Annotated in this window: 52 protein-coding genes, 2 tRNA genes, 1 rRNA gene and 1 other RNA gene (1 of these 56 cut by a window edge); 31 read left to right on the top strand and 25 right to left on the bottom strand. The window is 70.8% G+C overall.

Going from position 1 to position 51631, the window contains the following annotated elements; genetic code table 11:
• Positions 1–89: ribosomal RNA gene (gene rrf, locus ACIBTX_RS13530) — 5S ribosomal RNA — on the top strand; the annotation flags it as partial.
• Positions 90–330: 241 nt separating this feature from the next.
• Positions 331–585, top strand: a complete 255-nt coding sequence (locus ACIBTX_RS13525) for a hypothetical protein (RefSeq protein WP_357134894.1) — start codon at positions 331–333, stop codon at positions 583–585.
• On the opposite strand, the gene ACIBTX_RS13520 is transcribed toward ACIBTX_RS13525, so the two are convergent.
• Positions 558–2387: a VanW family protein gene (locus ACIBTX_RS13520; protein ID WP_396832501.1), complete on the bottom strand. Its 1830-nt coding sequence runs from the start codon at positions 2385–2387 to the stop codon at positions 558–560. The two genes, ACIBTX_RS13525 and ACIBTX_RS13520, sit on opposite strands and share 28 nt — an antisense overlap.
• A 181-nt stretch (positions 2388–2568) precedes the next feature.
• Here ACIBTX_RS13520 and nudC point away from each other — a divergent pair, with 181 nt between their 5' ends.
• From nudC to ACIBTX_RS13505, 3 genes are all read left to right on the top strand, one after another.
• Entirely contained in the window at positions 2569–3489 is a 921-nt protein-coding gene (nudC, locus tag ACIBTX_RS13515; protein ID WP_363661589.1) for an NAD(+) diphosphatase, read from the top strand.
• A 440-nt stretch (positions 3490–3929) separates the two neighbouring features.
• The gene (locus ACIBTX_RS13510; RefSeq protein ID WP_357134900.1) at positions 3930–4481 is read left to right on the top strand and encodes a DUF6230 family protein; all 552 of its coding nucleotides are present in this window, start codon (positions 3930–3932) and stop codon (positions 4479–4481) included.
• Between the two features lie 80 nt (positions 4482–4561).
• Complete coding sequence (locus ACIBTX_RS13505; protein WP_396832500.1) at positions 4562–6145, top strand: DUF6114 domain-containing protein; 1584 nt, start codon at positions 4562–4564, stop codon at positions 6143–6145.
• A gap of 54 nt (positions 6146–6199) precedes the next feature.
• Here ACIBTX_RS13505 and ACIBTX_RS13500 read toward each other — a convergent pair whose 3' ends face one another.
• Complete coding sequence (locus ACIBTX_RS13500) at positions 6200–7870, bottom strand: DUF885 domain-containing protein (RefSeq protein WP_357132959.1); 1671 nt, start codon at positions 7868–7870, stop codon at positions 6200–6202.
• A gap of 107 nt (positions 7871–7977) precedes the next feature.
• Between ACIBTX_RS13500 and ACIBTX_RS13495 the strand changes: the two genes are divergently transcribed.
• Entirely contained in the window at positions 7978–9000 is a 1023-nt protein-coding gene (locus ACIBTX_RS13495) for a DMT family transporter (protein ID WP_396832499.1), read from the top strand.
• Between the two features lie 35 nt (positions 9001–9035).
• Here the strand turns inward: ACIBTX_RS13495 and ACIBTX_RS13490 are convergent, their stop codons facing one another.
• Entirely contained in the window at positions 9036–10106 is a 1071-nt protein-coding gene (locus tag ACIBTX_RS13490; protein WP_357132957.1) for a PHP domain-containing protein, read from the bottom strand.
• Between the two features lies 1 nt (position 10107).
• Positions 10108–10875 carry a peptidoglycan DD-metalloendopeptidase family protein gene (locus ACIBTX_RS13485; protein WP_357172743.1) on the bottom strand — a complete coding sequence of 256 codons (768 nt, stop codon included), beginning with the start codon at positions 10873–10875 and terminating at the stop codon, positions 10108–10110.
• 61 nt (positions 10876–10936) lie between these two features.
• Between ACIBTX_RS13485 and ACIBTX_RS13480 the strand changes: the two genes are divergently transcribed.
• The 4 genes from ACIBTX_RS13480 to ACIBTX_RS13465 all read left to right on the top strand — a co-directional run bounded on the left by ACIBTX_RS13480 (position 10937) and on the right by ACIBTX_RS13465 (position 12834).
• On the top strand, positions 10937–11326 hold the full coding sequence (locus ACIBTX_RS13480) for a hypothetical protein (RefSeq protein WP_396832498.1): 390 nt from the start codon (positions 10937–10939) through the stop codon (positions 11324–11326).
• A gap of 112 nt (positions 11327–11438) precedes the next feature.
• On the top strand, positions 11439–11606 hold the full coding sequence (locus tag ACIBTX_RS13475) for a hypothetical protein (protein WP_266247104.1): 168 nt from the start codon (positions 11439–11441) through the stop codon (positions 11604–11606).
• Positions 11607–11723: 117 nt separating this feature from the next.
• A complete protein-coding gene (locus tag ACIBTX_RS13470) occupies positions 11724–12251 on the top strand; it encodes a tRNA adenosine deaminase-associated protein (protein WP_357132951.1) in 528 nt (175 codons plus the stop codon).
• Between the two features lie 31 nt (positions 12252–12282).
• Positions 12283–12834 carry a nucleoside deaminase gene (locus tag ACIBTX_RS13465; RefSeq protein ID WP_357132981.1) on the top strand — a complete coding sequence of 184 codons (552 nt, stop codon included), beginning with the start codon at positions 12283–12285 and terminating at the stop codon, positions 12832–12834.
• Between the two features lie 42 nt (positions 12835–12876).
• On the opposite strand, the gene ACIBTX_RS13460 is transcribed toward ACIBTX_RS13465, so the two are convergent.
• On the bottom strand, positions 12877–14040 hold the full coding sequence (locus tag ACIBTX_RS13460) for a HAMP domain-containing sensor histidine kinase (protein WP_357172736.1): 1164 nt from the start codon (positions 14038–14040) through the stop codon (positions 12877–12879).
• A complete protein-coding gene (locus ACIBTX_RS13455; RefSeq protein ID WP_357132947.1) occupies positions 14037–14693 on the bottom strand; it encodes a response regulator transcription factor in 657 nt (218 codons plus the stop codon). Before ACIBTX_RS13455 ends, ACIBTX_RS13460 begins: the two co-directional genes overlap by 4 nt.
• A 132-nt stretch (positions 14694–14825) precedes the next feature.
• Between ACIBTX_RS13455 and ACIBTX_RS13450 the strand changes: the two genes are divergently transcribed.
• From ACIBTX_RS13450 to ACIBTX_RS13435, 4 genes are read left to right on the top strand one after another with little or no spacing between them, the layout of a single operon-like run.
• Positions 14826–15347: a hypothetical protein gene (locus ACIBTX_RS13450; protein WP_357132945.1), complete on the top strand. Its 522-nt coding sequence runs from the start codon at positions 14826–14828 to the stop codon at positions 15345–15347.
• Positions 15344–16432, top strand: a complete 1089-nt coding sequence (locus ACIBTX_RS13445; RefSeq protein WP_357172731.1) for a peptidoglycan-binding protein — start codon at positions 15344–15346, stop codon at positions 16430–16432. Before ACIBTX_RS13450 ends, ACIBTX_RS13445 begins: the two co-directional genes overlap by 4 nt.
• An 8-nt stretch (positions 16433–16440) precedes the next feature.
• On the top strand, positions 16441–17124 hold the full coding sequence (locus tag ACIBTX_RS13440; protein ID WP_396832511.1) for an ABC transporter ATP-binding protein: 684 nt from the start codon (positions 16441–16443) through the stop codon (positions 17122–17124).
• Positions 17124–18323, top strand: coding sequence for an ABC transporter permease (locus tag ACIBTX_RS13435; protein WP_357398980.1), 1200 nt, complete (start codon positions 17124–17126; stop codon positions 18321–18323). The genes ACIBTX_RS13440 and ACIBTX_RS13435 overlap by 1 nt, the downstream gene beginning before the upstream one ends.
• Positions 18324–18451: 128 nt before the next feature.
• Here ACIBTX_RS13435 and deoD read toward each other — a convergent pair whose 3' ends face one another.
• Positions 18452–19159 (bottom strand): purine-nucleoside phosphorylase, encoded by a 708-nt coding sequence (gene deoD / locus ACIBTX_RS13430; protein WP_334627940.1) that lies wholly within the window; start codon positions 19157–19159, stop codon positions 18452–18454.
• Between the two features lie 75 nt (positions 19160–19234).
• Here deoD and ACIBTX_RS13425 point away from each other — a divergent pair.
• Positions 19235–19321 (top strand) — tRNA-Ser (locus ACIBTX_RS13425).
• A 208-nt stretch (positions 19322–19529) separates the two neighbouring features.
• On the top strand, positions 19530–20303 hold the full coding sequence (locus ACIBTX_RS13420) for a hypothetical protein (RefSeq protein ID WP_357132938.1): 774 nt from the start codon (positions 19530–19532) through the stop codon (positions 20301–20303).
• Between the two features lie 6 nt (positions 20304–20309).
• Here the strand turns inward: ACIBTX_RS13420 and ACIBTX_RS13415 are convergent, their stop codons facing one another.
• The 6 genes from ACIBTX_RS13415 to ACIBTX_RS13390 form a co-directional block, all read right to left on the bottom strand.
• Positions 20310–21086 carry a class I SAM-dependent methyltransferase gene (locus ACIBTX_RS13415; protein WP_357132936.1) on the bottom strand — a complete coding sequence of 259 codons (777 nt, stop codon included), beginning with the start codon at positions 21084–21086 and terminating at the stop codon, positions 20310–20312.
• Positions 21087–21090: 4 nt separating this feature from the next.
• Positions 21091–21918, bottom strand: a complete 828-nt coding sequence (locus ACIBTX_RS13410; protein ID WP_396832510.1) for a TauD/TfdA family dioxygenase — start codon at positions 21916–21918, stop codon at positions 21091–21093.
• Positions 21919–21966: 48 nt separating this feature from the next.
• On the bottom strand, positions 21967–23022 hold the full coding sequence (locus ACIBTX_RS13405) for a thiamine pyrophosphate-dependent enzyme (RefSeq protein WP_396832496.1): 1056 nt from the start codon (positions 23020–23022) through the stop codon (positions 21967–21969).
• A 70-nt stretch (positions 23023–23092) separates the two neighbouring features.
• Positions 23093–23668, bottom strand: a complete 576-nt coding sequence (locus ACIBTX_RS13400; protein ID WP_357132930.1) for a histidine phosphatase family protein — start codon at positions 23666–23668, stop codon at positions 23093–23095.
• 1 nt (position 23669) lies between these two features.
• A complete protein-coding gene (locus ACIBTX_RS13395; RefSeq protein WP_357132928.1) occupies positions 23670–24527 on the bottom strand; it encodes an isocitrate lyase/PEP mutase family protein in 858 nt (285 codons plus the stop codon).
• 291 nt (positions 24528–24818) lie between these two features.
• On the bottom strand, positions 24819–25568 hold the full coding sequence (locus ACIBTX_RS13390) for an SDR family oxidoreductase (RefSeq protein WP_357132926.1): 750 nt from the start codon (positions 25566–25568) through the stop codon (positions 24819–24821).
• Positions 25569–25697: 129 nt separating this feature from the next.
• Between ACIBTX_RS13390 and ACIBTX_RS13385 the strand changes: the two genes are divergently transcribed.
• Positions 25698–26330, top strand: coding sequence for a TetR/AcrR family transcriptional regulator (locus tag ACIBTX_RS13385; RefSeq protein WP_396832495.1), 633 nt, complete (start codon positions 25698–25700; stop codon positions 26328–26330).
• 4 nt (positions 26331–26334) lie between these two features.
• On the opposite strand, the gene ACIBTX_RS13380 is transcribed toward ACIBTX_RS13385, so the two are convergent.
• Positions 26335–27270 carry a TetR/AcrR family transcriptional regulator C-terminal domain-containing protein gene (locus ACIBTX_RS13380; protein WP_357132922.1) on the bottom strand — a complete coding sequence of 312 codons (936 nt, stop codon included), beginning with the start codon at positions 27268–27270 and terminating at the stop codon, positions 26335–26337.
• Positions 27271–27446: 176 nt separating this feature from the next.
• Here ACIBTX_RS13380 and ACIBTX_RS13375 point away from each other — a divergent pair, with 176 nt between their 5' ends.
• Entirely contained in the window at positions 27447–29063 is a 1617-nt protein-coding gene (locus ACIBTX_RS13375; protein ID WP_396832494.1) for a carboxylesterase/lipase family protein, read from the top strand.
• 58 nt (positions 29064–29121) lie between these two features.
• On the opposite strand, the gene ACIBTX_RS13370 is transcribed toward ACIBTX_RS13375, so the two are convergent.
• The 4 genes from ACIBTX_RS13370 to ACIBTX_RS13355 form a co-directional block, all read right to left on the bottom strand.
• Entirely contained in the window at positions 29122–29616 is a 495-nt protein-coding gene (locus tag ACIBTX_RS13370; protein WP_396832509.1) for a hypothetical protein, read from the bottom strand.
• Between the two features lie 92 nt (positions 29617–29708).
• A complete protein-coding gene (locus ACIBTX_RS13365) occupies positions 29709–30263 on the bottom strand; it encodes a hypothetical protein (protein WP_396832508.1) in 555 nt (184 codons plus the stop codon).
• A gap of 130 nt (positions 30264–30393) precedes the next feature.
• Positions 30394–30585: a DUF397 domain-containing protein gene (locus tag ACIBTX_RS13360; protein ID WP_396832493.1), complete on the bottom strand. Its 192-nt coding sequence runs from the start codon at positions 30583–30585 to the stop codon at positions 30394–30396.
• The gene (locus ACIBTX_RS13355) at positions 30576–31343 is read right to left on the bottom strand and encodes a Scr1 family TA system antitoxin-like transcriptional regulator (RefSeq protein WP_396832492.1); all 768 of its coding nucleotides are present in this window, start codon (positions 31341–31343) and stop codon (positions 30576–30578) included. The genes ACIBTX_RS13360 and ACIBTX_RS13355 overlap by 10 nt, the downstream gene beginning before the upstream one ends.
• A gap of 199 nt (positions 31344–31542) precedes the next feature.
• Here ACIBTX_RS13355 and ACIBTX_RS13350 point away from each other — a divergent pair, with 199 nt between their 5' ends.
• A complete protein-coding gene (locus ACIBTX_RS13350) occupies positions 31543–31785 on the top strand; it encodes a flavin reductase (protein ID WP_396832491.1) in 243 nt (80 codons plus the stop codon).
• Positions 31786–31854: 69 nt separating this feature from the next.
• Here ACIBTX_RS13350 and ACIBTX_RS13345 read toward each other — a convergent pair whose 3' ends face one another.
• A complete protein-coding gene (locus tag ACIBTX_RS13345; RefSeq protein ID WP_396832490.1) occupies positions 31855–32691 on the bottom strand; it encodes a class I SAM-dependent methyltransferase in 837 nt (278 codons plus the stop codon).
• 76 nt (positions 32692–32767) lie between these two features.
• A tRNA-Ser gene (locus ACIBTX_RS13340) sits at positions 32768–32852 on the bottom strand.
• Between the two features lie 82 nt (positions 32853–32934).
• Here ACIBTX_RS13340 and ffs point away from each other — a divergent pair.
• Positions 32935–33024, top strand: an RNA gene (ffs, locus tag ACIBTX_RS13335) — signal recognition particle sRNA small type.
• 181 nt (positions 33025–33205) lie between these two features.
• Complete coding sequence (locus tag ACIBTX_RS13330) at positions 33206–36067, top strand: DNA polymerase III subunit gamma and tau (RefSeq protein WP_396832489.1); 2862 nt, start codon at positions 33206–33208, stop codon at positions 36065–36067.
• Here ACIBTX_RS13330 and ACIBTX_RS13325 read toward each other — a convergent pair.
• Positions 35964–36704, bottom strand: a complete 741-nt coding sequence (locus tag ACIBTX_RS13325; protein WP_357132909.1) for a DUF998 domain-containing protein — start codon at positions 36702–36704, stop codon at positions 35964–35966. The two genes, ACIBTX_RS13330 and ACIBTX_RS13325, sit on opposite strands and share 104 nt — an antisense overlap.
• 97 nt (positions 36705–36801) lie before the next feature.
• On the opposite strand from ACIBTX_RS13325, the gene ACIBTX_RS13320 reads away from it, so the two are divergent.
• From ACIBTX_RS13320 to ACIBTX_RS13280, 9 genes are all read left to right on the top strand, one after another.
• Positions 36802–38019 (top strand): hypothetical protein, encoded by a 1218-nt coding sequence (locus ACIBTX_RS13320; RefSeq protein WP_357172702.1) that lies wholly within the window; start codon positions 36802–36804, stop codon positions 38017–38019.
• 258 nt (positions 38020–38277) lie between these two features.
• Complete coding sequence (locus ACIBTX_RS13315) at positions 38278–38586, top strand: YbaB/EbfC family nucleoid-associated protein (protein WP_357132973.1); 309 nt, start codon at positions 38278–38280, stop codon at positions 38584–38586.
• 8 nt (positions 38587–38594) lie between these two features.
• On the top strand, positions 38595–39188 hold the full coding sequence (gene recR / locus ACIBTX_RS13310; RefSeq protein WP_355052561.1) for a recombination mediator RecR: 594 nt from the start codon (positions 38595–38597) through the stop codon (positions 39186–39188).
• Positions 39189–39274: 86 nt separating this feature from the next.
• Positions 39275–39718, top strand: a complete 444-nt coding sequence (locus ACIBTX_RS13305; protein ID WP_357132905.1) for a hypothetical protein — start codon at positions 39275–39277, stop codon at positions 39716–39718.
• Between the two features lie 254 nt (positions 39719–39972).
• The gene (locus ACIBTX_RS13300; protein ID WP_357132903.1) at positions 39973–41646 is read left to right on the top strand and encodes an ABC transporter substrate-binding protein; all 1674 of its coding nucleotides are present in this window, start codon (positions 39973–39975) and stop codon (positions 41644–41646) included.
• A 97-nt stretch (positions 41647–41743) separates the two neighbouring features.
• On the top strand, positions 41744–42751 hold the full coding sequence (locus tag ACIBTX_RS13295; protein ID WP_357132901.1) for an ABC transporter permease: 1008 nt from the start codon (positions 41744–41746) through the stop codon (positions 42749–42751).
• The gene (locus tag ACIBTX_RS13290) at positions 42748–43761 is read left to right on the top strand and encodes an ABC transporter permease (protein ID WP_363661497.1); all 1014 of its coding nucleotides are present in this window, start codon (positions 42748–42750) and stop codon (positions 43759–43761) included. The genes ACIBTX_RS13295 and ACIBTX_RS13290 overlap by 4 nt, the downstream gene beginning before the upstream one ends.
• A gap of 49 nt (positions 43762–43810) precedes the next feature.
• A complete protein-coding gene (locus ACIBTX_RS13285; RefSeq protein ID WP_357132897.1) occupies positions 43811–44797 on the top strand; it encodes an ABC transporter ATP-binding protein in 987 nt (328 codons plus the stop codon).
• Positions 44794–45894: an ABC transporter ATP-binding protein gene (locus ACIBTX_RS13280; RefSeq protein WP_357172696.1), complete on the top strand. Its 1101-nt coding sequence runs from the start codon at positions 44794–44796 to the stop codon at positions 45892–45894. Before ACIBTX_RS13285 ends, ACIBTX_RS13280 begins: the two co-directional genes overlap by 4 nt.
• Before the next feature lie 51 nt (positions 45895–45945).
• Here the strand turns inward: ACIBTX_RS13280 and ACIBTX_RS13275 are convergent, their stop codons facing one another.
• Together ACIBTX_RS13275 and ACIBTX_RS13270 are read right to left on the bottom strand one after the other, a co-directional pair.
• Positions 45946–46338 (bottom strand): hypothetical protein, encoded by a 393-nt coding sequence (locus ACIBTX_RS13275; RefSeq protein WP_357172694.1) that lies wholly within the window; start codon positions 46336–46338, stop codon positions 45946–45948.
• Positions 46338–46949 carry an HNH endonuclease family protein gene (locus tag ACIBTX_RS13270; protein ID WP_357132971.1) on the bottom strand — a complete coding sequence of 204 codons (612 nt, stop codon included), beginning with the start codon at positions 46947–46949 and terminating at the stop codon, positions 46338–46340. Before ACIBTX_RS13270 ends, ACIBTX_RS13275 begins: the two co-directional genes overlap by 1 nt.
• Before the next feature lie 137 nt (positions 46950–47086).
• Here ACIBTX_RS13270 and ACIBTX_RS13265 point away from each other — a divergent pair, with 137 nt between their 5' ends.
• Complete coding sequence (locus ACIBTX_RS13265; protein WP_357132891.1) at positions 47087–48580, top strand: MFS transporter; 1494 nt, start codon at positions 47087–47089, stop codon at positions 48578–48580.
• A 70-nt stretch (positions 48581–48650) separates the two neighbouring features.
• On the opposite strand, the gene leuA is transcribed toward ACIBTX_RS13265, so the two are convergent.
• On the bottom strand, positions 48651–50402 hold the full coding sequence (gene leuA / locus ACIBTX_RS13260; RefSeq protein WP_357132889.1) for a 2-isopropylmalate synthase: 1752 nt from the start codon (positions 50400–50402) through the stop codon (positions 48651–48653).
• A 238-nt stretch (positions 50403–50640) separates the two neighbouring features.
• On the bottom strand, positions 50641–51631 hold the 3' portion of the coding sequence (locus tag ACIBTX_RS13255; protein ID WP_357132887.1) for an MFS transporter. It continues 281 nt past the right edge of the window; the window shows 991 of its 1272 coding nt (coding positions 282–1272); its start codon lies off the right edge, out of view; the stop codon is at positions 50641–50643.

Genomic DNA, 51631 nt, shown 5'->3' with positions numbered 1-51631 from the left:
CCGGTCACATTCCGAACCCGGAAGCTAAGCCCTCCAGCGCCGATGGTACTGCACTCGTGAGGGTGTGGGAGAGTAGGACACCGCCGGACAATCTTTCAGGAATGGCCACCCCTATCGGGGTGGCCATTCCTGCATTCCCCCCCAAGAAGAACCCCACCCCTTGTCCCGCGCCCCCGGCCCCATTCGGCGCCGGTGATCATGAAGTTACTGCCAGGACACGCTGATGACAGTGGCAACAACTTCATGATCAACGCGCCGGGGAGGGGCGCCGGGGCACGTGGAGGGGTCGGCGGGGCTTCGGTGGGTGGCTACTGGACTTAGGGTCGGTCTGTGGGGGACGTGCTGATTCTTCTCGTCTTTGGCTGTTGCGTGGCTGTCGTGCTGGCCGGGCTGTGGTGGCTGGGCGTACGCGGTCGCCGCCGCGGTGTCGGTGGCGAGGTCATGGGGCCGTTCGAGGAGATGTGGCATCCGGCGGCGACGCGCTACCGCGCGGAGATCCGCGTACAGGAGCAGCGTATGACGCCGAGGTCGGCTGCCGACGACTCCGACGGGCGGGCTCAGGAGGGCTTGGGGCCGCAGACGTAGCGCGGCTCGGCGTCGTAGCGCCAGGTGAACTTCTCCCGCTTGACCACCACGCCGTCCTTCTTGATGACCCGGAAGGCGTCCTGGGTGAAGCCGTTGATGCCGTTGCTGGGAATGCACTTCGGGCCGGGCTCGAGGTGGATGAGCTTCGGCGTGGTGGTGTTGCGGCGCGGGCCGTACTCCGTCTTGACGCTGTCGTAGATCTTCGTGCTCCAGATGGAGACGGTCACCGAGCTCGACGTGTACGACGTGTCGATGAGCAGGCCGTACTCGGTGTTGTTGCGGAACTTGAAGTCCAGGTTCGGCCAGAAGATTGTCGACTCGATGACGGCCGGGTACCTGTCGAACCAGTACGAGTGGGGTTTGTGCTCCACGTCCTGGAGGCCGGCGTAGTAGGTGGCGTTGAAGAGGGTGGTCGTGAACTGCGACGTGCCACCCCCGACGCCGGGCACCAGCTTGCCGTCCAGGATGACCGGCGCGTCCTGGTAGCCCTGGGCGTAACCCCGCTCGCCGGTGTGCCCGTTGAGGGAGAACATCTTGCCGGGCAGCACGACCGTGCCGTCCACCTTCTTGGCGATGGTGGCGATGTTCTGGCTGCGCGGCGACGACATTCCGCCGGTGAAGCGCGTGGTGAAGGTGGACACCCGTTCCTTGATGCCCAGAGCGGCCAGCTTCTCCGTGGTCACCTCCGGCGGCGTCTCCCTCAGCTCTCCGGTCACCTCGCGTCCGTCGGGCTTCGGTAGCACCGCCAACAGGTCGCGGCTCAGTGTGGCGGTGTCGAGCTGCTGCCCGGCGCGCCCGTCCACGACCGTGGGACGGCCGCCGGCGATGGTCATCGTGGCGTCCTTCGGCGGCACCTCGATCGCGTTCAGCTTGTCGCCGAGGGCCGTCCGCAGTCGCTTGACGTCCATCGCCGGAGTGAGCTTGCCGGTCTTGTCGGCGGTGAAGCGGAGGCTCTTCGCGATGACCGCCGGTGGCACCTGCACCGAGCCCCGGTCGGTGCGCAGGGTGACCGGTGCGGAGACGGCCGGCTTGGCCAGTTCGGCGACCAGCCGGTCCACCTCCTCGGCGGTGGTCGCCGGCTGGCTCTCCACCAGTGGCACGGTGACCGGCGTGCCGGCGAGCCAGCCGGCCCGGACGGCGTCGACCGAGCGCTGCGGGTCGAAGGCGAGACCGGGCTTGGGGCGTACGACCTTGGGTGTGGTCCCCTGGTAGGAGATGGCCGGCATCGTCATCGGACGGACCTGGTCGCCGAGCGCCGTGCGCAGGGCCGCGTCCAGGCGGGGCGCGTCGACGGTGACGACCGGTTCGACGGTACGGGAACCGACCAGCCGACTGACCGGGTGCGCTTGGGCCTCGGCCGCTGCCGCAACCGTGGCCGCCACATCGACCGCCAGTCCCACGTCGGCCGGATTGATCTCGGCGGTGCGCTCCCCGACCGTGATCCGCAGGGGCGCGGCGAGGGCTGCGGCCCGCCGCTCCAGCTCTGCCCGCAACTCCCGGTCGGCCGCGCTGCGGCTCCGACCGCCCAGCTCGGTGCCGAGCACGCTGGTGCCCCGGGGCACGTCACCGGCGTACGCCCAGGCGCCGGCACCCGCGACGGCGGCGAGGACGCCGCCGGTGATGCCCGCGCCGAGCAGCATCCGTACGCGGCGTGGACGGCGGCCGCTGTTGTCCGGCTCGCCCGTGGCGGTGGCCGTCGCCGGTGTGACAACGTCCGGCTCGTCGTCCGGCCAGGTGACTGCCGTGACCTGCACGGTCGGCCGGTCGTCGACGGGTGGACGATTGTCGCCGTACAGCGTCACTGCAACCTCGATCGCCAGGTGCCGCGGGAGGTCCCCCCTCCCGGAGGACACCACGGTAACCAATGGCCGGCCGTCCGCGCGGGCTGTGCCCGTTCGGTGCTGCCACCGCGTGTCGCCCGGCGTGTCGCGGGGGCGTGGGGTCGGTGCCCGCGCCGGGGGACGGGCGTGGCACGGTGGCGGGGTGGACGCTGCGGAGCGGGTGTTGGCGTACGGCGGGGGTTGGTTGGACCGGGCGGGCGCGTTACGCACCGACCCGGCTCGGCTGGACGCGTTGCTCGACGACCCGGCGACGGTGGTGCTGCCGCTGTGGCGGGACCGTTGTCTCGTCGACGGAGACGGTCCGGTCCGGCTGACGGCCGACCGCGCGTCACTCGTCCGGTCGGCTGCCGCGGAGACCGTGTTCCTGGGGCTCGACGGGGACGTCGCGGTGTTCGCCGTGGACCTCTCCGGTCTCGGTGAGGCCGCCGCCGTCGAGATGGCGGGGGCGGCGCGGGCCGTCGACGTACGGGCGCTGGTCGGGCGACTCGACCCGGCGGGCGCGGCGACCCAGGCATACGCGCGGGGGTTGCTGCACTGGCACCGGCAGCAGCGTCACTGCGGCACGTGCGGCGCGGTGGCCGTCGCCGGTGGTGGCGGCCACGTGCGGACCTGTTCCGGCGCGGAGTGCGGTCGGTTGCTGTTCCCCCGCATCGAACCGGCGATCATCGTGCTGGTCGAGGCGCCCGGCTCGGCCGGCCGTTGCCTGCTGGCCCGGCACGCGGGGGCGGCCGAGGACTCCTACTCGACGTTGGCGGGCTTCGTGGAGGTGGGTGAGAGCCTGGAGGACGCGGTCCGCCGGGAGATGGCCGAGGAGGCCGGGATCACCGTCACCGACGTGACCTACCAGGGGTCGCAGGCGTGGCCGTTCCCCGCCGGGTTGATGGTGGGCTTCCGGGCCACGGCGATGTCCGACGAGGTACGCGTGGACGGCGTGGAGTTGCTCCAGGCGCGCTGGTTCACCCGGGAGGAGCTACGGGAGCGGGTCGCGGCAGGTCGCCGGCTCGGCCGGGTGGACTCGATCGACCACCGGCTGCTGACGGACTGGCTCGCCGAGGCGCGCTGACCTTGCGGGCTCAGCCGTACGGATGAGTTCGGGGTCGTCTTCAGCGGCTTTTCAGCCCGGCGTTACGTAAATGTAACAATGCTGTGCAGCAACTACCGCTGGTGAAGATTCTGGAGTCATCCGCCCCAATTTCGATGGTTTGTCGTGGGAGCGGGTCGGCGTAGACCTGACTGACGGTGACGGTCGGAAATCTTGACGCCGAGCGCGGGTTACCGGCCAGTAGCAGCGCCCTTGTGAGGTACGTCGCTTCGCGAGAGCATCCAATCCGCACACTGCGCGATCCGCCGACCCATCCCCCGGAGCGGGACGCAGCGGCCACGTGCTTTCCCGTAGTCCCGAGTCGCGACTGCGATCGGTGACCCCCGGTTCGAGGAGGACCCGTGAAGGATTCGGAAACCCGTCAGGCGCAGGGTGGCACCCGCTGGCGTCGCTTCGCCGCCATGATGGTTCCCGCTGCGGTCGCCGTCGGCGGCATCGTCTTCGGTATGGCCAACGGCGCCATCGCCGCCAACATCACCGTCGCCGGCAAGCCGTTCAAGATCTCCGCCTCCGAGCTCGACGGGAAGGGCTTCAAGCAGTACGGCGGCATCGTGACCACCAAGGACGGCAAGATCGTCCCGGTGGCCATGTCGGAGATCGGCGAGGCCCACCTGACCAAGCTGTGCCAGTCGGTCGACGCCTCCATTCCTGGCCTGCCCAAGATCGTGCTGACCATCAACGCCGGCGACGCCCCCGGCAAGGAGGCCGTGGCCAAGAACCTGCTGATCGCGATGGAGTCGCTCGAGGGTGACGCCGAGTTCACCGACATCAACATCGGTAAGGACGCCAGTGACCTCGGCCCGGCTCCGGCCGGCTCGTTCGGCCAGGACGCCACGCACGTGAACATCAAGGACCTTGAGCAGGTTGCCCGCTACACCACCGCCGGCACCTTCACGCTGACCGGACTCAAGTTGAAGGTCAACGTCGGCGCTGAGGCCAAGGAATGCTTCTGAGCTGACGCCGCCGAGGCTCGCGAGGGGCGCCCCTCGCGAGCCTCGGTCCTGCCCACCCCTTTCACCCCAGGAGGACGTACGTGTCGACCGCCACTCATCGCGCGCAGCCCGGCCGTGTCGGTCAGGCCTGGCGCGGTTTCCGCCGCTGGCGGCGGTCCCGGCCATTCTGGGGCGGCCTCTTCACCATCCTGGCCGGAGTGGAGATCCTCGGCACCACCAAGGTCAGCCTGGCCGGGCTGACCCTGCAGATGGGACCGACCGGCTTCCTGTCCTGGTTGATCCCCACCATCCTGGTCACCTGCGGCCTCCTGATGTGGCTCAGCCCCGCGCAGCGGATCTTCTATGCCATCGTCGGCGCGGTGACCGCGGTCTACTCGCTGATCGGAGTCAACCTCGGCGGGTTCTTCATCGGCATGCTGCTGGGCATGGTCGGTAGCGCGCTCGGCTTCGCCTGGGTGCCGGTGAAGAAGTCCGTGGCGGTGCCCCCGGCCGCCGAGGAGCCGGACGACGAGCGGGCCGAGGACGGCGACACCGCCGACGAAGCGCCGCTCGTCGACGAGCTGCTGCCGGAGCGCGAGCGGGAGGACGAGGTCACCGGGCCGCTCACCGACATCCTCCCGCAGCCGCGTGCCGTGTTGCGCGAACCAGCACCGGCTGAGCGGGCGAGCGCGGGCGACACCACGGAGATGCCGCCCTTCGCCGCCGAGCCGGAGGCGTCCCAGACGAGGTCGACGGTGGCCCGCGACCCGAAGACGTACGTGGTGACGCTGCTCCTGATGAGCCTCGCCAGCGCGGGTCTGACGACTGTCGACGGCGCGTCGCCGGTGCGAGCGGCGGCGCCCTCCTGCCCAACCCCGACCTCGTCGGTCCGGCCCAGCACCCCCGCCACCTCTCCGGCCAGTCCGAGCCCGAGTGCGAGCCCCACCGCCACGTCGGATAAGTCGGACGGAAATCTGCTGACCGACATCGTCGACGGCATCGGTGACCTGTTCACCGGCGGCGACGACGACGAGGCGGAACCGACAGGTGGATCGGCCGAGCCCACCGGCAGCGCCGCGCGAGCCGGCGCGTCGGCCACTCCGAGCGCCACTCCCACCGTCAGCGTCAGCGCCACACCCAGCCCGACCCGGACGGCGACCCCCACCCGCGCCCCCGACGATTCGTGTGCCAGCCCGAAGCCGACCAAGCCCGCGCCCGTCGAGCCCGGCAAGCCGCTGCCCAAGCTGGCCGCGGACCCGGACATGCCCAAGGTCTCGGCCACCCCCGCGAAACTGACCGGGTCCAAGGTGGAGATGACGAACCTGCGGTTTCGCGGAGTCGAGCCGTTGCGCACCGCCAACGGCGAGATGCGGGCGCTGAAGTTCACCATGAGCAAGGCGGTGACAAGCGACTTCGCGTTGCTGGTCGCGGGGCCTTCGGGCGGCTCGCTGTTGAGCGAGACCGACCAACTGACGATCGACGGTGACGTGACCTTCTACGCGACCCGGTTCGTCGGCCGGTTCCTGGGCATCAAGGTCACCCTGACTCCGGACCTGCCCTTCCCCGACGGCATCCCGGTCACCTCGCCGCTGCCGCTCACGTTCACCGACCCGCAGATCGACCTGGCCTTCATCTCCTGCGACACGTTGACCGGCCGACCCACCCTCAAGCAGACGTTGCAGTGACCGCAGCGTGGGGCGGCGTCCGGACCGGACGCCGCCCCACGAGCTGAACACCGGTCAGAGTCGGGCCAACGCCTTGCGCAGCGGGTCGAGGCCCAGCGCGCCCAGGTCCAACGCCTGCCGGTGGAACTCCCGCAGGTCGAAGTCGGCGCCCTTACGAGCCATCGCGTCCTCGCGTGCCTGCAACCAGATCCGCTCACCCACCTTGTACGACGGCGCCTGGCCCGGCCAACCCAGGTAGCGGTTCAGCTCGAAGCGCAGGTTCTCGTCCGGCACCCGGCAGTGCGCCCGCATGAACTCCCAACCCAGCTCGGGCGTCCACCGCTCGCCCGGGTGGAAGCCGAACGGGTTGTCCTTCGGGATCTCCAGCTCCAGGTGCATGCCGATGTCGACGATCACCCGTGCGGCGCGCATCGCCTGACCGTCGAGCATGCCCAGCTTGTCGCCCGGGTCCTGGAGGTAACCCAGCTCGTCCATCAGCCGCTCCGAGTACAGCGCCCAGCCCTCGCCGTGCCCGGAGACCCAGCAGAGCAGCCGCTGCCAGCGGTTGAGCAGGTCGGCCCGGACGGCCGTCTGGGCCACCTGAAGGTGGTGCCCCGGCACGCCCTCGTGGTAGACCGTCGTCACCTCGCGCCAGGTGGAGAAGTCGGTGATGCCCTGCGGCACCGCCCACCACATCCGACCAGGCCGCGAGAAGTCCTCGCTCGGCCCGGTGTAGTAGATGGCCCCGTCGCTGGTGGGCGCGAGGCAGCACTCGATCCGGCGGACCTGCTCCGGGATGTCGAAGTGGGTGCCGTGCAACTCGGCGATGGCCTTGTCGGCGAGCGCCTGCATCCAGTCGCGGAACGCCTCCTTGCCCTGGATCGTGCGCGCCGGGTCGGCGTCGAGCCGCGCCACCGCCTCGTCGACCGTCGCACCCGAACCGGCGATGCGCCCGGCGACGACCCGCATCTCCGCCTCCAGGCGGGCCAGCTCCGCGAAACCCCAGGCGTACGTCTCGTCGAGGTCGATCTTCGCGCCGAGGAAGTACTGCGAGGCGAGTTCGTAGCGCTCCCGGCCGGCGGCCTGCTTGTCGCGCCCGTGCGGGGCCAGCTCGGCCCGCAGGAACTGACCGAACTCGGCGGTGGCCGCGGTGGCCGCCGCCGCGCCCCTGCGCAGCTCGGCGCCGAGGGTGCCGTCCGCGCCCAGCCGCTCGACCAGACCGTGGAAGAAGTTGTCCCCGGTCGGGTCGGTCCAGATGTCGCACTGCTTGGCCACCTCGACGAGCTGCACCTTCGAGCTGACCTGCCCGTCGGCGAGCGCCTCACGCAGCGTGGTCTTGTAGCCCTCCAGCGCGCCGGCGAGGCCGTTGAGCCGGGTGGCGATGTTGGCCTGCTCGTCGGCCGTCGCAGTCGGCATCAGGTCGAACACCATGCGGATCTCGTGCAGCCCGCTGGTGATCACGCTGACCTCGCTGGTCGTCTCGCCGGCCTCGTAGCGGGCCAGGTCCAGACCGAGCCGTTCCTGCATGGCCTCCTTGGCGGTGCGCTCCGCCTCGGTGTCCGGCTCGGCCGTCTCCAGCTCGGTGAGCGTCTCGCGGGTCAGGTCGGCGCGCGCCCGGTATCCGTCCGGTGAGAGGTCGTCGAGCTTGTTGTCATGGCCGGCGATGCCGACGTAGGTCGCGCCGGTCGGGCTCAACGGCGCCCACTTGTCCACGTAGCGGTTGGCGATTTCATCAATTCGTCCCACGCTGCGACACTACGTGACCGCCCGGTCAGGATGTCGATGTCAATTGTCGTGTCCAAGCAGCGGAAAAGCGGACGACTCTGTCGCACCCCTCCGGCAGAGTGTCAGGGGTGACAACCGATATCGCTCCTGACAGGGTCCCGCTGCGGGCCTGGTTACCGGGCTTCTTCGCCCTCGCCGCCATCTGGGGCTCCAGCTTCCTGTTCATCAAGGTCGGCGTGGCCGAGCTGCACCCCGTGCAGCTGACCCTCTACCGCGTCGGCGCCGGCGCGCTGACCCTGTTGGTCGTCCTTGCGGTGCTGCGCGACCGGCTGCCCCGTGAGCCCCGGGTGTGGGCGCACCTGGCCGTCGTCGCCGCGTTCGGCGTGGCCGTGCCGTTCACCCTCTTCGGTTACGGCGAGCAACGGGTCGAGTCGATGCTCGCCGGCATCTGGAACGCGACGACGCCGTTGATCGTGCTGCCGCTCGCGGTGCTGGTGTTCCGGACCGAGCGGTTGACCGTACGCCGGGCGATCGGCCTCGGGCTGGGCTTCGTCGGCGTACTCGTCGTGCTCGGGGTCTGGGAGGGCATCGGAGGGGCGCACTTCGTCGGGCAGGTGATGTGCTTCGGGGCGGCCGCCTGCTACGGCGTCGCCATCCCGTACCAGAAGCGGTTCATCGCCGGCAGCACGCACTCCGGGCTGTCCCTGTCCACGGCGCAGCTGCTGCTCGCCACCGTGCAGCTCGCCATCGTCACCCCGTTCGTCGCGGGCGCGCCGCCGCTGCCCACCGAGCTGTCGGCGAAGGTCGTGGCGAGCGTCCTGGCCCTCGGCGCGCTCGGCACCGGGCTCGCCTTCGTCATCAACATGCGCAACATCCGGTTGGCCGGCGCGAGCACGGCGTCCACCGTCACGTACCTGATTCCGATCTTCGCGGTGCTGATCGGCGCCGTGGTGCTGGACGAGCGGCTCAACTGGCACCAGCCGGTCGGTGCGCTCATCGTGCTGCTGGGCGTCGCGGTCGCGCAGGGCGTGTTCGGCCGTCGGACGCCCCGACCGGTCGTCGGCGTGAGCGCGCCCGCCGCGCCGGCCGTCGAGCCCGCCGCGCCGGCCGTCGAGCCCGCCGCGCCCGCCGTCGAGCCCGCCCGCCGCTGACCCGCCGCCATGCCTCGACCAGTCCGGACCGCCGGTCAGGCTCGGTTGCGGGTCCACTCCACGAGCTGCTCGGCCGACCAGGTGTTGACCACCCGGTCGGCCGGGACGCCGCAGCGCGCGGCCCGCTCGCAGCCGAACCGCTGCCAGTCGAGCTGGCCGGGCGCGTGCGCGTCCGTGTCGATCGCGAAGCGGCAGCCCGCCTCCAGGGCGCGTCGGATCAGTCGCTTCGGCGGGTCCTGCCGCTCCGGCCGGGAGTTGATCTCGACTGCGGTGTCGTGTTCCGCGCAGGCGGCGAAGACGGCGTCCGCGTCGAAGTCGCTCTCCGCGCGGGTCCGGGCCCGGTGCCCCTTGTCACCCGGGCCGGTCACCCCGGCCGGCCGGGACGACACCATCCGGCCGGTGACGTGACCGAGGATGTCCAGGTGCGGGTTGGCAACGGCCCGCACCATGCGCCGGGTCATCTTCGACCGCTCGTCCTTCAGGCCGCTGTGCACCGAGCCGACCACCACGTCGAGTCGGGCCAGCAACTCCTCGTCCTGGTCGAGCGACCCGTCGGCGAGGATGTCCACCTCGATGCCGGTGAGGATCCGGAAACCCTCCGGCAGCGCCGCGTTGACCTGCGCCACGTGGTCGAGCTGACGGCGCAGCCGCGCCGCGGTCAGCCCCCGGGCCACGGTCAGCCGCGGCGAGTGGTCGGTCAACACCAGGTACTCGTGACCCAACTCGACGGCGGCCAGCGCCATCTCCTCGATGGGCGAGCCGCCGTCGGACCAGTCCGAGTGGGTGTGGCAGTCGCCCCGCAGGGCGGCGCGCAGCGCCGCGGCCTCGGCATCGAGGTCGCTGCCCTCGGTCGCCACCAGCCGGCGCAGATAGACCGGTTCCTCACCGGCCAGGGACTCCGCCACGCAGCGAGCCGTCACGTCGCCGACACCGGCCAGCTCGGTGAGGGTGCCGTTGCCGGCCCGTTCGGCTACCTCGGCCGCCGGCAGGCCAGCCAGCGCCGTGGCCGCCGAACGGAACGCCCGCACCCGGTAGGTGGCCTCGTTCGCCCGCTCCAACAGGAACGCGATCCGGCGCAGGTCGGCGATGGGGTCCCGGGCGGCCATGTCAGGGAGCCTTCGGGCAGCCGTGTTGGCGCTGCCACGCGGTCACCTCGGCGGCCGGTTCCCGGTTGCCGTCGCGCCGCCACGAGTCCAGGTAGCGCGCCGGCCAGATCACGCCGCGCCGGATCCACCACCCGTCCTTACCGGCGCACGGCGGCGAGATCCCGAAGTGCACGTGACAGACGTTGTTGGCGTTGCCGGTCCGGCCCACCTTGCCGAGTTGCTGGCCGGCACGCACCCGGACCCCCGCCTCGACGCCGGACGAGACGACGCTCAGGTGCGAGCCGTAGTAACGCACCCCGTCGTCACCGAGCAGCGACACCGACAGGCCGCCGTTGTCCGGGCCCTGCGGCCCGCTCTTGGAGTACCTGTCGACGCGACTCACCTCCAGCACCTTGCCGTCGGTCACCGCCACGAACGGCTGACCGCAGTTCGCGAACACGTCCGTCGCAGGGTACGCCCCGTGCGTCGGGTGGTAGTCCACGTTGTCGGCGCGTACCGGAAAGACATGCCGGACCCCGGCGCGGGGCGCGCTCGGCGACGGCGTGGCCGACGACGGCGTCGGGCTGGCCGGGGCGTTCGTGGTCGGCGCGACCGGCGGGGCCGCCGGCTGCTCCCCGGTCGCCCAGACCGCCGACGGCGACGGCGCGGCGACGCCGTCCGGCGGCACCCCGGGCCGGGTGGTCGCGCAACCGGCGGCGAGCATCGGGGCGAGCAGCAACAGGATCGGGTACGCCGGACGCACGCGGCGACCGATCGTCGGCGAGGGCATTCGGCCATCCTGACAGACCGGTACCGTGGGGACGAGCGACGCGCGTGAGGGAGGGCAGCCGGTGAGCATCGCCCGAGAAGGCCCCATCCCGGACCCGGCCGCCGCGCGCCCGGCGTCGCGTACCCCGTCGGGGCTCTTCCCGGCCGGGCCACCGACCAGACCGACCTACCGCGAACCGCACCCGGTGACCGGCGCTGGGGTCGCCTCCGGCGGCGGTGCGGCGGCTGCCTGGCTGCTGCTGTTCGGGCTCCTCGGCACCGACGTGGTCGGTTACGCGTGGTGGACGGTGGTGGCCGGCCTGCTCGCCTGGGCCACCGCGCTGGTGCTGGTGCGGTACGGCGACCGTGGAGTGGCCACCGGAGTGGCCATCGTGACCGCCGGCGGCTGGAGCATCGCCGCCGCCGTGGTGGCCGTGCGCTGGGCGACGAGCGGTGACTGGCCGCTGTGGTGAGCGAGGCCGGACCGACCCGGATCAGGGCGTGGGCGACTGCGTCGCGTGCCCGGTTGGCTGCGGAGCGAACGCCGTCTTGACGTGGCCGCCGAGACTCGGCACTCTCGGCACTATGGCCTGGACCACCCCGCGGCAGGACCCGGATCGCAACCGCCGCCGCCTCCAGTTGCTCGCCGAGTTGGCGGGCGCACGGGCGGTACGCCAGCGCAGCCGGCCGCAGCGAGAGCGCACCGAGCGTCTACGCCAACTCATCGCCACCCGCCGTCGGGTAGCTGGCTGATCGGACTTTGTCAGGTTTGGCCGGCGTCTCGGGGCGTTGACCGGTCGCCTGCCGACCCGACCGGCTAACGTGCACCCTTGACGAGTCGGCGCTGTGCCGAGGGCTTTTGGGGGAACCGTGTCGTACTTCGCTGCGGCCGTGGTGCGTGATGACAGTGGCTGGACCGCGACCGAGGTCAACCTTCGGGGTGCCACGGACATCGACGAGGTCGCCGACCGGCTGCGCGACGTCGACCAGGAAGCCGACGTGTCGCTGCTCTTTGTCGAGGCCGACGACGCGTACCTGGTGATCCTGCGTCTCGACGAGGGCGAGGACCTGCGGGTCTTCGGATCGGACTCGGCGTACGCCGAGGAGTCCCGGCTGGGTCAACTGCTGGTCGGTGACCTGAAGACGTCGGTGACCGGGCTCGACGGCGACGACGAGCCGCGCCCCGCCGCCAGCGGCGACGAGGAGAGCGAGCAGCCCGCCGTCGACCCGGAGGCCGATCCGGTGGGCGACGCCGACCTGCTCGCCAACCTGGGCATCTCCGCGCAGAAGCTGCTGACGCTCTGCGGCACCGAGGGAATGCTGCCGGCGGACGTCACCGCCGAGATCTGCGAGGCGCTCGGCTGCGCCGACGAGGTCGAGGAGTTGCGTGAGGTCTGAGCCGGCCGACGCCACCGACCCGTCGTTGGAGATGATCAGGCCGGGCCAGCCGACGCCCGGCGCGGTGGGCCGAGCCGGGCCGGGCGCGCACGAGGGCCTGGCCGACCCCGGTGAGATCGGGCGACGGCAGCGGCACGAGCGGTGGATGCGCCGAGCCCTGGAGGTCGCCGTCACCGACCCGGCGATCCCCAGCGGTGGCGTCGACGACATACCCGTGGGCGCGGTGCTCTACGGCCCGGACGGCGGCGAGCTGGCGATCGGGCGCAACGAGCGGGAACTGACCGGCGACCCCACCGCCCACGCCGAGGTGCTGGCCCTGCGCCGGGGGGCCGAACGGACCGGCGAGTGGCGGCTGGACGGCTGCACGCTGGTGGTGACGTTGGAGCCGTGCACCATGTGCGCGGGCGCGCTGGTGCTCGCCCGGGTCTCCACGGTCGTCTTCGGCGCGTGGGAACCCAAGACCGGTGCGGCCGGCTCGCTCTGGGACGTGCTGCGCGACCGCCGGCTCAACCACCGTCCCGAGGTGTACGGCGGTGTGCTGGAAGCCGAGACCGCCGCCGTGCTGCGCGCCTTCTTCCGCTGAGGCCCCGCGCTCTCGCTGGCCCCGCGAGGGGGAGGCGGGTGGTCAGGTTGCGGGCAGGGTGACCGTGACGACCAGGCCGCCACCCGGGCGGGGGTGCGCCTCGGCGGTGCCGCCGTGGGCCCGAGCAACCGCACGGACGATCGACAAGCCCAGTCCGAAACCACGCGTACCGGCCACCCGCTCGCGCGACAGCCGGCGAAACGGCTGGAACATCGTCTCGACGTCGTAGCCGGCGATCAGCGGGCCGGTGTTGGTCACCGTCAGGGTGGGTCGTCCGTCCACCAGGGCGGTGCGCACCTCGACCCATCCGTCGGCGGCCAGGTTGTGCCGTAGCGCGTTCTCCACCAGGTTGAATGTCAGCCGTTCCAACAGCACCGGGTCGCCATTGGTCGGGGCCGGGGCGAGCGACCGGTGTACGGGCAGGTCGGGCGCCTGCCTGCCGGCCTGGTCGATCACGTGCGCGCAGACCTCCGCCAGGTCGACCGCCGTCCGCTCGGTCAGCTCGTTCTCCGAGTCGGCGAGGGTCAGCAGCCCGTCGATGAGCCGTTCGTGCCGCTCGTTGACCGCCAGCAGCGACTCGCCCAACCTGCGCGTCTCCTCCGGCGCGTCCGGCCGCGTCACGGCCAACTCCACCAGCGCGCGGTTCAGCGCCAACGGCGTCCGCAGCTCGTGCGAGGCGTTCGCCACGAACCGGCGCTGCCCGTCGAAGGAACGGTCCAACCGTTCCAGCATCTCGTCGAACGTGTCGGCGAGTTCGCGTACCTCGTCGCGGGGACCGGCGAGCGCGATCCGCTCGTGCAGCCCGCGACCGGCGGTGTCCGCCCCGGCGATCCGCCGCGCGGTGTCGGTGACCTGCTGCAACGGCTGCAACGCCCGCCCGGCGAGCAGCCAGCCGAACGCGATGGCCACCGCCGACACCACGATCAGCGCGATGCCGCCCTGGGTGAGCAGCGACTCCAACGCGTTGCGCCTCGCCTCGCTCTGCGCCTCCTCGACGAGGGCGCGCAGCGTCTCGATGTTCTGCCCGTTGCCCGGCTTGGGTGGCGTCGCGGTGGTCTTCGGCAGGTCGCTCAGTTTCACCCCGAACGGCTGGGGCGTCCGTTGGTCCACCAGCACGTACGTGACGGCGAGCAGGACCACGCCGGCCAGCAGGAAGAGCCCACCGTAGATCAGGGTGAGGCGACCGCGGATGGTGAGCCGCTTCATCGGATGCGGTACCCCGCTCCCGGCACCGTCTCGATCACCGGTGGGTCGCCGAGCTTACGGCGCAGCTTCACCATGGTGACCCGGACCACGTTGGTGAACGGGTCGATGTGCTCGTCCCAGGCGCGTTCCAGCAGCTCCTCGGCGGAGACCACGGCGCCGTCGGCGCGTAGCAACTCGGCGAGCACCGCGAACTCCTTGCGGGACAGCGCCACGTGCCGGTCGTCGCGGCGTACCTCGTGGCGGGCCGGGTCGAGCTGGATCCCGGCGCGGCGCAACGTCGGCGGTGCGGCCGGGCGGGCGCGACGGGTCAACGCGTGCACCCGCGCCGACAACTCCACCAGGGCGAACGGCTTGGTGAGGTAGTCGTCCGCGCCGATCGCCAGGCCCGCCACGCGCTCGCGTACCGCCGCGGCGGCGGTCAGCATCAACACCCGGGTCTCCCCGCCCGCGTCCACGATCGCCCGGCACACGTCGTCGCCGTGCACCACCGGCAGGTCCCGGTCCAGGACCACCACGGCGTACTCGTTGACGCCGAGCCGTTCCAGCGCGGCGTCCCCGTCGTACGCCACGTCGACCGCGAACGACTCACGGCGCAGCCACTCGGCGATGGCGTCCGCCAGCAGGTTCTCGTCCTCGACCACCAGCACTCTCACCCGTCCATGGTCCCCGTTGGCGGGTAACGGCGGCGTAACCGTGCACGGTTACGCCCCGGATACGTCCGCTGCCGTGAACTGGGCGGCAACGTCCGGCGATCCGCGCCGGAGGAGGAAACGGAGGCGGACACCATGCGGCGACAGATACTCGCGATCCCCGCCCTGCTCGTGCTGGCACTGGCCGGGTGCGGCCCAGCCGACGACGGCGGTGGAGTCGCGACCGCCGGCGGGGCGAAGGACGGCGTGACGGCGAGCGCCACCCCGGCGGACGACTCGGAACGGCAGCTCGCGTTCGCCCGGTGCATGCGGGAGAACGGGGTGGAGATGCCCGACCCGGAGGCGGGCGGGCGGCCGGCGTTCCGGTTCGGCGAGAACGTCGACCCGCAGAAGGTGCAGTCCGCCATGGAGAAGTGCCGCGACAAACTGCCCAACGGCGGGCAGGGTCCCCAGCTCAACCCGGAGCAGGCCGAGCAGATGCGCACCATGGCCAAGTGCATGCGGGAGAACGGCGTGCCGAACTTCCCGGACCCGGACGCCGACGGACGGATCCAGATCACCAAGGGCGACAGCGGGCTCGACCTCGGTGACCCGGCGCTGCGCGCCGCCATGGAGAAGTGCCGGCAGTACGCGCCGCAGTTCGGCGGTGGCCGGTGACCGGCACCACCCGACGCGTACCGCTGCGGGCTGCCCTCGTCGGTGGCGTCGTGCTGCTGGTCGCGGCCGTGGGCGTGATCGCCGCGGTCGGCTTCGGCGGCCGGAGCGGCGGCGACGCCGCCCAGGCCGGCGCTTCGGCGGCCACCGCCGCCATCACCCGGCAGACCCTCGCCGACTCCCAGACGGCCGACGGCGAGCTGGGGTACGGCACGACGCGTACCGCCACGGCGAGGCTGAGCGGCACGCTCACCGGACTGCCGGCGACGGGGTCGACGGTACGGCGGGGCAAGGCGCTCTACCTGGTCGACAACGCGGAGGTGGTGCTCCTGTACGGCGGACTGCCCGCGTACCGGACGCTCGCCCCCGGGGTGGAGGGCCCCGACGTCGCGCAGTTCGAGCGGAACCTCGTGGCGCTCGGCTACGACGGATTCACGGTCGATGACGAGTACACCGGGGCGACCGCCGACGCGGTCCGCGAGTGGCAGGACGACCTCGGCCTGGCGGAGACGGGCCGGGTCGAGCCCGCGCGCGTCGTGTACGCCGACGGGGAGGTGCGGGTGGAGAGCCACCAGCTCGACGTCGGCGCGGTCACCCAGCCCGGTCAGGCGGTGCTCACCTACACCGGCACCAGCCGGGTGGTCACCGTCGAGTTGGACGTGGACGACCAGCGGCTGGCCAAGCGCGACGCGAAGGTCGCGGTCAAGCTGCCGGACGGCCGGGCGGTGAACGGCACGATCAGCACGGTCGAGACGGTCATCCAGACCGGTTCCGCCGGCGCCAACGGCCAGGCGGCGGAGGCGGAGACGAAGATCGAGGTGACCGTAACGGTGACCGATCCGAAGGCCCTCGCCGGCTTCGACCAGGCCAGCGTCGACGTCACCTTCACCGCCTCGGAACGCGCGGACGTGCTCACTGTGCCGGTGGCGGCGCTGCTGGCCCTCGCCGAGGGCGGCTACGGCGTCGAGGTCGTCGACGGCGGCGCCCGCCGGATCGTGGCGGTGACCACGGGCCTGTTCGCCGACGGGCGGGTGGAGGTCACCGGCGAGGGAATCGCCGAGGGAACGACGGTGGTGGTGCCGGCGTGACGGGCGACGTGATCGTGCTGGACCGGGTCAGCAAGCGGTATCCCGGCGGCGTCGTCGCGTTGGACGACGTGTCGTTGCGGATCGGCTACGGCGAGCTGGTGGCCATCGTCGGCCCGTCCGGGTCGGGCAAGTCGACGATGCTGCACCTCATCGGCACCCTCGACCGGCCCTCGTCGGGCAGCGTCCTCATCGACGGGTACGACGCGGCGAAGCTCACCGACCGGGAGCTGTCGGCGCTGCGGGCCACCCGCATCGGCTTCGTGTTCCAGCAGTTCCACCTGGCCCCCGGCGTTCCGGTGGTGGACAACGTGGCCGACGGGTTGCTCTACTCCGGCGTACCCCTGCGGAGGCGGCGCGACCGTGCGGAGGCCGCGCTGGTCCGGGTCGGCCTGGGCCACCGGCTGGGGCACCGGCCGCACGAACTCTCCGGCGGGGAGCGGCAGCGGGTGGCCGTGGCCCGGGCGGTGGTGGGTGAGCCGGCCGTGCTGCTCGCCGACGAGCCGACCGGGAACCTCGACTCGACGTCCGGCGCCGGAGTGCTGGAACTGCTGCACGAGCTGCACCGGGCCGGCACCACCGTCGTGGTGATCACCCATGATCGGGAGATCGCCGACAGCCTGCCCCGACAGGTACGGATGCGGGACGGCGCGGTGCGGCACGATTCGGTCCTCGCGGCGGGCGGGGTCGGCTGATGGCGGTGCTCACCCCGGCTCGGATGGGCCCCGGGGACGTCCTGCGCGTCGGTGGCGTGGGCCTGCGGACCCGACCCCTGCGGGCGTTCCTGTCCGCGCTGGGCATCGCGATCGGCATCGCCGCGATGATCGCGGTCGTCGGCATCTCCTCGTCGTCCCGGGCCGAGTTGGACCGGGCGCTCGACGCGCTCGGCACCAACCTGCTCACCGTGGAACCGGGCAACACCCTGTTCGGCGCGGACGCCCAGCTCCCCGAGGAGTCGGTGTCCATGATCGGCCGAATCGGTCCGGTGACCGAGGTGTCCGCGACCGGGCAGGTGTCCGACGCCAAGGTCTACCGCTCGGACCGGATTCCGGCCGCCGAGACGGGCGGGATCGCCACCCGGGCGGCCCGCCTGGACCTGCTCGGCACCGTCGGGGCCGAGGTGACCAGCGGAACGTGGCTCAACGAGGCCACCGCCCGCTACCCAGCGGTGGTCCTCGGCGCGACCGCCGCCGACCGGCTGGGGGTCGGCGAGGCGGATCCGCAGGTACAGGTGTGGCTGGGCGGGCGGTGGTTCACCGTGGTCGGTGTCCTCGCTCCCGTGCCGCTCGCCCCGGAGCTGGACACGTCGGCGTTGGTCGGCTGGTCGGCGGCGACCGACTATCTGGGCTTCGACGGGCATCCGAGCACCGTCTACACCCGGGCCGAGGAGTCACAGGTCGAGGCCGTCCGGTCGGTGCTCGGCGCGACCGCCAACCCGGAGGCGCCCAACGAGGTGGAGGTGTCCCGCCCGTCCGACGCGCTGGCCGCCGCCGAGGCGACCGACGCCGCCTTCACCGGGCTGCTGCTCGGGCTGGGCGCGGTCGCCCTGCTCGTCGGTGGCGTCGGCGTCGCCAACACCATGGTCATCTCGGTGCTGGAACGCCGGGCCGAGATCGGCCTACGCCGGTCGCTCGGGGCCACCCGAGGTCAGGTACGCACCCAGTTCCTCGCCGAATCGCTGCTGCTCTCGGCGCTCGGCGGGGTCGGCGGGGTGCTGCTGGGAATCCTGGTCACCACCGGATACGCGCTGTCCCAGGACTGGCCGACCGTGGTGCCGGCGTGGGCGATGCTCGGCGGGGTGGGTGCGACCCTGGTCATCGGCGGCTTCGCCGGCCTCTACCCGGCGGTCCGCGCCGCCCGGCTCGCCCCGACGGAGGCGCTCACCGCTGTCTGAGCGGCGTGGCCCGGCGTGTCGTGGCGTGGCGTGGCCTGGCCCGGCGTGGGCGAAAGAGCGTGATGACTGTGAGGCATCAAGATGCCTGTGAGTCATCACGCTCTCCGCGGTGCGCCGTCCCCGGAAGGTCAGGCGATGATCGTGTCGAGCGCGATCTCGACCATCTGGCTGAAGGTCTGCTCCCGCTCCTCCGACGTGGTCTTCTCGCCGGTCTTGATGTGGTCGCTGACGGTCAGCACGGTCAGCGCCCGAGCCTTGAACCGGGCCGCGATCGTGTAGAGCGCCGCCGACTCCATCTCCACCGCCAGCACGCCGTAGTCGGCGAGCGTGTCGTAGAGGTCCGGCCGGTCGGTGTAGAAGGCGTCCGCCGCCAGGATCGGTCCGACGTGCATCGCGATGCCGCGCCGCTCGGCCACCTCGACCGAGGTACGCAGCAGCCCGAAGTCGGCCACCGGGGCGTAGTCGATCAGACCGTCGAAGCGCATCCGGTTCATGTTCGAGTCGGTGGACGACCCGATCGCCGCCACCACGTCACGCAGTTGCAGGTCGGTGCTGAGAGCGCCGCAGGAGCCGACCCGGATCAGCGTCTTCACGCCGTACTCGTTGATCAGCTCGTGGGCGTAGATGGAGGCGGACGGCATGCCCATGCCGGAGCCCTGGACGGAGACGTCGACGCCGTTCCAGCGGCCGGTGAAGCCCAGCATGCCCCGGACCGTCGAGTAGCAGGTCGCGCCCTCGAGGTAGGTCTCCGCGATCCACTTGGCCCGCAGGGGGTCACCTGGCATCAGGACCCGCTCGGCGATCTCGCCCGGCTTCGCGCCGATGTGCGTACTCATGGCAAAGATCCTGCCAGGCCGGCTCGGGCGATACCGGTTCGGCGTCCGAACCCGCGGTCCTGTACCCTCGTCGGCGGTGGCGTGTCCGAGTGGCCTAAGGAGCACGCCTCGAAAGCGTGTGAGGGTTTACGCCCTCCGCGGGTTCAAATCCCGCCGCCACCGCTCGTGCGTAGCAGCGCGCCGGGGACCGTACGGTCCCCGGCGCGCTGCTTGTTCTCCGCCGTCAAGGTCTGCGTGAGACTTTGCAGAAGAGACGAAATTTCTACTGGTTGCGATCATCACATTAACTGTGGTAACTCTATGAGCTTCCGGTGTCCAGGCGGTTCCGCACACTTGAATTCCATCGACTCGGCCGTTTCGGGGAGTGGCGATGAAGAGGCTTCTGAGGTTCTTGGACGCGGCATTCATCACGCTTCAGGCGATATTCGCGCTGACTGCGGTGGTCGTCACCGAGGTCCTCAATCAACGAAATCTGCATCTCACATTCATTGAAGCACTCCTGGCGATGATCGTCATTGACTTCTTCATTCTCTTCAGCAGTCGCTGGAAAGTGCTGACCAGGAGTACCGAGGAAATTGCGAGGACGCTCGCCCATCGGGGAATAGGTGTCGAGTTCGTCGAACGCCACACCTTCGACTGGAGAACCGCTGTGGCGTCGGCGCGTCACGACGTCTTCATCAGTGGTACCACGTTGACCGGCTTCGTGGCCGCGAAGGATCTGTTCGCCGGGCTCAACAGACGTGTGCAGGTGCGCTTCCTGGTGCTCAACGTGGGCGACCTCGACGTCCTCGAGGGGTTTCGGCGGATGAGGTACTCGGACTCCGAGCGCCACAGTCAGCAGCGGTACCTGAATCAGGCGAACCTCTTCAAGGATCTCTACATCCGTTTGCGGGGCAGCGGAAATATTCAGTTCGCCGTGTCGGACCGCATCATGCCCATGGCCTTCATCGCGATCGACGTGAACCGGCTGTCGGAGAATTCCCTCATTCGCGTCCAGCACTACCTGCACGAGAACGAGGCCGACCAGGCGACGGTTTCCTACGTGGTGCGACCCGGCAATCCCACCTATACCCTGTACGCGTCGCAGATCAAGATCCTCTGGGATGCGGCTCTCAAGCAGAACACCTACCTCGACGCGCCATGACAGCGGCTACTTTTCGGCGATCCAGACCGTCCAGGTGTCGCGTTCGACCGCCGGCCAACGAGGAATCCGCTCGACGACGTAGTCGGCTAGTTGACGGATACGCCGGTCGTTGAGCGCGTGGAGCAGGGACCGGCCGCGCCGCAGGACGATCTCCTCGTACAACTCGCCCGGTTCGCGGAACACTTTGCGCAGCTCACAGACTTTGCTGCTGTTGACAAGCCGGAATCCTGCCTCCAGGAGAGCGGCCGTGACATCCGGCTCTCGTCGCCGGCGTTCGATCTCGGTTGCCCTCAGCCGTTCGTCGAAGGCGAGGTAGTAGCCACGGATGTGCTCCGCCGAAGGCGGTAGGAGGACGTCGTCCACCGTGCGGTCCTGGACCCAGAGCAGGCCGGCGGGTTTCAGGATGCGGCGGGCCTCCCGGAAATTGCGGTGCAACGTCGTGAAGTGGTGGATGAGAGCTCTCTCGACGACTCCGTCGAAGACGTCGTCCTCCGCGCCCACGGCCTCCGCGTCGGTCAGCAGAAATGACACGCGGTCGACTCCCTGGCAGTAGCTCCGGGCCGACTCCAATGACAGGTGCGACGAGTCCATCCCGACGACCAGCTGCGGTGCCATGCCCGCGATCGCCTTGGTGTAGATGCCACCGCCGCATCCCAGGTCGGCGACCAACCGACCCTCCGGGCGCATGAGTCGCGCGAAGAGCGTCGACCAGGCGGGGTCCGCGGACCGCCCGACGTAGGTGTCCCGATTGTGAGGATCGTGGAAGTCGATGTACTTGCTCATTTGATCATCGCCTGATCCAGGCTCGCAGCATCAGTCTCCCCGCGCCCTCGGACGCGTCGACGAAGGCATGACGCCCGTGCAGGTAACGCCGGTTGTCGCTGATCACGATCTGCCCCCGGAGCAGCCGCCCCTCGATGTGTAGAGCCTCGCTGGCCATCACGGCGTCGAGGAGATCCATGGCCCTCGTCTCGGCCGGAGTCAGCGGCCGCACCCCCGGCATCGCATGCCCGGACTCGATATAGTCCCGCAGATATGTTAAGTGGTGCGCGCGGTCGTCGGCCCCCGAGCGCTCGACGACCCGCCGTACGATCGTGGCACCGGGTGCGTCCTTGCGCCGCTGGTCGAAGTGGAACTGGTTACCCAGGACGTCGAGGATGTCCGGCATCTGTGCCGACGCCAGCCGCAGGATCTCCTGCGAGTCTATGAAGACGAGTTCACCGCCGGCCGCCGCCTGACGCAGGCAGAGAAGGGCGATGAGATCCGGCACCTCGCCGGGAACGGGTACGCCGTCGGTATGGAAGCTTCCGCCGTCCCGGCTGTCGGAGTAGCGGAGCGTGCGATCCGACAGGTCGTTCCCCCGGTACGTCACCTCTCTCAGCAACTGTGCCGAAGGGCCGACGCTTTGTGGGATCAACGTCCCGAGCGCCTCGCAGATCAGGGGGAAGACGACCCGCAACTGCGGGCCGGGGAGATCGTCGAGCCCGGACAACACCGCGATGCCGCGCGTGGTGAGCACCTCACCGATGCCGCAGGCGTCAACCAACCGGCTCACCTGCCGGCGCCATGTCCCGCGCGGCTGTCGCTCCAGGCGCGCCACGTCGGCGGGATCCATGAACACCTGGTACGGGGTGAAATTCACGACTCATACCTCCTCGGAGTCCTACCGGAACCGATGGGACGTCGTCCTCGTCCGCACGAACGGCGGCCGGGGCCGAGCAGGTGGGCCGACGCCTGCGGGGCGCGTCAGCATCTCGACCAGCACCGGGCCGGTCGCGTTCAGCAGTCGGGCCAGCGCGGTGAGGACATCAGGCGTGGTCGGGCCGCGGAACACTCCCGTGGGCCAGCCGAGGTCGTGCCCGAGGGCCGAGAAGCTGAAGCGGGATCCGAGCGTGTCGCCGCCACCGACCGACTCGTGGCTGCCGTTGTTGACGATCACGTGCCGGTAGTTCGGGACGGTGAGCGCGGTGGGCAGGAGCACCGCTCCCAGATGCATCAGGGCCGAGCCGTCGCCGTCGACGCAGATGACCGGCACGTCCGGGCGGGCCACCGCCAGACCCTGAGCGACGGAGCACGCGTGACCCATGGCGCCGACGCAGTACACGAACTCGTCGAACCGGCCGGGATGGTCCGTGCGGTACTCGTGCACGAGTCTGCTGTTGAAGCCGGTTGAGCCGACGACGATGCTTCCGGACGGGGCAGTGTCCAGGACCAGTCGTACGGCGTCGCGACTGGTCCAGTCCTCCAGTGCACGGCCTCCCGTCGCCGGAGGTGTGGGCGGACGCGCGGCGCCGGCCTCGACCAGGACCGCGGTCACCGTGTTGCTGGCAACCGCCTGCTGGTGGGCCAGGCCCAGCGTGGAGACGACGTCCGACAGGTCGGACGCGCAGGTGGTGCGGAACGGGATGTCCGCCGCGCGGAGCAGGCTCGTCGTGGCGCGGCCCACCGCCTCATGTTGAGGCTCGTCGCCGGCCCAGCCCCGCATTCCGATGAGGAGGACCAGGGGGACGGACTGGACGGAGGCGTGCGTCAGCGAGGTGAGGGGATTCAAGGCGTTCAGCAGTCCCGAGTTCTGCATGCAGACCAGCGCGCATCTGCCGCCGCCGAGCGCCCAGCCGGCGGCCAGCGCCACGGCGGAGCCCTCGTTGGTGCACACGGACGCGTCCTCGCCCGGCTGCTGCCAGATCGGACCCAGGAACGTCAGAGAGGAGTCCGGCACACCGACGACCAGGCCGAAGGTCTCTCTGATTCGTTTGGCTGCGCCTGCCGCCTCCACGCTCACCCGTCCCTTATCGAGTCAGCTTCCGTGCGTTCGGAATGAACTCCTCGTGGCGTCGGATGAATGGCCGTTCCTCGACCTCGCCTATCCATACGCCCTCGAGATTCTTGTACCCGCTGTCCGAGCCGCCGAGAACGCGGACCACCGCGCTCATGAAACCGCCGTGGGTCACGGCTACGAGCGGCGTCGCCGAACCGTCGTGGGTGACTGAGTCGCGCCATTCCAGGAAGCGGCGGAAGACGGATTCGTCATGTTCGTATCCGTCCGGCTTCCGGCCCGCTGCCCGCCAACCCGGCCACTTCTGGTCGACGTCCTCCGGCAGCATGCCTTCCCAGGCCCCCCAGCTTCGTTCGATCAGCCGTTCGTCGACCCGGCACGGGATGTCCTGCGATTCCGCGATCGCCTCGGCGGTCAGGCGGGCCCGTTGCAGCGGGCTGGTCCATACCTGCGAGAACGGGGGGAGGGAGGCGAGCGCCTGGTGAGCCTGGTCGATGCCGGCCCGGGTCAGACGGGTGTCGCTGAGTCCCTGCATCCGGCCCGTGAGATTCCACTCCGTCTCACCGTGGCGCAGGAGGAGAAGCTCCATCTCAATTCCACCCTGATTCCGACTGCAACTTCAGGACCTCCTCCATCGAGGCGAGCGCCAGATCCGCCGGTTGACGTCCGCCCGCTCCGAGGATGGACTGGTACGTGTCGTCCATGGCTCTGACCGCGGCACGCAGCCCCTGATTGGCGTAGATGGCCAGGGCGAAGCCGGCGCGTTGCATCTCCTCGAAGCCTGTCTGGCGGATGGAGGTGGCCAGCACCCCGAGGGGTGCCCTCCCGCGCCAGCCGTCGGCGAACGCCTCCAGCGCGTGCATGTCACTGGATCGGTGCTGGATGATGATCGCGTCGGCGCCGGCCTCGACGTAAGCGTTCGCTCGTTCGAGTGCGTGGTCCACGGAGAACCCCTGGGAGAGCGCTTCGGTGCGAGCCACCACCAGGCAGTCATCAGCGGTCCGGGATCCGGCGGCGGCCGTGATCTTCGAACAGAAGCGATGGACATCATCGAGCTGGTGTTCACCATCCAGGAACGTGTTCCTCTTGGGGAAGGCCTGATCCTCGAGGCATATCGCATCGATGCCCCGGTCCACCGCCTCTCGGGCCAGCCGCCGTACGTTGATCACGTCTCCGTAGCCGGTGTCGCAGTCCACGATGACCGGGTGGGAGGTGGAGCGCTTGATGCGCCAGGCGGCATCCAGCATCTCGTTCAGAGTGATGACACCCTCGTCGACGAGGCCAAGTGAATTCGTGACGCCGAAGCTGCTCACCCAGATGGCGTCGAAACCCCGGTGCTCGGCCAGCCGGGCTGAGAGGGCGTCGTGGGCGCCGGCGACCACCGCGATTCTGTCCCCTGTCAGCAGGTCGGAAAGACGTCTTGCGGGCCTCTCTCGACGTACCGTCACGCTGCGGCTCCTCCGACTAGGGATCCTTGGGCAGGTTGGCACCTCTTCCCGTGATACTGCCGACGATCTCAGTGCTTGTCGAGCGGGCCCGGAAGCGGCTCCGTCGGTATTAGAGGATGATGCCAATCGATGCGTCGGCCAACCTGTCAGTATCGGCAGGTCAGCCCCTCCATTGAATCCCCCAGGCCTCAACGGGGTCGGGGCGAAGAGGTTGCTGGTGCGGCCGCCACCGCTCGGGAAACACGAGAACGCCCGGTGCGATCCCCTGCGGATCGACCGGGCGTTCTCCCGTCAGAGCTGCGTTTCGCCGCCGTCGACGAACAGCTCGCTGCCGGTCATGAAGCTGCTCTGGTCGGAGGCGAGGAAGAGCACCGCGTTGGCGATCTCGTCCGGGTGGGCCAGGCGGCCCATGGGCACGGTGGACGCGATCGTCTTGAGCAGGGCGGGCGACTCCCCGGGGCTGGGAGCCAGGCCCGCGAGTCCGGGAGTCTCGGTGGAGCCGGGCACGAGTGTGTTGACCCGGATCTTCCGGTCCATCAGCTCGGCGGCCCAGGAGCGGCCGAACGAGCGGATGGCGGCCTTGGACGCGGCGTAGACGCTGAACGCCGGAATGCCGCTGACCGCCGACGTCGAGCCCGTCAGCACGACTGAGGCGCCCTCGTTGAGCAGGGGCAGGGCCTTCTGGACGGTGAAGATGGTGCCGTAGACGTTGGTGTCGAAGGTGGTGGCGACGTGCTCGACCGTGATCGAGTCGAGCGGCCGGAACTCGCCGCCGCCGGCGTTGGCGAACAGCACGTCGAGCCCCGCGCCGCGCTCCTCGATGGCCCGCATCACCCGGTCCAGGTCGTCGAGGTTGCCGACGTCGCTGACGATGCCCGTCGCGTTGACGCCGATGCTGCTCACCGCCTCGTCCAGCGGGCCCTTGCGCCGGCCCGTGACGAAGACGTACGCGCCTTCGGCGGCGAAGCGGCGGGCGGCGGCCAGGCCGATGCCGGTGGTGCCCCCGGTGACGAGGGCGGTCTTGCCGTCGAGCTGTCCCACGATCGGTCTCCTTCGAAAATTGTGTACCGAGCGGTACTGATCCGACCGTAGCAACCCCTGGGCCGTGCGACAAATTTCTGTACCGATCGGTTTCATCGCGGCTAGGATGGGTGCCGGAGGTGATCGACCGTGCCGGTACGAGGGCGTCCTCGGGGCTTCGACGTCGACGAGGCGTTGGAGCGCGCGCTTGAGGTGTTCTGGCGTCAGGGGTACGAAGGCGCCTCGATGACCGACCTCACCGCGGCCATGGGCATCAACAAGCCCAGCCTCTATGCCGCCTTCGGCGGCAAGGAGGAGCTGTTCCGCAAGGCCGTGGCCCGCTACGCCGAACAGGACATGGGGTACGCGCGGCACGCAATCGCCCAGGGCACCCCGTACGAGGTCGTCGCCACTCTCCTGCGCGAGAACGTGCTCGCCGTCACCCGACCCGACCGCCCGGCCGGCTGCCTGTCGATCCAGGGCGGCACCGCCTGTTCCAGCGAGAACGGGGGCGTCGCGGAATTCCTCGCCGCCAGCCGTCTGGCCGGTGAGCGGGCCCTCGCCGACCGGTTCGCCCGTGCCGTCTCCGAGGGTGACCTGCCGACCGACGCCGACCCGGCCGCGCTGGCCCGATTCGTCATGAGCGTCACCGAGGGGCAGGCGATCCACGCCGCCGCCGGGGTCCCTCGCGACGAGCTGCGGCAGACGGCGGAGATCGCGCTCGCCGGGTTCGCCGCCGTGTCCGGGGCGCGCCGCCCCGCGACTGCGGACAACCCGGCCTGAGCGCTCACGCTCGAACGAGCGCCGCCACCCCGTCGAGGAGCCGTTGCAGCCCGAACTCGAAGAGGCTGTCGGCGCTGAGGTCGATTGCCGACCGGGAGAGCCGGGCCAGGTGCGGGAACTCGCCAGCCGCGAGTAGCCGGCCCAACGCGTCGGCCTGGGCCACCATCCATTCGTCATCGGTCAGGCCGGTGTCCTGTTCCGCCTCGGCCCCCTGCTGGAGGTTCACCGCCGTCCCCCGTACGTGGTTGGCGAGGGCGACCACCAGGTGCAGCCGGGTGTGCCGGTCCAGCCCGCATCCGGCGAGGGCGCGCAGGGCGCATTCCGTGTGCGCGACGGCGTGCGGGGCCATCAGCGGACGGGTCAACGAGACGACCTGGGCCAGCCAGGGGTGTCGACAGTAGATCGACCACTGCAGCCGGCAGAGCAGCTCCAGTTGGGCCCGCCACCCGGGCGGGAGCGTGCCGGGCAGCCGATACGCGGCGAAGGCGGCGTCCGCCATCAGCAGCAGCAGGTGCTCTTTGCCGTGGACCTGCCGGTACAGCGACATGGTCGGCACGTCCAGCTCGGTCGCGATGCGCCGCATGCTGAGCCCGGCCAGCCCTTCGGCGTCGGCGATGCCGATGGCCGTACGCACCACCTGGTCGCGGGTCACCCCGTGCAGGGGTCCGCGCCGCACCTCGGCCCGTCCGCCCCGACCGGGCGTCGCGGGCTCCGAGCCGGCGACCACCATGCCCACGCCGGGCACCGCCCGGATCAGGTTCTCCTGCCGGAGCGCGGTGAGGGCGCGGCTCGCGGTCGCCATCGCGACGCCCCGTTCCCGGACGAGCTGGCGGGTGGACGGCACCCGGTCGCCGGGGCCCAGCTCACCGGACGCGATGCGCCGCCGTAGCTCCGCGACGATGCGCAGGTACGGGGGTGTGGACTCGTCGATCTCCGGCACGGTCGCCCTTCCGCCGGCCGAAGCCTAGCGCACTAGAGCACCCGAACCCGTCCGTAAACATTTCCAGCGGGCCGCTCGTGGGCGCACTAGAGCTACCTGGCCGACCCGTCGCCGAATCGACATGCTCGCCGCAGACGGCCGGTACGCCGTACCGGGTTCGATGATCGGAGACTGTGATGACCAGCATCCCGTACCGCCGGTGGGTCGTCGCGATGGGCGCGACCGCGCTCCTCGTGACGGCGGCGACGGCGGTCGGCCCGGCTGCCGAGGCGGCCGATCGCCAGGGCGCGGCCGTGGTGCGGACCGACCAGGGCGCCCTCCGGGGGGCCGTCGCGCCGGACCACCTGACGTTCGAGGGCATCCCGTACGCGCGTCCGCCGCTGGGCGCGCTCCGCTGGGCCCCACCGCGACCCGGGCCACAGTGGACGGGCGTACGCGACGCGACCCGGCCCGGCCCCGCCTGCGCTCAACTGAAGGGGCTGCCGATGGACGACCCGTCGGCGTCCGAGGACTGCCTCTACCTCAACGTCACCACGCCCCGCACCCCCGCCCGGACGCCACGACCGGTGCTGGTGTGGCTGCACGGCGGCGACTTCCGCTTCGGCCGGGGTGACGCCTACGGCGGGGAGCGGCTGGCCGCCGACGGCGACGTCATCGTCGTCACGGTGAACTACCGGCTCGGTGCGCTCGGCTTCCTGGCGCATCCGGCGCTGGCCGGGCCGGACGGGTCCACCGGCAACTACGGGTTGCAGGACCAGCAGGCGGCGCTGCGCTGGGTGCGCCGCAACGCGACGGCCTTCGGCGGGGACCCGGGCAGCGTCACCCTGGCCGGCCAGTCGGCCGGCGCGACAAGTGTCTGCGCCCACCTCGCCGCGCCCGGCTCCGCCGGCCTGTTCCACCGCGCGATCATGCAGAGCAACTCGTGCGCCAACCCCGTTCAGACCCGGGCGGAGGCGGTCGAGGCGGCGCGGGAGTTGGCCGGGCGGGTGGGTTGCACCGACCCTGGCGTGCTCGCCGTCTGCCTTCGGGGGCGGGACGCCGCCACGCTCGTCGACGCGGTCGGCTACCCGGGCGCGGGCGTCGACCTGGGCCCGGTGGTCGACGGCCGTACCCTGCCGGTGGATCCGGCGGACGCGCTGGTCAGCGGCCGGTTGCACCCGGTGCCGGTGTTGACCGGGACGAACCGCGACGAGTCCACGCTCCAGGTGTGGGGGATGGAACGCAGCGGGATGAACTGCCCCCAGCCGCCCGTCCCGGGGCAGCCGCCCGAGTCGTGCCCGCTCACCGACGACCAGTACCGCGAGCAGGTACGCGCCATGTTCGGCGACCGGGCGCAGGAGGTGCTGGCCCGCTATCCGAGCGACGACACGCGCTCCGCCAGCGAGGCGTTGGGGGCCGTGTGGACCGACCAGGCGTACGCGGAGCCGATCTATTCGGCCGCGCTGGCGTTCGCCCGGACCGTGCCGACGTACCTGTACGAGTTCGCCGACGAGGATGCGCCGTTCTTCGCCGAGGGGCCGACGCCGACCTTTCCGACCGGCGCGTACCACTGCGCCGAACTGCCGTACCTGTTCGACGTCGACTACGCCGAGGCCTTCACGCCCACCCAGCGGCGGCTCTCCGGCGAGATGGTCCGTGCCTGGAGCGACTTCGCCCGGACGGGTCGGCCCGGGTGGCCCCGACTGCGCGACCGCTCCGGGTACGTGCGGGTGCTGGCCGGTGGCGGCGGGTCGGGCACGACGGACTTCACGGCAGAGCACTCGTACGACTTCTGGCGGTCGCAGCGCGGCTGACATCTGAGCGGGCGGTCGTTCCAAACGTGGGACCGGCCGCCCGCCGTGCCGAGGCGGGTCAGCAGGGACCGGCGCCCTCGTCGAAGAGGCGGCGCGCCCACTCGGCGTACCCGGCGATGGTTTTTCGGACCGTGCGCCCGTCGTGCAGGAACAGGTACGCGCGGTCGCCGCTGCGGGCGAGCAGCCCGTCGAGCCGGTGTGTCCCCTGTGGAGCGGGCAGCCGGGTGACCGACGGGTAGCGGTCCCAGACCTCCTCGACCGGTGAGCCGGCCGTTATGCCCTCCGGTGTCCGCATCGGGTCGCCGACCCACAGCAGCACCAGTTTGTCCTCGACGAAGACGGGACTGGCCGTGTCGTGGCCGGCGAGGACCGGTCCGCAGGCGTCCAGGTCGGTACGCAGGACGCCCCGGCGGGTCAGCTCGGCCTCGGTGTCACCGAACTCGATGTCGCGCAGGCCGTTCAGGTCGATGATCTCGACTACGCCGGCGGGCAGGTTCGCGGGCATCGGCCCAGCGGACGGCGCACCGCTGCCCGCGATCGAGGCAGCAGTCAGCAGCATGGCAATAAACGTGAATTGTCGCAATTTCATGGAATCCCCCAGTCCCCAACGGGGCTGGGCCGTTCAGGTTGCTGCCCGCCGACGGATTACTGGTTTTCCCACTGTTCGATCAGATCGTCCCAGTGGTCGGCGCTGAGTCGACGCCGCCCGTGCGCCAGCCAACCGGCGGTGTTGCGTTCCAGATGCAACCCCAGCTCGGCGAACGGATCGATCCATGCCCCACGCTCGACGCCGAGTCGGATGAGTGCCGCATTGATCGGCCACTCCTCCCGTGGGGCTTCCAGCACGTCGTCGAAGCGCGGGCCCCAGGACAGCGTCCCGCCGAGCCACACCACGGCCGACTGGTGGCCGACCCCGCCGCCGAACTCCGCCTCCAGGTACGCCACCGGCCCCGAACGTGACCACACGGCCAGCAACTCGACCAGCGGCGGCGACAACACGAGGTCGAACGGCTGCTCGGCGCTGCGGTCGTCCGCCACGTAGTCCGGTAGCGATCCGGTCAGCTCGGCCACCAACTGCGGGGTGACCGGCAGTAGCGCGAAATCCTGACGCAGCTCACCGAGGACGGCGTGGTCCAGCTCGGCGGTGTGCTCGCGGAGCAGGTCCGCGTCCGCGACCACCGCGCTGAGCTGGTACGCCATCACACCCCTGCCGTCGTCCACAACCTGTGGATAGAACATGTGTACGACGGTTGTCCTCGCCGCCGTCCGTGCCTGGCACGGTACGCGGCGCTGCGGAACCGGGCGGCCCGGCGGGTGCGTGGTCGGGGACTCAGGCGCGGTCGCCGAGATCGACCAGGAACGCGCGCCAGGCCGTCGGCGTGAAGGCGAGCGCCGGACCGGTCGGGTCCTTGGAATCCCGCACGCCGACCACGCCGGGCAGATTGTCGGCGACCTCGACGCACGCGCCACCGTTGCCGCTGCTGCGGGTGCTCTTGCGCCACCGCGCGCCACTCAACTCCATGATTCCGCCACTTCCGTCATCAGCTCGACCGACTGTGAGTGCGACAGCGCCTCGCCGCGCACGTTCTCCCATGCCGCCATCATGGCCGCGATGTCGTCGGGGTCGCTAGCCACTTGTCCCTGAAGCTGGTTGTCCAGGTAGCCGGCAACCCGATGATCGTGGCTGTGCGCGATCACGAACGGCCCGTTCAGCCCGGCGTACGCGCCGACCGAGGCCGGCACGACGTGCACCCGGATGTGCGGCTCGGCGCAGGCCGCGACGAGGGCCAGCATCTGCTCGCGCATGGTCGACCGGCCGCCCACCGGCCGGCGCAGGATCGCCTCGTCGATGACCGCCGTGAACTGCGGCGGGTCGTCCCGCTTGAGCACACCCTGCCGGTTGAGTCGAACGGCGAGGTGCCGCTCGACCTCGCTCCGGGGGATCAGGCCCGCGCCGCCGAGGACCGCGCGGGCGTACGCCTCGGTCTGCAGCAGCCCCGGCAGAACGGTCGACTCATACCACCGCAGGGACACCGCCTCGCGCTCGATTTCCTGCCAGGGACGAAACCAAATGGGGTCACGACGTCTCGCAGTGTCCGGCCAGATGTCCGACACGCTCTTGTGGAGGGCTTCCGCTGCCGCCAGGCGGTGCCGAGGATGCGGGATGCGCCCCTCGGTCAACCAGCGCGCGACGGTCTTCGGGTCGACGCCGACGTTCTCGGCGAGGGATTCGGTGGTGTGCCCGGTGTCGTTCAGTGCTACCCGCAACGCGTCGTTCACGGCCCCTCCATCGGATGTCTCGAATATCTGAAAACCATATAGCTACGCCCTGTAGGTGCCCGGTGACGCGCCGCACTGTGGTCCACAGAAGACGGCGCGGCCGGTGGAGGCGCAGCAGCCCGGCGGTCGGCGTCAGTCCCGGGGTCGCCCCGACGCGGAGGCGGGGTGACCCCCTTCCACCAGGGAAGGAGGTCCAGCCATGCCGCGCCGTCGCCACCGGAACCACCTGCCGACCCGACCCACCTGGCGATGCCAGGCCTGCGGTATCGCCTGGCCCTGCTCGGCGGCGAAGCTCCGGCTGCTCGGCGAGTACCGGGGCGATCGGGTCGCGCTGACGATCTACCTCGCGACGCTCTTAAACGAGGCCAGCGAACACCTCGGGGACGTCGATCCGGCCCGGCTCACCGACCGCTTCCTGGCCTGGACCCGCGCCCGAGGGTGAGCGTTCTGGGCTGCACCGAGGTTGCGGGTCTGGGGCTGTGCGGGAGCTGATCGGCCGAGTGCGGCGGCGTCAGGGTCGCCAGATGACGATGCTCACGTCGCGCCGGCGCTCGGCGAACAGGCCGTCCCGCGCCGCCGTCGTCAACAGCTCGCGCAGGTCCGCCTCGAACGCGGGCAGCCGATCGCCGAACAGGTGCGGCGTCGAACTGGACAGCGAGAACACCGCCGACGTCAGCTCGTCCACCGACCGCTGCACGACCATCCCCTGCTCGACGGTCAGCCGGGTGGGGCCGGAGAAGCCGGCGGCGAGCATGATCTCCGCCTCGCCACTGGGGGCGCCGGTGGGCAGCGAGCCCTGACCGGCCCGGCGGACCGGCCCCAGGTAGCGCGCGACCAGTTCGTTGATCCGCGGCCAGGGCGGACGGGGGTAGGGCAGCGGGTCGTCGTCGGCGACGCCCTGGTGGGTGGTGGCGCCGACGTGGACCCAGGCCCCGTCGGGCGCGAGCATGTCGCGGACCCGCCGGGCCACCAGCGGCCGATCCATCCAGTGGTACGACTGGGCGAACGTGGCGACCCGGAACGTACCCAGGTCGGCGGGCAGTTCCTCGGCCCGCAGGTGTCGCCATTCGACGTTGGTCACCTCGGCCTCGCTGGCCAGGCGTCGCGCCTCGGTGAGCATGTCCCGGTCGGCGTCCACCCCGACCGCCGCCTCGAACAGGGGCGCGAGCAGCAGCGTCAACGAACCGGGACCGCAGCCCACGTCCAGGAGCCGGCCGGTGCCGTCCAGGTCGAGCGCCGTGCCGACGGCCTCGGCGACTTCGGGCGGGTACGGCCACCGGCCGACGCTGTAGTGCCGGGCGCTGCCGGCGTACAACGTCTCGTCCCACTGCCAGGTCGAGTCAGCCATGGCATCGATGAGACCACAACGACAACGCCCGGCCGACCTGTTATCGGTCTGCCGGGCGTCGATCATGCTCCGCGAGCGGAGGATACGAGATTCGAACTCGTGAGGGTGTAAACCCAACACGCTTTCCAAGCGTGCGCCCTAGGCCTCTAGGCGAATCCTCCGCGAGCCAGGATACAGGCCGCCGTCGACCGGGACACCCCACCACCCCCCGAAGATCGACGAGCCGTCGGGTAGGGTTGGCGTCACCTCCCGTGCGGCGGTATCTCGTGAACCTCCCCAGGGCCGGAAGGCAGCAAGGATAAGCGAGCTCTGCCGGGTGCACGGGAGGCCTTTTCGTTCCCGGGGCCTTGATCCACACCGACGTGCATGATGTCGGGCTGTCAGAGGCGCGCGGACACCCCGGTTTCCAAGAAGCCGAGTCGATCAAGCGCGACGGTCCAGGCGACCCGGCGGGGTGGGTGGTCACCCGCGCCCGACCGGCGCAGAATGGCTCGGTCGAGAGGAGGCGGGACGAGTGACGCTGGCGCTGTACCGCAAGTACCGGCCACGTACCTTCGCCGAGGTCATCGGGCAGGAGCACGTCACCGAGCCGTTGTCGCAGGCGCTGCGTAGCGGCCGGCTCAACCACGCCTACCTCTTCTCCGGCCCGCGCGGCTGCGGCAAGACCACCAGCGCCCGGATCATGGCCCGCTCGCTCAACTGTGAGCAGGGCCCCACCCCCGAACCGTGCGGCAAGTGTGCGTCCTGCCGCTCGCTGGCCGCCGACGGCACCGGCTCCATCGACGTGATCGAGATCGACGCGGCCAGCCACGGTGGCGTCGACGACGCCCGCGAGCTGCGCGAGCGCGCCTTCTTCGCGCCGGCCAGCAGCCGCTTCAAGATCTACATCATCGACGAGGCGCACATGGTCTCGACCCAGGGCTTCAACGCCCTGCTCAAGCTGGTCGAGGAGCCCCCGGAGTACGTCAAGTTCATCTTCGCCACCACCGAGCCGGAGAAGGTCCTCGGCACGATCCGGTCGCGCACCCACCACTACCCGTTCCGGCTGTTCCCGCCGAAGGTGGTCCGCCCGTACCTGGAGCAGCTCACCCAGGCCGAGGGCGTCACCGTCGAGCCGGCGGTCTTCCCGCTCGTGGTGCGCGCCGGTGGCGGCAGCATGCGGGACAGCCTCTCCGTGCTCGACCAGCTCATCGCCGGCGCCGGCCCGGAGGGCGTCAGCTACGCCCGAGCCGTCTCCCTGCTCGGGGTCACCGACTCCGCGTTGATCGACGAGATGTGCGACGCGCTGGCCGCCGGTGACGGCGCCGCCGCCTACGCCACCGTCGACCGGGTCGCCGAGGCCGGGCACGACATGCGCCGGTTCGCCTCCGACCTGCTGGAACGGCTCCGCGACCTGATCGTGATCCAGCAGGTGCCGGACGCCGCAGCGAAGGGTCTGATCGACGGCCCGGGGGACCAGATCGAGCGGATGGCCGCCCAGGCTTCGCAACTCGGCTCGGCCACGCTCTCCCGCTGCGCCGACATCGTGCATGACGGCCTGGTCGAGATGCGCGGCACCACCGCACCCCGCCTACTGCTTGAGTTGATCTGCGCCCGGATGCTGCTGCCCGGCGTGGACGACTCCACCGGCGGCCTGCTCCAGCGCCTCGAACGGATGGAACGCCGCCTCACCCTGGGTGGCGCCGACCCCGCCGGGTCCGCGCCGGCCACCACCCCAGGGGTACGCCCACAGCACGCCCCTCCGGTCCCGGCTGCCGCAGCCCCCACACCCGCCGCCGCCCCGACGTCCGCCCCGCCGTGGGATGTCGACCCGACGGCGTCCCCGGCTCCGCGAACCGCAGCTGCCTCGGCTTCCACCGCCCCGACCGCCGCCGGCTCGGCCGCCCCGACCGCTACCGCCGCCGGCTCGGCCGCCGGAATCGCTGGCTCGGCAGATGCCACCTCGGCGGCCGGTGGCGCTGCTGGCAGGCCGGATGCCGCCTCGGGTGCCGGTGGCGCTGCTGGCTCGGCCGATGTCGCCTCGGGCAGCCGAGGTGTGCACGCGCCCTCGGGAGCGGACTCCCCGATTCCGGTGTCGCCCGGCGCGTCGGCCGCCGCCCCGACGGCCGCGCCCGTGTCGCCCGCCGGACCGGGCACCGGCTCGACCCCGCGTCGCGCGGTACCGCCGTCGGCTGTACTGCCCGACCCGGCGACGCCCGCGCCGCCCCGCCCCGGTACGCCGGCCCCGCCACTGGACGCGGTAGCGGTGCGGCGGGTCTGGCCCGACGTGGTCGGCAAGGTCAACCGGACCAACAAGCGGATCGCCGCCCTGATGCGCGACGCGGTGGTCCGCGAACTCGACGGCGACATGCTGGTCCTGACCGTGAAGTCCTCCGTGCTGGCCAAGATGATGGCCGACCACGCGGCGGTGCTCACCGACGCGCTCTACGAGGAGTTGGGCGGGCGCTGGCAGATCCGCTGCGAGGTGGCCGGCGAGCGGGGTGCCGCGTCGCTGTCCGGCCCGCGTCCCCAGGCGGCCGCGCCGACCCGACCCGCCACACCGAACGCGGCCGCCGCCAGTCCGACGAGCGCGCCGCCCGTCGAGCCCGGCCAGAGCGCCGCGCCGACTGTGGCTGCCGTTTCCGGCCCGTCGAGTGCGCCGCCTGCGGCATCCCGTCCGAGTGCGGTGCCCGCTGCGGCTGCCGCTTCGGGCCCGACGAGCACCCCACCGGCCGTGCCGACCTCGACCGCCGCCGGCCTGGAGGACGACTGGCCGGAGGCAGCGCTCCCCGGCGGCGGAGCGCCGGCCGCCGAGGCGGCCGATGACGAGGCGTGGCCGGAGGCTGCCCGCCCCGGCGGCGCGTCAGCCGAAGGCACCGCACGCTCCGACGCCACGTCGGGCGACCCCGCATCGACCGGCACGAACGGTGCAAGGACGAACGGCAGTATCGCCAACGGCGGCGGACCCGGTGTTGCGGGTGGCCCCGGCGCGCTGGCCGGTGGCGGTAAGCCGGGCGGGCGGGACAACCCGACACCGGCGACCCGGCAGCCGGCGTCAGCCGGTGGCGCACCGGTGAGCAGCGCCATCGCCGCGGCTCGCGCGGCGGCGGCGGGGCGCGGTGCGCGTACCCCATCGGCGAGCCGGCCCACCGCGGACGCGGAATGGGCGGGCGAACCTCCCTACGACCCGGACTACGACGGACCGTTGCGCGGCGGACGGCCGGGCGGCGCGGCCCCGGCGGCGAAACCCACCTACGAGGGGTTCGACCCGGGCGACGAGCCGTTGGACGAGGTCATCGACGAGAAGACGGCCCGGGAGTCGAGCGAGGAGCAGGCGGTACGGCTGCTGCGGGAGACCTTCGGCGCTGAGAAGATCGACGAGGCGGATGCTCGGTAGCGGGCGCTTCGCCCAGCAGGACGCCGAGGCAGCAGGCCCACAGCGGGAAGGGCAGTACGGCGACGCGTTCCATGCCGCCCACCCCGATGCCGGTGCCCTGCTGGGCGACGAACAGGACGGTCCCGATCAACGCGGTGAGCCCGGCGGCGAGGGAGAGTCGTCGCCATCGGCCGAGCACCGTGGAGTCGGGCGCGAAACCGGCGAGCAGGAGGCCGACGTTGCCCACACCCATGATCAGGAACGCGCCCAGCACGTGTCGGTTCTCGTCGACGTCGGCCGGATAGCGGGCGGCGAGGGCGTACCCACCGGCGGCCAGCAGCAGGAGGATCTGCGCCGAGCGCACCACCGTGCCCCGGCCGAACAGTCGCCAGGTCAGCAGCAGTCCGGTGGCGAGCAGTACGGCGGTGGCCAGCATCGCCGCGTTCATCAGTGGATGCCAGGGCGAGCAGACCAGACGGGGACGGGTGGTGTCCCAGATCCCGCAGTGCACGTTGCCGAGGTCGCTGATGTTGTGGGTGGCCCAACTGTAGGTCGGCTCGCGCCACCGCAGGCCGGTGATCAGACTGGCCACGAGGAAGATCGGCGCGGCCACCGCCCAGCAGAGCGCGGCGACGCGGCCACTGCGGTTGAGATTCATACGTCGAGCAGACCAGTACGGCGGGTAGCGGCGCACTACCGGCAGACGGCCGGTTCGGGGTAGTGGTAGCCGTACCTGTGCTGTCAGGATGTGCGCCGTGAAGATCACCTCTGCCGGAGAGGGGGCGGCCGATACCGGCAGTCGTCGCGTCAAGTCCGCGGTGGCTACCGTCGTCGGTCTGTTCGTCCTGGTTCAGGCATGGACCGTGCCATGGGTCTCCGTGCGTCCGGGTCTGACCACGCTTGACCAACTGATCGGTAGTCCGCCCTCGACCGAGGTGCGGACCTTCGCGCTGACCGAGCTACCCGGCTACTGGCAACCGCTGTGCGTCGGATGGGTGGCCCTGCTGGCGCTGCCGGTGGTGGCCTGGGTGCGCCCGCCGTGGCGGTTCGGTCTGCGGCTGGCGGCCATGCTGCTCGGCATGGTGCTGGGAATCGGCACCCTCCTGCCCGCCACGGCAGCCATCGACGTCAGCGGCTTCCCATTGGAGGATCGCCCCAGCACGACCCTCCTCGGTGGCGTGTGGCTCGGCCTGGTGGGGGTGGTGCTGCTCGTGCGCGCCGTCACCACGCTGCCGGAGCTGCCGGCCCCCGCCGCGGTTCCGGCAGTGGACGCCGCGAGTCCGGCTGCGGACGCCACGCTTGACGACGAACGGGCCGCGACGATCCCGCCGGCGGTGCCGGAGTCGACACCCTTCGTCTGGCAGGGATCACGCCCGAACGTCCGAACGATGGCCCCGTGGTGGCGGCGTCCGGCACCGATCGTCGGGGTGGTGGCGGTTCTCGGTGTGGCCGGCCTCCTGGTCACCGTCACCTGGCACGCGATCGGATCGGCGCAGGAGCAGCAGCTCGATGCGCTCGACACCCTGGTGGTGGCGGCACCGGTCGGCTCGACGACCGTCGCGCCCGCCGCGGGCGACGACCAGGTCGACCTGGGCCGGGTGCTGCCGCTCTCCCGGGAGCGGACCTTCCTGCTCGCCGAGCAGGCGGACGCCGACGTCGTCCACGTGGCCGGATCGGCCTGGACACAACCGGACGGCACCTCGATCTCGATCACCCTGCTCGAGTTCAACTCGACCGAGTCGGCCAACCAGTTCCGGCGTTCCTATGCCGACCTCCAGCAGGTCACTCCCGGGGAGTTGGCCGAGTTGGCCAGCGTCCCGGGGTCGACGGTCTTCATCGGTGCCGAACGGCCCGGCGTGTGGGCGGTCGCCGGGCGCGACCAGCTCATCGTGATCGCCAGCGCGGCGGGCGGCTCGGCGGGGTCGGTGCCGATCGTCGAGTCGCTGGTCCGCGCGCAGCTCGATCGGTTCTGACCAGCCACCGCGTACCCGCCGGGTGGGGCACGCGATGTCGCTGATACCGGGTCGGTCCGCCGAGCCGGGTGGTGAGGTCGGCGGCTCGATCTCCCCAGCCCGGCTCATCGCCGACGACCGGATCTGCCAGCCGTGGCGCTCCCGGCGTGGGCGGACGCACCGGGCACGGCGACGTCGGTCCCAGCGGCTAGGCTGGTCGGCGGCCGAGCAGACGAGTGCGAGAAGGAGCCATCCGTGCGCCCAGGTGGACAGCCGAACATGCAGCAGATGCTGAAGCAGGCGCAGAAGATGCAGCAGCAGATCGCCGTCGCTCAGGCCGAGCTGGCCGAGGCCGAGCTGACCGGCACGGCCGGCGGCGGGCTGGTCACCGCGACCGTGTCCGGTGCCGGCGAGCTGAAGGCCGTCAAGATCGACCCTAAGGCCGTCGACCCGGACGATGTGGAGACGCTGGAAGACCTGGTGGTGGCGGCCGTGCACAACGCCGCCGAGGCGGCGCGTGAGCTGACCGAGCGCAAGATGGGCCCGGTCACCGGCGGCATGGGCGGCCTCGGCCTGCCCGGTTTCTGAGCCGGCAGATGTACGAAGGCGCCATCCAGGATCTGATCGACGAGCTGGGGCGACTGCCGGGCGTGGGCCCGAAGAGCGCCCAGCGGATCGCGTTCCACGTCCTCTCGGCCGATCCCGCCGACGTGAACCGGCTGGCCGGCGCGCTGCGCAAGGTCAAGGAGCTGGTGCGCTTCTGCACGACCTGTTACAACGTGGCCGAGTCCGAGCAGTGCCGGATCTGCCGCGACCCGCGCCGCACCGACGAGGTGCTGTGCGTGGTGGAGGAGCCGAAGGACGTGGTGGCCATCGAGCGGACCGGTGAGTTCCGGGGCCGCTACCACGTGCTGGGTGGAGCGATCAATCCGCTGGAAGGGATCGGCCCGGACAATCTGCGCATCCGGGAGCTGTTGACCCGGTTGAGCGGCGGCGCGGTGCGGGAGCTGATCCTCGCCACCGACCCCAACACCGAGGGCGAGGCGACCGCCACCTACCTGGCGCTGATGGTGAAGCCGATGGGGATCGCGGTGACCCGGCTGGCCAGCGGTCTGCCGGTCGGCGGCGACCTCGAGTACGCCGACGAGATCACCCTGGGTCGTGCCTTCGAGGGCCGCCGGGCTGTCTGACCCCCACAGATCGTCACCGGTGGGCTACAACTGACTGGGTCCGCGCGATGAGCGCGGGCCCATCGGCGAACCTGGGGAGGTGGCGTGTGGCGACGCGGCGTTCGGAAAAGCGGTCCTGGGCTCCGGCGGTGCTGACGGCCGTGCTGGCGTTGGCCTTCGCCGGCGTCCTTGTGACGATCGAGGTGGGGAGCCGGAGACTCGCGGCGAAGAGTCGCGCGAGTGAGGCCGCGGCCGACGCCACCGTGATCCGGAACGCCCGGTCGTTCGGCGACGCCGTGGTCGCCACCGACGACCCGACGCCAACCGACGAACGCCTGGCGGTGGTCGCGGAGGGCACCCAGGTCGAGGTGCGGGAAGTCCGCCGGGCACCTGACCTGGTGGTGACCGTGTACGGTTCCGCCCCCTACGGCACGATGTTCGGCAGGGTCAGCGTCGACGCGTGCCACCGTGTGACGTTCCACGACCTGGGCGCGGCCCGGGCCGGTGCGGACGTCGAGCGGTTGGAGGTCTGCCCACCGCCCGTTTCCTGATCGACCGCTCCGGATGCCGTCTGTGGCCCGCGTCATCCGGTGGCCGACGGTGGCCTCGTCGCGCCCCAGAGCAACGCGGTCGATGTGTCGCTCGATGCGTTCGTCCTGCCGATGACTGTTAGACGTCTGCGCAAGGTGTCGGGTTGGTAGCGATTGCCTGACGGCCGTTCCGCTTCCGGTGTTACATGTCATAGCCTCCCGCACACGGACCGAGCCACAGCTCGGCGTGGTCATGCGCATGACAGAGGTGAGAGATGCAGGCGAGAAGGCTTAAAACGGCCATGGCCATCGCGGCCGTTGCCGCTCTGGCGGTCGGCGCGGCCGGCTGCGCGGAGAGCGAGCGCGACGGCGACAGTGGCGAGGCCAAGACTGGCGGCACCTTCATCTTCGCGGGTGCCGGTGACCCGAAGAACTTCGATCCGATCTTCAACGACGACGGCGAGTCGTTCCGGCCGGTCCGGCAGATGTTCGACACCCTGGTGAGCCACAAGCCGGGCACGGCTGAGCTGACCGGTGGCCTGGCCGAGAGCTGGGAGCACGACCCGACGGGCAAGGTCTGGACCTTCAAGCTGCGGCAGGGCGTGAAGTTCCACGACGGCACCCCCTTCAACGCGGCGGCGGTCTGCTACAACTTCGACCGCTGGTACAACATGCAGGGCGCCGCGGCCCAAGCGAACATGATCTATTACATGGACGTCTTCGGCGGCTTCGCCAAGAACGAGGCCGAGGGCGCCGGCGAGTCGATCTACGACAAGTGCGAGGCCAAGGACGACGGAACCGCCGTCCTCTCGCTCAAGAAGTACAAGGGTGCCTTCCCGGGCGCCTTCGCGCTGACCTCGCTTTCGATCGCGAGCCCCGAGGCGCTGAAGAAGTACGACGCCAACACGGTGAAGCAGAACGGCGACTCGTTCGAGTACAGCGCCTTCGCCAACGAGCACCCGGTCGGCACCGGCCCGTTCACCTTCGGTGGCTGGGACAAGACCAAGGGCGAGATCACCCTCAACCGGAACCCGGACTACTTCGGTGACAAGGCCAAGGTCGACAAGATGATCATCAAGATCATCAAGGACGAGAACACCCGCAAGCAGGAGCTGCGTGCCGGTACCGTCCAGGGCATCGACTTCCCGGCCCCGGCCGACACCAAGGCGCTCGGCGACGAGGGCTTCCAGGTCATCGCCCGCCCCGCGTTCAACATCCTCTACCTGGGCATCAACCAGAAGAACCCGAAGCTCAAGGACCTGCGGGTGCGGCAGGCGATCGCCTACGCGCTCAACCGCCAGCAGCTCGCGCAGACCAAGGGCCCGACCGGCGCCAAGGTCGCCGACGAGTTCATGCCGGACACCGTGCTCGGCTACGCCCCGGACGTGCAGAAGTACGAGTACAACCCGGACAAGGCCAAGCAGCTCCTCAAGGAGGCCGGCGCCGAGGGTCTGACGCTGAACTTCTACTACCCGCCGGACGTCTCCCGGCCGTACATGCCGAACCCGCAGGAGATCTTCACGATCCTCGCCAACGACCTCCAGGCCGTGGGGATCAAGGTCAACGGCGTTCCTCGCCCGTGGAACGGCGGCTTCAAGGACGACGTGCAGACGTTCGGCAAGCAGGACCTGCACATCCTCGGCTGGACCGGTGACTACAACGACCCGGGCAACTTCGTCGGCACCTTCTTCGGCCGGGGCAAGGCCGAGTTCGGCGACCAGGGCATGACCGAGATGTTCGACGCCATCGCCAAGGCCGACGGCACCGTCGACGACGCCGGCAAGAAGGCCGCCTGGGAGCAGGTCAACCGGGACATCGCGGCCAAGTGGCTGCCGGCCGTGCCGGTCTGGCACGCGCCGCCGGCGATCGTCGTCACCAAGGACGTCGAGGGCCTGAAGGCCAGCCCGCTGACCGACGAGCGGTTCAACACCGTCAGCGTCAAGAAGTGACGTCAATCGGCTGATGCCGTAGGCGGAATCGGCCCGGGTTGGGGGTTTCCCCCGCCCGGGCCGATTCCGCGACCATCGAGAGTCTGGTGTGTGAGAGATGTTGCGAGTCATAGTCCGCCGCCTGCTACAGCTGGTGGTGACGCTGATAGCCCTGTCGGCGCTGATCTTCGTCTGGTTGCGGAACCTGCCCGGCGGCCCGGTCGACGCGCTGCTCGGTGAACGGGCGACCCCCGAGACCAGGGCTCTGCTGACCAAGGCGCTCGGTTACGACCAGCCGATCCTCGTGCAGTACGGCAAGTTCATGCAGCGGATCCTCACCGGTGACCTCGGCAACTCGATCCGTACCGGTGACCCGGTCACCGAGGTCATCGGCCGGGCCTTCCCGGCCACCGTGGAGCTCGCCCTCACGGCGATGCTCATCGCGGTCGGGCTGGGCGTCCCACTGGGTTATCTCGCCGCCCGCTGGCGCGGCCGGATCCTCGACCACCTGACGGTGGTGGGCACGCTGCTCGGCGTCTCGATCCCGATCTTCTTCCTGGGCTATCTGCTCAAGGACGTCTTCACCCAGAACATCCACTGGTTCCCGCCGTCCGGCCGGGTCAGCATCGGGTTGGACAACACCAACATCACCGGCTTCTTCGTCCTGGACAGCCTGCTCACCCGGGAGTTCGACGCCACCGCCGACGCGCTCTGGCACCTGATCCTCCCGGCGTTCACGCTCGCCACGATCCCGCTGGCGGTCATCGTCCGGATGACCCGGGCCAGCGTGCTGGACGTGCTCAACGAGGACTACGTACGCACGGCGGAAGCCAAGGGCCTGCGGAACCGCACCGTCCGTGGCCGGCACATCCTGCGCAACGCGCTCCTGCCGGTGGTCACCACCATCGGTCTCCAGACCGGCGCGCTGTTGTCCGGCGCGGTCCTCACCGAGAAGGTCTACAACTGGGGTGGTCTCGGCACGCTGATCACCGACTCGATCACCGGCAGCCGCGACTACCCGATTCTCCAGGCGCTGATCCTGCTGTCCGCGCTGGTCTTCGTGGTGGTCAATCTCCTGGTGGACCTCTCCTACGCCTTCATCGACCCCAGGGTGCGTGTGCGATGACCGAACCAAACACGCAGGCCGGCATCCCTGCTCCCCGTAGCGACAAGGAGCAGGCGTCCGACGCGGGCCGCACCCGTCTCAGTGACCGCAAGAAGGCCCGCCTCGACGAACTGGCCCAGTCCACCGCCGCCCCCGGCGGCGTGAGCTTGCTCCGCGACGCGTTCCGTCGGCTGCGCCGCAACCCGGCGGCCATCGTGGGCGCCGCCATCATCGCGCTCTTCGTGTTGGTGGCGATCTTCGCGCCGTTGATCGCCCCGCACGACCCGGTGCAGCGCTTCGATGAGCTGACCGACGTCCTTACGCCCAACAACATCGCCGGGCCCATGGACGGCTTCCCCCTCGGTTCGGACGAGCTGGGCCGGGACCTGCTGTCCCGCCTGGTCTACGGCAGCCGGCAGACCCTCTTCGTCGGCGTCCTCGCCACCCTCATCGGGCTCGCCATCGGCGTGCTGTTCGGTGCGATCGCCGGCGCCGTCGGCGGTTGGGTGGACAACATCCTCATGCGGATCACCGACGTGATGCTGGCCCTGCCCGCCCTGCTGCTGGCGATCACCCTGGTCGCCCTGGCCAGCAAGTCGAGCCAGTGGACGGTCATCATGGCGGTGGCCATCGTCAACGTGCCGATCTTCGCCCGGCTGCTGCGCGGCTCGATGCTCGCCCAGCGCGAGAGCGACCACGTGCTGGCCGCGCGGGCGTTGGGCGTCAAGCAGCGCAGCATCGTGCTGCGGCACATGCTGCCCAACGCCATGACCGCGGTGATCGTGCAGGCGACGCTGACGCTCTCCGTCGCGATCATCGAGGCCGCGTCGCTCTCGTTCCTCGGCCTCGGCGACCCCGATCGGGACCGGGCCGAGTGGGGCGCGATGCTCGGCGACGCCGGTGTGCGCTACTTCGAGGTACGCCCGGAACTGGCCTACTACCCGGCGTTGGCGATCATCGTGGTCGCGCTCGGCTTCACCCTGTTCGGTGAGGCGATGCGCGAGGCCATCGACCCGAAGAACCGGCGGTGATCGCGGTGTGCCCGATCAGCAAGGACCACAGCAGTAAGGAAGTGACCCGATGAGCCTGCTCGACGTGCGTGACCTGAGCGTCGTGTTCCAGCGGCGCGGCGAGCGACCCTTCAACGCCGTCGACAAGGTCAGCTTCACGGTGGAGCCGGGGCAGACCGTCGGCCTGGTCGGCGAGTCCGGCTGCGGCAAGAGCGTGACCAGCCTCGCCATCATGGGTCTGCTGCCCAAGCGCGGCAACAGGGTCAGTGGAGAGGTGCTGTTCGACGGCGCGGACCTGCTGAAGCTGCGACCGGGCGACATGCGTGACCGGCGCGGCCGGGACATCGGCATGATCTTCCAGGACCCGCTGTCGTCGCTGAACCCGGTCATCCCGATCGGTGTGCAGGTGGCCGAGGTGCTGGAACGCCACCAGGGCCGGGACCGTAAGCAGGCGCTGCGGGAGGCACGGGACCTGCTCGACGCGGTCGGCATCCCCGACCCGCAGCGGCGGCTCAGCGAGTACCCGCACCAGATCTCCGGCGGCATGCGCCAGCGCGCCCTGATCGCCATCGCGTTGGCCTGCAAGCCCCGGTTGCTGATCGCCGACGAGCCCACCACCGCGCTCGACGTGACCATCCAGGCGCAGATCCTCACGCTGCTCAAGCAGTTGGTGGACGAGAGCGGCACCGCGCTGATCATGATCACGCACGACCTGGGCGTGGTGGCCGGGCTCTGCGACACGGTCAACGTGCTCTACGGGGGCAAGGTGATCGAGCGGGCGCGGCGGCACGAGCTGTTCGCGCACGCCCGGCACCCGTACACCCACGGGCTGCTCAACTCGGTGCCGCGGCTGGACTCCCCGCGCGGCGAGCGACTGCACGCGATCCGCGGGTCGGTCGCCGACAACATCCCGTGGACCGAGGGGTGTGCGTTCGCGCCGCGCTGCGACCACGTCGTGGACGCGTGCCTGGAAGGGCCCCCGCCGCTCGAACCCACCGCCACCGGCGGCGACCTGCGCTGCAACAACCCCGTCTCTGAGGAGGTGGCGGTCCGATGACCGACGAGACCCCTGCGCTGATCGAGCTGCGCGATGTCAAGGTCCACTTCCCGATCAAGAGCGGCCTGCTCTTCGACCGGACCGTCGGGTACGTCTACGCGGTCGACGGCGTGTCGCTGAGCATCCGCAAGGGCCAGACGTACGGGCTGGTGGGCGAGTCCGGCTGCGGCAAGTCGACCCTCGGCCGTGGCCTGCTGCGGCTCGTCGAGCCCACCGACGGCGAGATCGTGTTCGACGGCACCGACGTACGCGCCCTCGAGGGCGAGGCCATGCGGCGGGCCCGTCGCCGCATGCAGATGATCTTCCAGGACCCGCTGTCCAGCCTCGACCCCCGGCAGTCGGTGGAGTCGCTGCTGGTGGAGGGCCTGAAGGCGCACGGGTTGGCCGGCGACAAGGCCGAGACGAACCGGCGACTGCGCGAGACGCTGGAGGCGGTGGGCCTGCCCGCGTCCGCCCTCAGCAAGTACCCGCACGAGTTCTCCGGCGGTCAGCGCCAGCGCATCGGCATCGCTCGGGCCCTGGTGCTCAACCCGGACCTGATCGTCGCCGACGAGCCGGTCTCCGCACTCGACGTGTCGATCCAGGCGCAGGTGCTCAACCTGCTCGAGGATCTGCAGAACGAGCGCGGCCTGACGTACCTGATCATCGCGCACGACCTGGCGGTGGTCCGGCACATCGCCGACACCGTGGGCGTCATGTACCTCGGCGGTCTGGTCGAGGAGGCGTCCAGCGACGACCTGTACCGCGAGCCGATGCACCCTTACACCCGGGCGCTGATGTCCGCGGTGCCGGTGCCCGACCCGGTCGTCGAGGACCGCCGCGAGCGCATCCTGCTCGCCGGTGACCTGCCCTCGCCCAGCAACCCGCCGGCGGGCTGCCGGTTCCACACCCGGTGCCCGTGGGCGCAGCCGACCCGCTGCGCGAGCGAGCGACCGGAGCTGCGGGACGTGGTCGGCGGGCACCGGGTGGCCTGCCACTTCGCCGAGGACATCGCCGCCGGTCGGATCCGCCCGCACGAGGTCGAGGTGGAGTTGGTCCGCCCGACCGACGGCACCGGCCCGGTCGACCCGCCCGGCGAGCTGATCCCCACCCCGTGACGCGGTCAGGGGCCGTCCGTGACGGACGGCCCCTGACCGGCGTACGGGCTGTCAGCCCTCGGGGCGGTTCAGCAGGGCAACCGCCACGGCGTGCACCGCGTCCAGCCCTGCCGGATCGGGCAGCGCGACCAGCCCGCCGGTCACCACGTACCACTCGTCCGCGTCCTTGTACTGCACCCGCAGCGTGACCTTGCCGTCCGCGTACTCGGTGCGCAGGGTCAGCTCCCCGGTGACGACGCCGACCTCGTCGGTCATCACCCCACCCGGGCCGGGCACGATGTCGGCGGTCCGGCTCTGCGGGGCACTGGCGCCGGTCGAGTCCGCGACCATGCCGGCCCCCGGCACCGCGGCCGGGGTGTCGCCGGTGCCGTCCGCGGTCATCCCGGCCGCGGACGGGGCCGTGTCCGCGGTCGCCTTGGCCTCTGTCGCAGGTTCCTCGCTCATCAGCAGCCCTCCAGCATGTCGGTCAGCGCAGATTTCTCGGCACTGGTCACCGTCAGCTTCCAGTAGTGCTTCACCGTCACCCAGTCCTTGGCGTACTGGCACCAGTACGACCGGTTCGCCGGCTTCCACTGGGACGGATCCTGGTCACCCTTTGCCCGATTGGAGGACGCGGAAACCGCGATGAGCTGCGGACGTGTGGTGTCGTTGGCGAAGTCGCCACGCTTGGCGTTGTCCCACTCGTCGGCGCCCGAGCGCCACGCGTTGGCCAACGGCACCGTGTGGTCGATGTCCACCTGGGAGGGATCGGTCGCGCTGCGGCCGTCGTACACGCTCTCCCAGCGACCCCCGACCACGTTGCAGCCGGAGAGTTTCACGTCCTTGCCGTCGCGTTGCAGGATCGAGTCCCGCACGTCGCAGTTCTTGCCGGTGTCCCGCCAGTGTGGGAAGCGCTCCCGGCTGTAGCCCTTCATCGAGCCAGCGGTGGCGACGGTCAACTGGCCCAACTGTTCGACGGCGTTACCGCCGCCACCCGGCGTCGGCGTGGTCTCCGCCTCCTCGGGTGGGACGCAGCCGGCCATGACGAGCGCCAGCGCCGCGACGAGCGCGGCCATCGACGCACGCGGTCCTGATCTGGTACGCACAGACGACACCTCTCCAGCTTGCGGGCTCCCGGCGCTTGCGCACAGTACCCGGGGACGGTTTCGGCGTTTCGTGGCGTCTCCCACAATGTGCAAGCAAGATTGGTGGGATGACCTCCTCCGTACCGTCGCCCGCACTGCGGATGGGCACCGCCGCCGGCCGGGGAACCCTGCTCGCCGCGGTGCTCGCCTCCGGCATGGTCTTCCTGGACACCACGGTCGTCAACGTGGCGTTGCCGAAACTCGGCCAGGACCTCGGGGCCAACGTCGCCGATCTTCAGTGGACCATCAACGGGTATCTGTTGACGCTCGCGGCGTTCGTGCTGCTCGGCGGGTCGCTCGGGGACCGCTTCGGTCGGCGGCGGGTGTTCCTCATTGGCGTGTTCTGGTTCACCGCCGCGTCGGTGCTGTGCGGGCTCGCCCAGGGCACCGGCACCCTCATCGCGGCCCGGATCGTGCAGGGCGCGGGCGGAGCGCTCCTCACGCCCGGTTCGCTCTCGGTGCTCCAGGCCAGCTTCCACCCCGACGACCGGGGTCGGGCGATCGGCGCGTGGGCCGGACTGTCCGGAGTGTCCACGGCGTTGGGGCCGTTCATCGGCGGCTGGCTGATCGACACCCTCTCGTGGCGGTGGATCTTCTTCCTCAACCTGCCGATCGCCGTCCTGGTCGTGCTGGCCGCGCTGCGTTGGGTGCCGGAGAGTCGCGACGAGAACGCCTCCCGCACCCACGGGCCGGGCCGTACGCGCCGCCGCTTCGACGTGGCCGGGGCGGTGCTCGGCGCACTGGCGCTCGCCGGCGTCACGTACGCCCTGATCGACGCGCCCGCTCGCGGCTTCGCCTCGGCGCCGGTGGTGATCGCCGCGCTGGTCGGTGTGGTGGCCGCGGTGACCTTCGTGCTGCTGGAACGGCGGCGCGGGGACACCGCGATGCTGCCCACCGGGCTGTTCAGCAGCCGGCTCTTCGCCGTCCTGAACGTCTTCACCGTGGTGGTCTACGCCGCGCTCGGCGGGTTCACCTTCTTCTTCGCCGTCTACCTGCAGAACGTCGTCGAGTGGTCGGCGTTCCGGACCGGGATCGCGCTGCTGCCGATGACGGTGCTGCTGCTCGTCGGCTCGGCCCGGGCCGGTGCGATGTCGGCCCGGATCGGTCCCCGGCTGCCACTGGCCGTGGGCCCGGTGATCGCCGCCATCGGCCTGCTGCTGCTGCGCGGCGTCGGCCCCGGCGCGTCCTACTGGACCGACGTGCTGCCCGGGGTGCTGCTCTTCGGCCTCGGACTGACCCTGGTGGTGGCGCCGCTGACCGCGTCGGTGCTCGCGGCCGTGCAGGATCGGTTCTCCGGGGTTGCGAGCGGCTTCAACAACGCCGCGTCCCGGGCCGGTGGTCTGCTCGCCGTGGCCGCGCTGCCGCTGCTGGTGGGCCTGTCCGGTGGCGGCTACGAGCAGAAGGCCGAGCTGACCGACGCGTTCCGGGCAGCGCTGGCCTGGTGCGCGGGGCTACTGCTGGCCGGCGCGGTGCTGGCCCTCGTGCTGGTGCACCGGCCACCCCGGGAGGCCCCGCCGTCGCAGCCCTGCCACTCGATGCCCGCCGCCACGCCCCCGCGATGAGCAACGCCCCGATGTAAGGAAGGGCCCCTTGTTAGCGCCTAGGCGCTAACAAGGGGCCCTTCCTTACATCTCAGCGGCGGGCGCGGTTGACGGCGCTGGTGACCGCCTTGATCGAGGCCGTCACGATGTTGGCATCGGTGCCGACACCCCAGACCGTCCGACCGTCCACCTCGCACTCCACGTACGCGGCGGCCTGCGCGTCACCGCCGGAGGACAGCGCGTGCTCGTGGTAGTCGAGCACCCGGACGCCCACGCCGACCGCCTGGAGCGCGTTGACGTACGCGTCGATGGGGCCGTTGCCGATCGCGGTGAGCGACCGCCGCTCGCCACCGACACCGACCTGGGCCTCGATCTCGACCTTGCCGTCGGCGGTGCCGATCGTGTAGCCGGTGAACCGGACCGCCGGATCCGGCTGGTGGTCGAGCAGGTAGTGCGTCGCGAAGATCTCCCACATGGCGGCCGGGTCGACCTCGCCGCCGTCGTGGTCGGTGACCTGCTGCACGACGCCGGAGAACTCGATCTGGAGCCGGCGCGGCAGGTCGAGCTGGTGCTCGCTCTTCATGATGTACGCGACGCCGCCCTTGCCGGACTGCGAGTTGACCCGGATGACCGCCTCGTAGGTGCGGCCCAGGTCCTTCGGGTCGATGGGCAGGTACGGGACCGCCCAGGTGTGCTCGTCGACCGGTACACCGGCGGCCTTCGCGTCGGCGGCCAGGGCCTCGAAGCCCTTCTTGATGGCGTCCTGGTGGGAGCCGGAGAACGCCGTGTAGACCAGGTCACCCGCGTACGGGTGGCGCTCGTGCACCGGCAGTTGGTTGCAGTACTCGACCGCCCGGCGGATCTCGTCGATGTGCGAGAAGTCGATCATCGGGTCGATGCCCTGGGAGAAGAGGTTGAGCCCCAGCGTCACCAGGTCCACGTTGCCGGTGCGCTCGCCGTTGCCGAACAGGCAGCCCTCGATGCGGTCCGCGCCCGCCAGCAGGCCCAGCTCGGCGGCGGCCACACCGGTGCCCCGGTCGTTGTGCGGGTGCAGGCTCAGCACGACGCTGTCGCGGCGCGGCAGGTGCCGGTGCATCCACTCGATCGAGTCCGCGTACACGTTCGGGGTGGCCATCTCGACGGTGGCCGGCAGGTTGATGATCAGCGGGCGGTCGGGCGTCGGGTCGATCACGTCGATGACCTTGCTGCAGACCTCCAGCGCGTACTCCAGCTCGGTGCCCGTGTACGACTCCGGCGAGTACTCGTAGAAGATCTCGGTGTCCGGGGTGTGGATCTCCGCGTACTTCTGGCAGAGCCGCGCGCCAGTGGTGGCGATGTCGGCGATGCCGTCGCGGTCCAGACCGAAGACCACCCGCCGCTGGAGCGTGGAGGTCGAGTTGTAGAAGTGCACGATGGCCCGCTTCGCGCCGCGCAGCGACTCGAAGGTCCGTTCGATCAGGTGCTCCCGGCACTGGGTGAGCACCTGGATGGTGACGTCGTCCGGGATCATGTCCTGCTCGATGAGCTGCCGGACGAAGTCGAAGTCGGTCTGGCTGGCCGACGGGAAGCCGACCTCGATCTCCTTGTAGCCCATCTGCACCAGCAGCTGGAACATCCGCCGCTTGCGCTCGGGCGACATCGGGTCGATCAGCGCCTGGTTGCCGTCGCGCAGGTCCACCGCGCACCAGCGCGGCGCGGCGTCGACGGTGCGGGTGGGCCAGCTGCGGTCCGGCAGGTCGACCCGGAACTGCTCCCGGTACGGCTGGTAGCGGTGGTACGGCATCCGGCTGGGGCGTTGCCGGGCGATCGGATCGGTCTCGGCGTCGGTGACAGGTTGAGCCATCTCGGAGTGCTCCCTGGGAACATGTGGCGTCAGCAGATCGGAAGGTGTCGGCGGATTGCCGGGCGGCGGTGCGCGGCGGTGCCGAGAGGAAACTCAGATGTGCTGGACGGCGCGATGCGACTCCGCGACGAGGTGCCGGCCGGTCAGGCCTCGTCGCGGCGGCTAAGAAGAAGAAGCGCCCGCCACATGACCAGGTCACCCTACGTGATGGAACGGGGGGTGCAAAGGCTGGTCCGGACTATGGGATCGATGTCATGGTCGGCTCCGGGGCCTGGGAACCCAGCCTGGGCGTCCGTTCGGTCCAGGTCACGGCGGGCACGATCGCCACTGCGAGCAGCACGAAGATCGCTGCCGTCGGTAACCAACCCCACCCGCCGGTGCTGACCGCGAGCGCGGTCAACCCGGCCGGGGCGATCAGGTACTGCACCTGCTCGCCGAGCCGCAGCGCCCCCACGTACGCGCCGCGTTGGTCGGTTGGCGGCAGGGTGGCGGTGAACCCCCAGGCGCCCGCCGACTGGATCAGCTCGGCCAGGATCAGCAGGATCGCGGCGGCCACCAGCACCACGACGGTGAGCAGCCCCCGGGTGATCCCGGAGATCGGCAGGACCAGGCAGGAGACGGCGATCAGCAGACCCCCACGACGGGAGGCCCGCGCCGCGCCGCCAGCGGTGTCGGCGCCCCGGCTGACGCGTACCTGGAGCAGCACGATCAGGAGCGTGTTGAGCAGAACCAGGGCGGCGATCACCGTCTTCGGGGCGTCGGTGTGGGTGAGGATCCAGAGCGGCAGCACGGTCAGATAGAGCACCCCGTGCGCGGTGAGCAGCCCGGACAGCAGGGACACCGCCATGAACGGCCGGTCCCGCAGCACCGCCAGCCGACCCATCGGCTCGGTCGGGCGGGCCACCGGCGGCAGCTTGGGCAGTCGCCGCACGAACAGGGCCGTGACCAGGAAGACCGCCGAGATGAACCAGACCATCCCCCGGTACGCCTCGATCGTGTCCACCGCCAGCACCAGGCCGCTGATCACCGCGCCCAGCCCGAAACCCACGTTCAACGACGACCGCTGGTACGCCATCGCGGTGACCCGTTCGGCCGGCGGGAGCGCGTTGATTGAGTAGACCTGGCGGGCCACGCCGGTCGACGCGTCCACCATTGCCAGCGCCACCACCACGGCGAGAAAGCTCGCGAAGCCGCCCACGAACGGGTACGACGCGAAGAGCGCCGCGTCC

This window comes from Micromonospora sp. NPDC049359 (assembly GCF_044466585.1).
GTDB lineage: Bacteria > Actinomycetota > Actinomycetes > Mycobacteriales > Micromonosporaceae > Micromonospora.
The sequence above is the reverse complement of the archived record's forward strand: the minus strand, read 5'-3'. Positions and strand labels throughout refer to the sequence as shown.

Bases quoted from the DNA above. Each gene is read 5' to 3' on its own strand.
- ACIBTX_RS13400 (WP_357132930.1), bottom strand. From the start codon at position 23,668: ATGGAGCTTCTCCTCCTGCGCCACGGTGAGACGGAGTGGAATCTCACG.
- ACIBTX_RS13490 (WP_357132957.1), bottom strand. From the start codon at position 10,106: ATGGCCGCCCGGGACCCCATCGCCGACCTGCGCCGGATCGCGTTCCTG.
- leuA (WP_357132889.1), bottom strand. From the start codon at position 50,402: ATGGCTCAACCTGTCACCGACGCCGAGACCGATCCGATCGCCCGGCAA.
- ACIBTX_RS13290 (WP_363661497.1), top strand. From the start codon at position 42,748: ATGACCGAACCAAACACGCAGGCCGGCATCCCTGCTCCCCGTAGCGAC.
- ACIBTX_RS13485 (WP_357172743.1), bottom strand. From the start codon at position 10,875: ATGCCCTCGCCGACGATCGGTCGCCGCGTGCGTCCGGCGTACCCGATC.
- ACIBTX_RS13345 (WP_396832490.1), bottom strand. From the start codon at position 32,691: ATGGCTGACTCGACCTGGCAGTGGGACGAGACGTTGTACGCCGGCAGC.
- ACIBTX_RS13450 (WP_357132945.1), top strand. From the start codon at position 14,826: ATGCGGCGACAGATACTCGCGATCCCCGCCCTGCTCGTGCTGGCACTG.
- ACIBTX_RS13285 (WP_357132897.1), top strand. From the start codon at position 43,811: ATGAGCCTGCTCGACGTGCGTGACCTGAGCGTCGTGTTCCAGCGGCGC.
- ACIBTX_RS13365 (WP_396832508.1), bottom strand. From the start codon at position 30,263: ATGGCGTACCAGCTCAGCGCGGTGGTCGCGGACGCGGACCTGCTCCGC.
- ACIBTX_RS13280 (WP_357172696.1), top strand. From the start codon at position 44,794: ATGACCGACGAGACCCCTGCGCTGATCGAGCTGCGCGATGTCAAGGTC.
- ACIBTX_RS13300 (WP_357132903.1), top strand. From the start codon at position 39,973: ATGCAGGCGAGAAGGCTTAAAACGGCCATGGCCATCGCGGCCGTTGCC.
- recR (WP_355052561.1), top strand. From the start codon at position 38,595: ATGTACGAAGGCGCCATCCAGGATCTGATCGACGAGCTGGGGCGACTG.
- ACIBTX_RS13460 (WP_357172736.1), bottom strand. From the start codon at position 14,040: ATGAAGCGGCTCACCATCCGCGGTCGCCTCACCCTGATCTACGGTGGG.
- ACIBTX_RS13435 (WP_357398980.1), top strand. From the start codon at position 17,124: ATGGCGGTGCTCACCCCGGCTCGGATGGGCCCCGGGGACGTCCTGCGC.
- ACIBTX_RS13410 (WP_396832510.1), bottom strand. From the start codon at position 21,918: ATGGATCCCGCCGACGTGGCGCGCCTGGAGCGACAGCCGCGCGGGACA.
- ACIBTX_RS13510 (WP_357134900.1), top strand. From the start codon at position 3,930: ATGATGGTTCCCGCTGCGGTCGCCGTCGGCGGCATCGTCTTCGGTATG.
- ACIBTX_RS13275 (WP_357172694.1), bottom strand. From the start codon at position 46,338: ATGAGCGAGGAACCTGCGACAGAGGCCAAGGCGACCGCGGACACGGCC.
- ACIBTX_RS13315 (WP_357132973.1), top strand. From the start codon at position 38,278: ATGCAGCAGATGCTGAAGCAGGCGCAGAAGATGCAGCAGCAGATCGCC.
- ACIBTX_RS13325 (WP_357132909.1), bottom strand. From the start codon at position 36,704: ATGAATCTCAACCGCAGTGGCCGCGTCGCCGCGCTCTGCTGGGCGGTG.
- ACIBTX_RS13465 (WP_357132981.1), top strand. From the start codon at position 12,283: ATGATCAGGCCGGGCCAGCCGACGCCCGGCGCGGTGGGCCGAGCCGGG.
- ACIBTX_RS13295 (WP_357132901.1), top strand. From the start codon at position 41,744: ATGTTGCGAGTCATAGTCCGCCGCCTGCTACAGCTGGTGGTGACGCTG.
- ACIBTX_RS13375 (WP_396832494.1), top strand. From the start codon at position 27,447: ATGACCAGCATCCCGTACCGCCGGTGGGTCGTCGCGATGGGCGCGACC.
- ACIBTX_RS13265 (WP_357132891.1), top strand. From the start codon at position 47,087: ATGACCTCCTCCGTACCGTCGCCCGCACTGCGGATGGGCACCGCCGCC.
- ACIBTX_RS13270 (WP_357132971.1), bottom strand. From the start codon at position 46,949: ATGGCCGCGCTCGTCGCGGCGCTGGCGCTCGTCATGGCCGGCTGCGTC.
- ACIBTX_RS13350 (WP_396832491.1), top strand. From the start codon at position 31,543: ATGCCGCGCCGTCGCCACCGGAACCACCTGCCGACCCGACCCACCTGG.
- ACIBTX_RS13415 (WP_357132936.1), bottom strand. From the start codon at position 21,086: ATGAGCAAGTACATCGACTTCCACGATCCTCACAATCGGGACACCTAC.
- ACIBTX_RS13360 (WP_396832493.1), bottom strand. From the start codon at position 30,585: ATGGAGTTGAGTGGCGCGCGGTGGCGCAAGAGCACCCGCAGCAGCGGC.
- deoD (WP_334627940.1), bottom strand. From the start codon at position 19,159: ATGAGTACGCACATCGGCGCGAAGCCGGGCGAGATCGCCGAGCGGGTC.
- ACIBTX_RS13475 (WP_266247104.1), top strand. From the start codon at position 11,439: ATGGCCTGGACCACCCCGCGGCAGGACCCGGATCGCAACCGCCGCCGC.
- ACIBTX_RS13420 (WP_357132938.1), top strand. From the start codon at position 19,530: ATGAAGAGGCTTCTGAGGTTCTTGGACGCGGCATTCATCACGCTTCAG.